Source organism: Salmonella sp. SAL04162 (assembly GCF_046551535.1).
Classification (GTDB): domain Bacteria; phylum Pseudomonadota; class Gammaproteobacteria; order Enterobacterales; family Enterobacteriaceae; genus Salmonella; species Salmonella enterica.
In genome coordinates this window covers 114360-169698 of sequence record NZ_JBGDVX010000005.1, presented here as the reverse complement: position 1 = coordinate 169698, position 55339 = coordinate 114360, and the positions used below count along the sequence as shown (strand labels likewise).

Sequence of the window (55339 nt, the reverse complement as noted above, 5' to 3'; positions counted from 1 at the left end):
TCGACCGCCTGCGGGTTAAGGTCGTTTATCAGACAACGCCGCACCTGCTGGCGCTTTTCGGCAGGAAGCTGGAGATAATCCAGCACTTCATCAACCAGAAGCTGCCCTTCGCGATCCGGGTCGCCGGCGTGAATAATTTCACCGGCTTGATGCAAAAAGCGCTTAATCACATTGAGCTGTTTGGTGACGGAAGGACGAGGCTGAAGCTGCCATTTTTCCGGCACGATAGGCAGGTCAGCCAAATTCCAGCGCGCATAACGGCTGTCATACGCATCCGGCTGCGCCTGTTCCAGCAAATGACCAATACACCAGGTGACGACCTGCCCATTTCCGCACTCAATAAAACCATCGCCTTTACGGTGCGGTTTTGGCAGCACATCCGCAATGGCGCGCCCCAGACTCGGTTTTTCGGCAATAAACAACCGCATCAGGTTAACGAATCTCAACCATAGCGCGACCGCCGCGGGCCTCGACCAGTTCACCAATCGCGGTCAGATCGATACCAAATTCCGCCGCAGTGGCTTTAACATCGTCTTCGGCGTCCGGCGTTACCGCCAACAACAGACCGCCTGACGTTTGCGGATCGCACAGCAGGCTACGAACTTCACGCGACATGTCGCCCATCAGATGACCATAGCTGGCGAAGTTGCGCTCTGTGCCGCCCGGTACGGCGCCCAGAGCAATATACTCTTCCACGCCCGGCAGTTTAGGGATGTCCTGATAGCAAAGTAGCGCCTGCACGCCTGCGCCCTGGCACATCTCGCTCAGGTGCCCCAGCAGGCCAAAACCGGTAACGTCAGTCATGGCTTTTACGCCATCGATATTGGCAAACGCCGCGCCAGCAACGTTCATCCGACACATGACTTCCGTCGCCAGCCCCTGATGTTCAGGTTTAAGCAGCGATTTTTTCTCGGCGGTGGTCAACACGCCAATCCCCAACGGTTTGGTCAGAAAGAGTTTGCATCCCGCCTGCGCGGTACTGTTTTTCTTCATCCGTTCGGTCGGCACTACGCCTGTGACCGCGAGACCAAAGATCGGCTCCGGGGCGTCAATCGAGTGTCCGCCCGCCAGCGCGATACCGGCCTGACGGCAGGCAAAGCGCCCCCCCTCGGTCACTTCACGCGCAATATCGGGCGACAGGGTATTAATCGGCCAGCCAAGGATCGCGATCGCCATAATCGGTTTGCCGCCCATCGCAAAAATATCGCTGATGGCGTTTGTTGCCGCAATGCGGCCAAAATCAAACGGGTTGTCGACTATCGGCATAAAGAAGTCGGTGGTGCTGATAATACTGGTGCCATTACCCAGATCGTAAACCGCCGCATCATCGCGGGTTTCATTACCCACCAGCAGGTTCGGGTCGACGAACTTCGCCTGCTCGCTATGCAGGATAGTCTCCAGCACTTTAGGGGAAATTTTACAACCGCAACCAGCGCCGTGGCTGTATTGCGTTAAACGAATGGCTTGCTCGCTCATGGACATCTCCTGTCATTGCATTCGCGCTATGGTAGCGCTCATTCCCTGATGTGGTAAGTATCACTGTCTGAATTACCGCGCCTTTGCTCAGAATCCAGACAGTTTTATCCCTCAGCGTCAGAAATAACGCACAAACGGCGTGGGGTCGGGGGTACTGATCGTCGTTGACGCTTTGAGCTGCGGCGTGCCGAGATAGAGAAAACCAACAATTTTATCCTGAGGGCGGCACTCAAAGGCTTCCCGCACGATAGCGCTCTCCGTTAATGCACCGCTACGCCAGATACCATTAAACCCTTGCGCAATCGCCGCCATTTGCATCGCCATCACCGCGCATCCGGCAGACATCTCCTGTTCCCACATCGGAACCTTATGGTTTTCTTCGCATTTCGCCACCACGGTAATGATCAGCGGCGCGCGAAACGGCGCATTACGCGCTTTTTCGATCGCTTTCTCATCGCCCCCGGCAGCGACAGCGCCTTGTTCAAGCACGGCGCTGAAGCGGTCGCGCCCCTCTCCTTCAATCACAAAAAAACGCCACGGCTGTAGAGATTTATGATCGGGAACACGCATTCCCGCCCGCAGAATGTTCTGTAATTGCTCTCCGACAGGCACCGGTTCTGCGAGACGAGAGGCGCTACGACGGTTGACCAGCAGTTCTAGTGCATCCATTTGATTAACTCCAGCAATGATATTTATTCACAAAATTAACACGGGAGCGGATTTTGTTACAGCGCAGGCAGTGATTCCTGCTGACAACTGCCTGATGGGTCATTACGATAGCCACATCTTAATGCTTTATCCTCACCAAGGTATAAGCGTTGTTACTCAGATAGGGAGAATACATGCGAACCCTGTGGCGATTTATTGCCGGATTTTTTAAATGGACGTGGCGAGTGTTGAACTTCGTCCGTGAAATGGTACTCAACCTGTTTTTTATTTTTCTGGTCCTGGTGGGCGTTGGGATCTGGATGCAGATCGGTAACGGCAGCAACAGTGAGCAAACCGCGCGCGGCGCTCTGCTGCTGGATATTTCCGGCGTCATTGTGGATAAACCGTCCACCAATCACCGTCTGGGCGCGCTGGGTCGCCAGTTATTTGGCGCCAGCTCCGACCGTCTGCAGGAAAACTCCCTGTTTGACATCGTCAACGCTATTCGTCAGGCGAAAGATGACCGTAACATCACAGGTATCGTTCTGGATCTGAAAAACTTCACCGGCGCCGATCAGCCGTCAATGCGCTATATCGGTAAAGCGCTGCGCGAATTCCGCGACAGCGGCAAACCGATTTTTGCCGTGGGTGAAAACTACAGCCAGGGTCAGTATTACCTCGCCAGTTTCGCCAATAAAATTTGGCTTTCCCCACAGGGTCAGGTAGATCTTCACGGCTTCGCTACGAATGGCCTGTACTACAAAACGCTGCTGGATAAGCTGAAAGTCTCTACCCACGTTTTCCGGGTCGGCACCTATAAATCCGCCGTCGAGCCGTTTATCCGCGACGATATGTCGCCCGCCGCCCGCGAGGCCGACAGCCGCTGGATAGGCGAACTGTGGCAGAACTACCTGCATACCGTTTCCGCCAATCGCCAGATTTCGCCGCAACAACTCTTCCCCGGCGCGCAGGCTATTATCGACGGGTTAACCAGCGTGGGCGGCGACACCGCCAAATATGCGCTCGACCATAAACTGGTGGACGCCCTCGCCTCCAGCGCAGATGTTGAAAAAGCGCTGACGAAGCAGTTTGGCTGGAGCAAAACTGAAAATAACTATCGCGCGATCAGCTATTACGATTATTCGCTGAAAACGCCTGCGGATACCGGCGGTACTATTGCGGTTATTTTCGCCAATGGCGCGATTATGGATGGCGAAGAAACGCCAGGGAATGTCGGCGGCGACACTACGGCATCGCAGATCCGCGACGCACGTCTTGATCCTAAAGTGAAAGCGATTGTGCTGCGCGTCAATAGCCCAGGCGGGAGCGTCAACGCCTCCGAAGTTATCCGCGCCGAACTGGCGGCGGCAAAAGCGGCCGGCAAACCGGTGGTGGTCTCAATGGGCGGCATGGCGGCCTCCGGCGGTTACTGGATCTCTACGCCGGCAAACTATATCGTGGCCAGCCCCAGCACGCTGACGGGTTCAATTGGCATCTTCGGCGTCATCAATACGGTAGAAAACAGCCTGTCGTCGATTGGCGTACACAGCGACGGCGTTTCCACCTCGCCGCTGGCGGATATTTCGATGACCAAAGCGCTGTCACCGGAAGTGCAGCAGATGATGCAACTCAGTATTGAGTACGGCTACAAACGCTTTATCACGCTGGTGGCAGACGCGCGTAAGCGTACGCCGGAGCAGATTGATAAAATCGCACAAGGCCATGTCTGGACCGGAGAAGACGCGAAAGCCAATGGTCTGGTGGACAGTCTCGGCGACTTTGACGACGCCGTCGCCAAAGCGGCGGAGCTGGCGAAACTGAAACAGTGGCATCTTGATTATTATCAGGACGAACCGACGGTCCTTGATATGGTCATGGACAGTATGACCGGATCAGTGCGCGCCATGCTGCCGGAGGCCATTCAGGCGATGCTCCCGGCGCCGCTCGTTTCTGCCGCCAACACGGTGAAGGCCGAGGGGGATAAACTGGCGGCATTTAACGATCCGCAAAACCGTTATGCGTTCTGTTTGACTTGCGCGAACGTTCGCTAATGCTTCATCAATAGCCATACCGGATGGCGGCGTCTGCTCATAGCCGCCATCCGATAATCATTAATACGTCCTTCGCGACACGACTGAACATTATCATGCAAAAGAAATCAATTTACGTTGCCTATACCGGCGGTACTATCGGTATGCAGCGCTCAGATAAAGGGTATATCCCGGTGTCCGGGCACCTTCAGCGCCAGCTGGCGCTGATGCCGGAATTCCACCGCCCGGAGATGCCGGATTTTACCATCCATGAATATGCCCCGTTGATGGATTCATCAGATATGACGCCGGAAGACTGGCAGCATATCGCTGCAGATATCAAAGCGCACTACGATGAGTATGACGGTTTTGTTATTCTGCACGGCACCGACACGATGGCGTTTACCGCATCGGCGCTCTCTTTCATGCTGGAAAATCTGGGTAAACCGATCATTGTGACAGGGTCACAAATTCCGCTGGCTGAGCTGCGCTCCGACGGGCAAATTAATTTGCTGAATGCGCTTTATGTCGCCGCCAACTATCCTGTTAATGAAGTAACGCTGTTTTTTAATAATCGTCTGTTCCGCGGCAATCGCACAACCAAAGCCCATGCGGATGGTTTTGACGCTTTTGCCTCTCCTAATCTGCCGCCCTTGCTGGAAGCTGGAATTCACATTCGCCGTTTAAATACGCCTCCCGCGCCCTACGGTTCTGGTGAATTAATCGTTCACCCTATTACGCCGCAGCCGATAGGCGTAGTGACGATTTATCCGGGGATTTCCGCCGAGGTAGTACGTAACTTTCTGCGTCAGCCGGTAAAAGCGCTGATTCTGCGCTCTTATGGCGTAGGCAACGCGCCGCAAAATAAAGCGTTTTTACAGGAGCTGAAAGAGGCCAGTTCGCGCGGCATCGTGGTGGTTAACCTGACGCAATGCATGTCAGGGCGAGTCAATATGGGCGGGTACGCTACCGGTAATGCACTGGCGCACGCTGGCGTGATTGGCGGTGCCGATATGACCGTCGAAGCCACCTTAACCAAACTGCATTATTTGTTAAGCCAGGGTCTGGACACTCAGGCGATTCGTAGCGCGATGGCGCAAAACTTGCGTGGTGAATTGACGCCGGATGATTAAAAAATCCCGACGACAAGGAGAAGATAATGACAAACCGGGCCTTATTACTGGTCGACTTGCAAAATGACTTTTGCGCCGGCGGCGCGCTGGCTGTAGCGGAAGGCGACAGCACCATCGACATCGCCAACGCTCTTATTGACTGGTGCCAGCCCCGGCAGATTCCGGTGCTGGCCAGCCAGGACTGGCATCCCGCGCAGCATGGCAGCTTCGCCAGCCAGCATCAGGCGGAACCCTATAGTCAGGGAAAGCTGGACGGGCTGCCGCAAACGCTCTGGCCGGATCACTGCGTTCAACATACCGACGGCGCGGCGTTACATCCCCTGCTTAACCAACATGCGATTGACGCCTGCATCTATAAGGGTGAAAACCCGCTGATTGATAGCTACAGCGCGTTTTTTGACAACGAACATCGGCAGAAAACTACCCTTGATACCTGGCTTCGCCAGCATGACGTTACCGAGCTTATCGTGATGGGGTTGGCGACCGATTACTGCGTAAAATTTACGGTGCTGGATGCGCTAGAGTTGGGCTATGCCGTTAACGTTATCACCGATGGCTGTCGCGGCGTGAATATTCACCCGCAGGATAGCGCACACGCGTTTATGGAGATGGCGGCGGCAGGCGCGACGCTGTATACGCTGGCAGACTGGGAAGAGACGCAGGGCCAGGCTGTCGCCAGGTAGCGGAGCAGGTATCGTATCCGGTCAATACATCACGCAACGGTGAGACCATTGCATAGATCTGTGGGCCGGATACGTCACGCCAGCGTCGCTACCAGGCAAAGCTCAACGCAGGCTGGAGAGCGCTTCTAACGAAACTCTTCTCGTTTCAATGCCAAAACAAAATAATATCAGCGCGCACGCCGCCAGCAGCATACCCAGCACAACAAAAACGGTGACAGATCCATAGCGGGTCAGCAAAACCGCCACACCGTAGGGGGTAAAGACAGCGACGATCCGCCCTACCGCATTCACAAAACCCGATCCACGTAGTCTAAGGTGCGTAGGCCATAATTCGGGAACGTAAACCGCCGAGGCAAAGCAGACGTACATATACAGAAAGGAAATCATTACCAGTCCATAAACCAGAATGGCCCATTCCTCAGTCTGTATTGAGTAAAAATACCCTACTACCGCAATAACGATAAGCAACAGCGAACCAAATAACCGTCTGGGGAAATGGTCAATAATGAGCGCGGCGATAAATATGCCCACTGGCGCGCCAATCATAATGATGGCGGTCATGAAAATAGACTTTGTAACATCAATTCCTGAATTAACAAAAATTGTCGGGATCCATACCGTAATGGTATAAAGCGAAATGTTCATTGCAATCAATACAGTGATCGCCACTAACGTGCGCCGCAGCATTTGTCCTTTGAATAAGAGCCAGAATGTACCGTTTTCAAAGCGCGATTCCATGGATTTATTGCTTTCCTGATGCGGCGGCAAAATAATACTTTTTTCTTTTTCTATTTGCGATTCAATCATGAGAAGCTGTTGTTCAGCCTCGCGTTGCCGCCCTTTACCTGCTAACCACCTGGGCGATTCGATAAAGTACTTTCCTGAAAGAGACCACGCCAGCAGCATCCCTATCCCGCCAAGAAGAAACATCATCCGCCAGCTTAAAAACGCAATGACCACTACGCCAATCCCCGCAGACAGCATCGGTGACCAGTTCCCTACAAAAGAGAGACGCGCGGACCATTTTCCTCGTACAACGGGAGGGATAAACTCGGTAAAAGAAGCATATCCAACCATAATCAATGCCCCCATGCCTGTCCCCATCAGACAACGAAAGAAAATCAGCCAGTACATATTGGGAACAAATGCGGCAGCCGTTGCGGAGATGCCCACAAGCAACAAATTGATGCGAAACGCTTTTCGACGCCCCAGGTAATCCCCAATAAAACCGCCGGTAAGCGAACCAATAAAATAGCCAAGCATCAGTGCCGATGTGAACGCGGCATTAAGATAATTATTCGACCAGCCATTGTTTATCAATTTGGCCAGAACCACATTTCCTGAATAACTCAAAAACCCCGTTAATAGCAGGCCAAAACTAATTATTCCAAAAATACGAAAATGAAACCGGGATAAAGGTAAGCGGTCTAGTCTGGCGCCGATATGATCATTGTCTTCCATCTGGATGGCCTCTAACGCAGCAAAATAATAAATTATTGTCTCGCGGCAAAGGGGTATTTGCCGCACTTGCTATCATCTGCCGTTTTTTTTGGCATAGTCCAGGCGAAAACAATCCAGGCAAGGGTAATCTATCGATTAATAGACAAGCTGGATATTATTTTTATCGCAAAATGCGATCCATTCATCACCTGGCGTTTTATTCGTTATCAGGTAATGGATATGACTAAAATCGACCAACCGCACGAACGCTTTACGATCAAATTTTGAGTGGTCCACCAATAACGCCACCTCTGTGGCCTGGCGAATCATCGTTTTTTTGATTTCAGCCTCCGCCTCGTTAGAATCAAGCGCCCCGCTCGCCATATCCAGCCCTTTACAACTCATTACCATAATATCAACATGATAACGGCTGATTATTTCTTTAGTGATACGCCCCTGCAGCGATAGCGTATTTTTATTTAACTCACCGCCCGTAGAAACAAGATTAATATCCGATTGCGCCAGTTCATGGAAAGCTTCCGCTGAATTAGTTAACAAAGTAAGATCATTTCGGTCTTTCAGAAGTTTTAGCAATTCCATTACCGTACTGCTGGAATCGGCGGCCATCGTTGTTTTGTTTTTAATAAACGGAAGCGTATTACGGGCTATAATTTGCTTCTCTTCATAGAACGATTTTGCACGCTTATAAAAATGGATATTGTCAGCCAGCACTGCCGAATTTAATACCGCACCGCCATAAGTTCGAGTCAAAAAGCCTTCATCTTCGAGTTTTTCCAGATCGCGTCGAATTGTCTCTTCGGTTACCTGAAAAATTGAACTCAAGTTAGAGACTGTTACTTTTTTATCATTAGCGACCATCTGTTTGATCGCCTGAATCCTGTCTTTCGCCGCCACGATTACACCTCTGTTTTCGACGTCATGATAAACGTTGAGTATCTCACAGACTATGTTTACTTTCAAAATAAGCCGTTTGAATAACAGATTTTATCTGCATTTCGCCAAAAAAGAGGTGTAATGTATTGCTTATGGATTGTCCAGTGCTTCCGCCATTTGTCTCATCAATAACGCATCGTCATCTGTTAAGGTGATGGACAGCGCAGCGATATTCTCTCGTACCTGCTCCGGCGACGTGGCGCCGCTAAGTATCGAAATCAGTTCGCTTTGTCGCAATATCCACGCCAGAGCCAACGTCGGGACAGAGCAATGGTATTTGTCACACAATGGCTGCCACTGCTCCAGCATATCAATGACCCGCAACATATTCTCACGCTGGAACCAGAGTTTATTCGCTCGCGCCCCGCCGGGAACATAGTCACGGGTAATGGTGCCGGTTAACAATCCCTGCTCCAGTGGCGAATAAATCTGTACCACGATGCCGTGCTCGCGGCATAACGGCAGCAGCTCCGTTTCCAGCGCCCGGTCAAGAATGCTGTATTTCGCCTGTATGATGTCCAGCTCGCCATGTTTAAGGTATTCGCGGATATGGCTGACATCTACATTCGCCGCCCCGATAGAACGGATTTTCCCCTCTGCTTTCAGCTCATTGAGCACGCCAACGGTTTCCGCAATCGGCGTAAAAAACGGCTGTACCGACTGCCAGTGGGTCATATAGATATCGATATAATCAATCCCTAGTCGCTGGAGACTGGCATCGACTTCTTTACGAATAGAGTCCGGAGAAAGATTTTTATAGAGCTGGCGATCGCCAACTTTATTGAACAGGCTCCCTTCCCGCTCCCAGACGATCCCGCATTTGGTCTCCACCACCATCTCGTTACGCGGTAATTTTTTCAACGCCTGGCCGACAATCACTTCGCTATTACCAAAGTTATAGCCCGGCGCCGTATCAATCAGGTTAATACCGCAACGGTGCGCCTCAACGATAGTATCGATGCAGACCTGCATATCGAGGTTGCCATTCCATGCCGGGCCGCCGCCGATAGCCCAGGTGCCGAGTCCCATACGGGAAAGCGCTATATCTGTATTACCTAAAGGTATCATTTTCATCTGCCGCTATTACCCTTCGTATTCATTCAGGAGTTGTTCCACTAGCATTCTGTTTTTCACGCCCGTTGTGGCGCCCACGCTGAGTACCGATATCGCGGCCGTCGCATTGGCGAACCGTGCGCATTCACGCAGCGTTTTTCCCTCCAGCAGCGCGGCGATAAATCCCGATGCAAAATTATCGCCGGCGCCAATAGTGTCGATGGCGGTAATGCCTGACACCGCAGGCACTTCCATTTTTATATCGGCACGTTTGATAAAGCAGCCTTTCTTGCCAGTTTTAATCACCACCGTTTTTACGCCACATTGCAAAAAACAATCGGCAATATCATCCAGCGTCTCTTTCCCGGTCAGTTTTTTGGCTTCATCAATATTAGGAAACAGATAATCGACAAAACTTAGCGCTTCGCGAATATCGTCCAGAGTTTCATTCAGCCGCGGTTTGATCATGTCAGCGCAGATAATCAGTTGATGCGCTTTCGCCTGCGTAAAAATAGCCGTTAATGCTTTGCCATCCAGCAGCGGGCTGTTAAAGATACTTGCCAGTGATAACAGCCTGGCCTGAGAAAAACGGTCAAAATCGACATCGTTAATATTTAGCTTCCACAGGCTGCCGTTACGGTTAGTGACAAAGGTGCGCTCACCATCATCAGTCACCAGCCCAACATTAATTGAGGTATCAATATCAGCATCCTGCTTCAGGCTCTGAATATCGATATTCTCCTTCCGACAGTGGTCGAGAATAAAATACCCTGCCGCATCGTCGCCAACGCGACTCATTAGCGCAGTGCGATGCCCGAGACGCGAAATAATCGTGGCTTCATTAATCGCATCTCCCCCTGTGGTCATGGCAATTCGTTCTAATGGATACGAATCGACATCAAAGATATTTTTACTAACCGGTTGCAAAGGAATGTCAACAATGGCCGCCCCTATGCAAAGAACTTCGATTTCGTCCATATCATCATTCCGCTTTACCATCTGAACCAAACAGTTTGATTTTTTCCAGCGCGCGGGCTTTTACCGCTTTGCGTACTTCGCGTTCCAGATGCAGGAACGGCTGATCCTGATTCTCTTTTACCGCTACCATCGCGGCCTGACACAGTTCGGTGTGGATATTGATTTTCGAGATGCCCAGCGAAATGGCTTTTTTGATATCCGCGTCGCTAATACCGGAAGCGCCGTGTAACACTAGCGGTACGGAAACTGCCTGGCGCACGCGCTCCACGACCTCAAAATTCAGTTTTGGTTCAGAGGTGTACACGCCATGCTGGTTGCCGATGGCGACCGCCAGCGAGTCACAACCGGTGCGCGCTACAAATTCCGCCGCCTGATCCGGGTCGGTATAGTGATACCCCGCCAACGCCTCTTCATACACCGTTTCGTTCCCTACGTGCCCTAACTCCGCCTCTACCGGAATACCCAGCGGATGAAAGAAATCAACGGCTTCTTTGGTCAGGCGAATATTTTCTTCAAAGTCAAAGGATGAAGCGTCACGCATCAGCGAGTTCATGCCGTGCGTCCAGGCATTATGGATAATGTCCATGCTACGTCCATGATCCCAGTGGGTAATTACCGGCACAGAGGCTTTTTTAGCCATGGAAACCATCATATGAGAGAAGTCTTCAAATGAAGTATTGCCCACAAATCCGGTACCAAAGGAGATAATAACCGGCGAATTTGCCTCTTCCGCCGCATCAATCACTCCCATCAACATTTCCGCATTCCACACGTTAAAGTGCGCAATTGCGTAATGTTTATTTTGTGCATCATTTTCCCAATATTTTATATCTGCCAACATCGCTGTTTCTCCCGTTATTTATTAATCGCAAACTTTAATAACGCCTTTAATAATGTCGCGTTTGTTATTCACCGACTCTTCAAATGCACGTTGCACGTCTTTGTAATCGTAAATATGCGTCACCATTGATTTCACATCGAAACGCCCGGAGGAGATGGCATCAATAGTCACCGGATAGCGGTTGGCATAGCGGAATACCGTCTGGATGGAGACTTCACGGTTAATTTTGAGGAAATTAATCGCTGAATCTCCCGCGACAGTGCCGACAATCATGATCTTCCCGCCGCGCATGACCAGATACGGCGCTTGCTGAGTTGTGACGGCGGAACCGGCGGTTTCAAACACAATATCGGCGCCCATATCGTCGGTGAACTGCTGGCAGCGCGAGACAGTATCTTCTTTCGCCCCATTGATAACGGTTGTCGCTCCCAGTCGTTCAGCCATTGCCAGCCGTTTTTCCAGTACATCTACTACCGCGATATTGGTCGCCCCCAGACACTTACACGCTTGCAGGGTCATTAAACCAATGCAGCCCGCGCCGAGAATGACGATTTTCTTACCCGGTTTAACATCCGCCAGCATTGCCGCGTGCATTCCAACAGCAGCGGGTTCCACCAGCGCACCTTCCATAGTGTCCATATTGTCCGGAAGCTTGTACGTAAAACTTTCCGGATGGCACAGATAGTGAGTTAAGGCCCCGCGATAATTCGGCTGCGTCGCCATAAAATCAACATCCGGACAAATATTGTATTTTCCTTCCAGACAATAGCGGCAGTGGCCGCACGGCACGCCCGGCTCGATATTAACCCGATCGCCTGGCTTAAATTTGCTTACCCGCTTGCCGACCGCAATGACCGTTCCGGCACACTCATGACCGAGACCAATTTCCTGATTTGGATCCTTCGGCGGAATGAATGGCCCGGATTCAAAACCGTGAACATCTGAACCGCAAATACCGACATATTCCACTTTGATCAATACTTCGTTTTCTTTTGGTACTGGAATATCAGCCGCCATAATTGTCATGGTGCCAGGCGTTTTTAATATCGCTTTTGAATTTTTCATTTTTATTCCTTTATTTACTCGTGACCTTATCAATGCCCAGACTTTCGACCGAAACACCCCTGGTCTCGATTCCGATAGTCGCTATTGCAACAGCGACGATAATCGAGACAGTGCCCAGCAGGACGAAAACGCCCGTCACGCCATAACCGTTGAGTAATACCGCCACTGCATAGGGGGCAGCGATACCGCTGATTCTGCCGACAGCGTTCGCCAGGCCGGAACCGCGAAGTTTCGCTTCTGTTGGCCAGATCTCCGGCACATAGACCGCCGAGGCATAACAGACATACATATAGACAAAGGTAATCAGGAAAAAGCCAATTAAGGTGATAAGCAACATGCTGGTTTGCAGTGAATAAATATATCCCAGCACGGCAATCAGAATTAATAAACCGACACCCATGGTTTTGCGCGGAATTTTATCCATTACCAGCATAGCGATAAATATGCCAAACGGTGCGCCGAACATACTCATGGTATTTAAAACGATCGAATCTTTGAGGTTGATGCCCTGCGTCATAAAGATGGTGGGCAGCCAGTTAATTAACGTGTATTGCACAACGTTCATGGCAATCAGCACGCAGGAACCCAAAATAACGCGTTTCAGTAATACGCCAGTGAGCAACGCTGAATACGGTACGGAACGCGGCGGCTTGCCGCTGCTTTCAATAATAACCGGCGGCAGCGGTTTTCCTGTCTGACGTTCGACGCCTGCTTCAATGGCCTGCATGACCTTTTCGGCTTCCTGATAACGCCCGCGCGATTCCAGCCAGCGGGGAGATTCAGGGAAGTATCGCCAGGCAAGCACAGTAGCAATCAGCGACAGCACAGCCGGGATCAGTAACTGCACGCGCCAGTTCCATTCCGCGCTAATTAGCGGCGTCAGCCCCATTGCAATCAGGGAACACAATGGATATGACCAGTTGCCAATAAACGAAACACGACTCGACCAGGTTCCCCGATTTCTGCCCGGCATATATTCGGTAAAACCAGCAAACAGGGTGACCAGTAGTGCCCCTAATCCCACGCCCATCACAAAACGACAGGCGATCAGAAAGCTCATATTCGGTGAGAATGCGCCAACCACCATCGCGGCGATATGGATTGCCTCATAAAGAATAAAGGCGTTCCTGCGCCCGGTTTTATCGCCGATAATGCCGCCCACCAGCGCGCCGAGAAACATCCCCGCTGTGGTAATGGCGGAGAAGGTGGCTGTCGTGGAATTATCGGTCCAGCCTAACTCCTTGAGCTGGGCAAGAATTAATCCGCCGACGGCATTACTCCAGCAAACAAGCAGACCAAAGGCGACGACGGCAAACATTGATGAATGCCAGCGGCAATCCGGCAGGCGATCCAGCCGGGCGCCGCAGTGCGGTTTTGTTATCTGTTCCATGCGATAACGTTCCTTTAGCAGAAGGGTTATTCATCAAAGTCGTAGGTCATGATCACTTTAATGGCTGTCTTATCGACCATTGCGTCAAACCCTTCGCGCCACTGAGAAAGACCGATACGATGGGTGATCATCGGTTTTACTTTGATAGCGCCGCTGGCAAGCAGGCGAATCGCATTGCGCCAGGATGTGGAGTCATAGGCCATATGCCCAATGATGCTTTTGTTCCAGGAAGTAATGTCGTTGATGGAGAAATCGAGCGGCTTAAATCCCATACCGACGCGAACCACTTCACCATTTGGCCGTAGCATGTCGATGGCCTGTTTAAGCGCAATGTTGGCACCGGAGCATTCGATCACCAGACCGAGGTTGTCTTTGCCGCAAATCTCCCGGCAGCGTGCGACGACATCTTCCGTGGAGCCGTTAACAAACGCCGTCGCGCCGAGTTCTTTGGCCACAGGGAAACGGACAGGAACATCCTCATCCAGACCAACCACCACGATATTTACCGCCCCCATAATGCGGGCCATTTGGACCGAAAACAGACCTAACGGACCGGTGCCGATGACTACCACGTCCTGGCCGGGTAAAAATTTGGATTGCTGGGCGATAGATTTATAGGCGTTGCAGATAGGGTCCAGAACTGCGGCTTCCTCGTAATCCACGCCTTCCGGGATCTCCCACAGGGCATGGCGATGGATTTTCAGGATTTCTCCCGGAACCAGGCAGTATTTGGAGAATCCACCGCCCCAGGTGTTGTTATCCAGACCCAGATTCACTTTTTCTGTACAACACAGAAAATCACCTTGTTCACAGGCAGGGCAAACGCCGCAAACGTGTCCGCTGTTGTCAGAAACCACGCGCTGGCCGACTTTCCAGTCTTTCACTTTTTCGCCCACCCGCGCGATACGTCCGGCGAATTCATGACCGCGAACGGAGTTAAATTCGTCGGACCCGCTGTCAACGTTATAGTGCTTCATATCCGCGCCGCAGATCGCCGCCGCTTTGATTTCGATAATCACGTCTTCCGGACCGCATACCGGCTCCGGGACATCAATCATTTTGTAGCCGCCAAAGGCCTTGCCAAATCTCGCCAGTGCTTTCATTGCATCTTCCTTTGTGTTTGGTGTGCATCAATGCTCATCATACTTATCCATAAAATCTTTAAGGTCAACGATAAATCTTTAAAACACAGATAATGATCTGTATTTGCCAACCAAGATCACAAACTCAACGAAATAAACGGCGATAAAACCAAAAAGATGGAAGCCGTATCGCGAAAGACGGCGTGAACGCCTGCGCAGGTTTCTAGGGATGAAGACGCTAATCTGCTGCGGTTATTTTTTCGCCACCCAATTCTGTGGCGTGTTTCTGTGTTAAATGTCAAAAAGGATCGTTAAAGAAGCCCGCGCGGTGTTTATTAAACCGGCGCAGAAGATTGTCGACAAATATGGTCTCGATGGGATCGCTCTTGACTGGGAATATTCGGTTAACGTCGCATTTAAAAGCGCTTCGTCAGCTAATGAGCCCCAAAAGCGGGTCACCCTCGCCGTCGGCACGAATGCGGAAAATCCGAAAAGCTGGCTGGACGTGAAAGCTATAGCCCCGTAGCTCGACTTTATCAATCTGATGACTTACGACATGGCCTTATGGCACGCAGTATTTCAACGCCAATCCGTATGACTCAAACGCCTGGCCTGCTGCTGACAGTAAAGTCTGCCGGGGGAAGGCACTGTTTGCCCTCTCTTATGAAAATCCGCGCCGGTGGGGATCAACGCGGACCAGATTAAAAAGCGCGGGCTGGCCGGCACAATGTTCCGGGAATAGGCCGCCGATGACAATAATCAGTTAGCGACACAGCTGGCGGACTCGCTGGACATTAAGCGTTATTCGTAAAAATATGGCGGGCCTGTGCCTGACAGCAATGAGCAGGCCCGGTAAGCACAACGCACTGGCAATTAAACCACCGGATGGCGACTACCTCTTATCCGGCTCCCCGTTACTGCATTTTCAATGTCGCAATCGGCTTTGACGTAATACCGAAATCCGCTTTGAGCTGCTGCTTGCTTTTCATCACCATCTGACCGTGAGTATCGATCGTCATATGTTGCGCTTCGGTATTGTGCCGCGCCTGCCATAGCATCACCAGCTGTAGGCTGTTTTCTTTCTGCTCCGGCGTCAACGCCACGCCATCCGGCCATTTACCCAGCTCAACGGCGGTGGATAAACGTTGATACACTTCCGGCGTCATGCTGTTAATGATCTCATCAAGATTCATGATGTGTCCGCTCCTGTGGAATAATTTGCTGAATCGTTTTTTCAGCCTTTCAGTTGATCGCCGTTTTTCTCGTCAGAAAAGGCCAGCGAGGCCGAGTTAACGCAATAGCGCTCACCGGTTGGCTGCGGACCATCCGGGAAAACGTGTCCGAGATGCGCATCGCAGTTACCGCAACGAATTTCGACACGCTGCATGCCATGAGAAAAATCGTCTATGTAACGAATCGCCTCTTCGCTGACAGGCTGGTAAAAGCTAGGCCAGCCGCAGCCTGAATCGTATTTGGTGTGGGAGTGAAAAAGCGGCGTATCACAGACCAGGCAGTGATAAACCCCATCGCGTTTATTATGTAGCAGGCGTCCGGTAAATGGCGGTTCTGTGCCACGATCCTGCGTCACATAGAATTGCATTTCGGACAATTTTTTCTTGAGTTCTTCTGCTGAAGGTTGGTTAGCCATTTGCTCACATCTCACTTTAAACGTGCTCACATTGCCTGACCGATTCTAACAAAACATTAACACCTCAGTACCAACTTTTGTTCTAAACTTGATCATTGCGAAATGGCGGCTCACGAATCGTGACTGATGTCACATTATTATCTCGGTTGCCCTTTAAAATTCGGGGCGGCGCCCCCATGTGGTTTCAAGCCGAAAGGAAGAGTGAGGCGAATCAGCCGCGCAAAGGTTGTGCAGAGGATTGATTTGTCGCAATGATTGACACGATTCCGCTTGACGCTGCGTAAGGTTTTTGTAATTTTACAGGCAACCTTTTATTCACTAACAAATAGCTGGTGGAATATATGACTATCAAAGTAGGTATCAACGGTTTTGGCCGTATCGGTCGCATTGTTTTCCGTGCTGCTCAGAAACGTTCTGACATCGAGATCGTTGCAATCAACGACCTGTTAGACGCAGAGTACATGGCATACATGCTGAAATATGACTCCACTCACGGCCGTTTCGACGGTACTGTTGAAGTGAAAGACGGTCATCTGATCGTTAACGGTAAAAAAATCCGTGTTACCGCTGAACGCGATCCGGCTAACCTGAAATGGGACGAAGTTGGTGTTGACGTAGTGGCTGAAGCTACCGGTATCTTCCTGACTGACGAAACCGCGCGTAAACACATCACCGCTGGCGCGAAAAAAGTGGTTCTGACGGGTCCGTCTAAAGACAACACCCCAATGTTTGTTAAAGGCGCTAACTTTGACAAATACGAAGGCCAGGACATCGTTTCCAACGCTTCCTGCACCACCAACTGCCTGGCGCCGCTGGCTAAAGTTATCAACGACAACTTCGGCATCATCGAAGGTCTGATGACTACTGTTCACGCGACTACCGCAACCCAGAAAACCGTTGACGGCCCGTCTCACAAAGACTGGCGCGGCGGCCGCGGCGCATCTCAGAACATCATCCCGTCCTCTACTGGCGCTGCTAAAGCGGTAGGTAAAGTACTGCCTGAACTGAATGGCAAACTGACTGGTATGGCGTTCCGCGTTCCGACTCCGAACGTATCCGTTGTTGACCTGACCGTTCGTCTGGAAAAAGCGGCTACCTACGAGCAGATCAAAGCTGCTGTTAAAGCTGCTGCCGAAGGCGAAATGAAAGGCGTTCTGGGTTACACCGAAGACGACGTTGTATCTACCGATTTCAACGGCGAAGTATGCACTTCCGTGTTCGATGCTAAAGCAGGCATCGCGCTGAACGACAACTTCGTGAAACTGGTCTCCTGGTACGATAACGAAACCGGTTACTCCAACAAAGTACTGGACCTGATTGCTCACATCTCCAAATAAGTTGAGATGACACAGTCATTGGTAAGAGCGACTCAGGTCGCTCTTTTTTTTGCTTAAAGATATACCCGTCATACTTCAAGTTGCAGGTGTGTTGGCTATGCTTTCTCACCCGAATCACTGACGGAAGTCGAACTTATCGGGATGAATCAGGGATGTCCCTGGCCGTAGGTTACCTACGATTGTTCAAATTCGTTCCCGATGAATTTGTCGTTCACTTGCCGCGTTACTCGGCCTGCGGCCCCGCCTCTACGGGCCAGCGCAAGCACTGGTCAAGGCACAAGCGCCTTGTCATGCAACTCGAATTATTTAGGGTTAAGAGGATTGCGTAATGATTAATAAAATTTTTGCCCTCCCGGTTATCGAACAGCTTACCCCTGTCCTTTCCCGTCGTCAGCTTGATGACCTGGATCTGATCGTCGTTGACCATCCGCAGGTTAAAGCCTCTTTTGCATTACAGGGCGCGCACCTTCTCTCCTGGAAACCCGTTGGCGAGGAAGAGGTATTGTGGCTCAGTAATAATACGCCTTTCAAAACCGGCGTGGCGCTACGCGGCGGCGTACCGATCTGCTGGCCCTGGTTTGGACCTGCGGCTCAACAGGGTCTGCCGTCACACGGCTTTGCGCGTAATCTACCGTGGGCGCTAAAAGCGCATAATGAAGATGATAATGGCGTAATGCTGACATTTGAGCTGCAAAGCAGTGAGGCCACCCGGAAATACTGGCCGCACGATTTCACGCTGCTGGCACGTTTTAAAGTGGGCAAAACCTGTGAAATTGAACTGGAAGCGCATGGCGAGTTTGCAACCACATCCGCGCTCCACAGCTATTTTAACGTTGGCGACATCGCCAACGTTAAGGTCAGCGGACTCGGCGATCGGTTTATTGATAAAGTTAACGACGCTAAAGAAGGTGTCCTGACCGACGGTATGCAAACCTTTCCGGACCGTACCGATCGCGTTTACCTCAATCCTGAAGCATGTAGCGTGATCCACGATGCGACATTAAACCGCACGATTGATGTGGTCCACCATCATCACCTTAACGTCGTAGGCTGGAACCCTGGCCCGGCGTTGTCCGTCAGCATGGGCGACATGCCGGATGACGGCTATAAAACGTTTGTCTGCGTTGAAACGGCTTATGCTACTGCGCCGCAACAAGCCACAGAAGAAAAACCCTCTCGTCTGGCACAGACTATCTGCGTCGCTAAACGCTAAAAGTAAATGGATAACGGCGTTGCTATAGGCTCTGGAAGGCGTCAGCCGCCATCAGGCATGACCTGCCGGATGGCGGCACTTACACATTTTATCCGGCGTCACACCATATCCAACGCGGTTTTCCCTTTTGGCGCAGGCCAGGCGTTGTCCAGTAAGGCAAGTTCGTTTGCTGACAAGGCGATCTCAAGCGCCGCTGCATTTTGCTTCACGTGTTCTGTACTTCCGGCTTTCGGGATCGCCATCACGCCCGGATGCGCAATCACCCACGTCAGTAAGATTTGCGCCGCCGTAGCGTTATGCGCTTGCGCAATTTCATTCACCACCGGATGATTCAGTAAACCGCTACGTAATCGGCCAGCCTGCGCCAGCGGGCTATAGGCCATCACTGGCATTCGCTGTTGTTGACACCACGGCAATAAATCATACTCAATACCGCGTGACGCCAGATGATAGAGCACCTGATTTGTCGCGCATTGCTGTCCCCCAGGGATGCGCCACAGCGCCTGCATATCGTCATAAGCAAGATTAGAGACTCCCCAACGGCGAATTTTCCCCTGCGCGATTAGCCGCTCCATACCTTCAACGGTCTCTTCGAATGAAAAGTTTCCGGCCCAGTGCAATAGATAGAGATCGAGATAATCTGTTTTCAGACGACGCAGGCTTTCCTCACAGGCGGCAACTATCTTCTGGCCGCCAGCGTTCCACGGGTACACTTTCGACACCAGAAATGCCTCATCGCGTCGCCCTGCCAGCGCCTCGCCCACGACCTTTTCCGCCCCGCCGTCGGCATACATTTCCGCCGTATCAATAAGGCGTAACCCCAAATCCAGCCCCGCGCGCAGCGCCGAAACCTCGCGCTGACGTTGATCCGCGCGCTCGCCCATATACCATGTTCCCTGTCCGATGGCAGGAAGCGTCACCTGCCCGCAAAACGTTACGTTTTTCACTGATTTCATTTCCTTTTCAATGTCACTCGACGGTAAAACAATACAGGACTCTTAGACCCTACGGTAATGTCCGGCATCATACCGCGCAAGGGGGCGATTTTCTTGTCACTGACGAACGTCATCCGCAATCATGTCGACGATGCGAGTAATATGCGCGGCGGGTCGCTGATTCAGTAATAATTGACGCATCACATTCATATAGGGCGTCACATGTTGAAAGAACTCCAGATATCCTTTACAGAGATAATTTTGCCGTTCGCCGCCGTCCATACAAATTCGATGTTTCGGACAACCGCCGTGACAGGCAAAGCGCCACGTACAGTTCTGGCAGCGTGAGGAAAGGTTTGCTTTAGCCGCGCCAAACTGCTGCTGAAAAGAAGAAGCCGCCATTTCTTCTAAAGAGTGTTGCTGCAGATTGCCCAGTTTATAGGCGGGAAAAACAAAATGGTCACAGCTAAACACGTCGCCATTCTGCTCCACCAGCAAACTTTGCCCGCAGGTCGACTGCATCGTACAAAGCGTGGCGGGCTCCCCCATCCAGACGCCAAGTAAGTTGTCAAAAAGCTGTACGAATATGCGTCCGACATCGTGACGTATCCATTGATCAAAAACATCGCACATAAAGGCGCCCCACCCTTCAGGCGTGACGGAAAAGGGCATCAGCGAAGGCGAATCCTCATTGTCAGATAACGTCAAAGAACGCTGCGTTTTTTGCGCGAGCGGCTCAACAATGGGAATAAATTGCAGGTGTTTACTTTCCAATTCCTGCGTCAAAAAATGATAAATAGCGTTGCCATGACGGCATGACACATCATTCACGACAGTGAGCGTGTTGAACTCGACATCATTTGCCTGCAGAAGGCGGATAGCATTAACGACACGGGAAAAAGACGCCCGCCCTGACGGCGTTTTCCGGTAATTATCATGAACGACTTGCGGCCCATCAATCGATATACCAATCAGGAACTGGTGCTGCGCAAAGAAAGCCGCCCATTCTTCATTGATTAATACGCCATTGGTTTGCAGACTGTTGTAAATAGTTTTGCCGTTGGCATAGCGTTGCTGCAAGCGCACCACTTTTTGGTAAAAAGAAAGACCGCATAGCGTCGGCTCTCCCCCCTGCCAACAAAACGAGACCTCTGAGGATGGCGTATCATCAATTACCCGGCGGATATACGTCTCCAGCACATCGTCAGACATGACGCGCTGGCCCCGGGGTTTATCAAGATAGAAACAGTACTTGCACGATAAGTTACACAGACTGCCGCTGGGCTTGGCTACGGTATTGAATACTATGCTCATTCGTCTTACTCGCTGTGAAGAATGGGTATAGCATAAGCGGGACGTGACAGGGCGATATCAGCCAGCATTGCAACAATTATTACGCTAATTGTTAGCGCAGTTGTAATCACCTTGATTTTTCATATAAAAGGCTAGTTTTTTAAATTGATGTAACAAAGTATAAATCACATAAGGCTGCGCCATACCCGGTCAACAGCGCATTTATGCAAGCCGCCATGTTCGCGTTTCAGACAGCACAAAGCCTGCATAACGCAGGCTTTGTCATGGTTTTTCTGGCAAATTCAATCAATCAGAATCTATAGGTCACGCCAGTAGAAAGGATACCGGTCCAGGATTTATCCACCATCGGGCTATCGGTAATTTCATCCGACAGACGGGTGTAGCGCGCAGTACCATATACGCTCCAGTTACCGGCGAAATTATAGTTAGCGCTCAGTTCAAGATACGGGTTCCAGCTATCGTTCGGGTTATAGCCGCGCAGGCCGCTACGCGAAGATTCTTTACGTGATACGCCGTAATAGTAATCGTTCTGGTTCTCGCTATTCCATTCAACCCCGATACCTGGCGTTAAGGTCAGCCCGCCATTGGTATACCGATAAAGCCAGGCCAGATCCCAGACAATACCGTTACTGTTATCCAACGTATCCCCTGCCAGTGAGGTACGCAGGAATCCATACTGGGTGTGATGCGCGTAAGAAACGCCCGCCATCATAGTACTTTTACGCCTGTCCAGACGACGCAACTGATGGTCATCGCTGTCGCCCGGTTTGAAGTACATCGGGGACCAGTATGCCATGATTGACAACTTATCGGCATTGTCATTCCACAAGTAGTACCCGCCGCCCAGACCACGGAACCAGAAGTTTTCGCTTTCATAAGCGATGACCGGTATCGGATAAACATCGCTATCGTAATCTTTATAAGGGTGTTCAACCACACCAACGCCTGCGCCCAACGTCAGGTTGCTTTCAGCGTGCGCGACGCTGGCGGATGTTGCAATAAACACGCCAAGAGCCAGAAGTTTAAGTTTGGTCACAATCCATAATTCCTTATTCAAATGTTCTGCGGCAAAAGTGTAACCGCCAATACCTGTAAGCCCAACTATTTTACACAATGTAACCGTTTAATATCACCATCACCGATTATTTTCAGATGATCGGTTGATGATCGTTATGTGACCGGGAACGCTTTTTCTGATATCCACCAGCCTTTTCTACCTGATGAGTTATTGATATGTCATCGAAATCCACTGACGCGTACAGGCAAGTTTTGCAAATGCCATCTACGCTTAATGTTAAGAAGGTGTATCACCGGACACGTTGATCTTCTGGCCAATAAAATGGCATGAGAGTTGCTTTTTTTTTCCTTAGCAGAGACGGCGTTCAGTCTACCTCTTCCGGGAGCCTCTACTATTCATATGAACGGCTCTTAACATGTGCGAAAAAACGAAAGGATGGCATATCATGAATATATTCGATCACTATCGCCAGCGTTACGAAGCTGCCAAGGACGAAGAGTTCACACTGCAGGATTTTCTTACCATTTGTCGGCAAGATCGCAGTGCTTATGCCAACGCGGCAGAGCGGCTATTAATGGCTATCGGCGAGCCTAATATGGTCGACACTGCCCAGGAACCCCGACTTTCCCGACTCTTCTCCAACCGGGTTATTGCTCGCTATCCTGCGTTTGAAGAGTTTTACGGCATGGAAGACGCGATTGAACAGATTGTCTCTTATCTGAAACATGCGGCGCAAGGGCTGGAAGAGAAGAAGCAAATTCTCTATTTGCTGGGACCTGTGGGGGGTGGCAAATCATCGCTCGCTGAACGGCTGAAATCGCTAATGCAACGCGTGCCAATTTATGTTTTAAGCGCCAACGGCGAGCGTAGCCCGGTCAACGATCATCCGTTATGCCTGTTTAATCCGCAGGAAGATGCGCAGATTCTGGAAAAAGAGTACGGTATTCCGCGCCGCTATCTCGGTACGATTATGTCCCCGTGGGCGGCCAAACGCCTGCATGAGTTTGGCGGCGATATTACTAAATTCCGGGTGGTGAAAGTCTGGCCCTCCATTCTGGAGCAGATTGCCATCGCCAAAACGGAACCCGGCGATGAAAACAACCAGGATATTTCGGCGCTGGTCGGTAAGGTGGATATTCGTAAACTCGAACATCACGCCCAGAACGATCCGGATGCGTATGGTTACTCTGGCGCGCTGTGCCGCGCTAACCAGGGGATCATGGAGTTCGTCGAGATGTTTAAAGCGCCTATTAAGGTGCTGCACCCCTTGCTGACCGCAACTCAGGAAGGTAACTACAATGGTACGGAAGGTATTTCCGCCCTGCCCTTTAATGGCATCATACTTGCCCACTCAAACGAATCTGAATGGGTGACTTTCCGTAACAATAAAAATAACGAAGCGTTCCTCGACCGTGTCTATATTGTGAAGGTGCCTTATTGCCTGCGAATCTCCGAAGAGATCAAAATCTACGAGAAACTACTTAATCATAGCGAGCTGGCTCATGCGCCCTGCGCGCCGGGCACGTTGGAAACGCTTTCGCGTTTCTCAATTCTTTCTCGCCTGAAAGAGCCGGAAAATTCCAGTATTTACTCGAAAATGCGCGTTTATGACGGTGAAAGCCTGAAAGATACCGACCCCAAAGCCAAATCGTACCAGGAGTATCGCGACTATGCGGGCGTGGACGAAGGGATGAACGGTCTCTCCACCCGATTCGCCTTTAAGATCCTCTCCCGCGTATTCAACTTCGACCATGCGGAAGTGGCGGCAAACCCGGTACATCTGTTCTACGTTCTGGAACAACAAATCGAGCGCGAGCAGTTCCCGCAGGAGCAGGCTGAGCGTTATCTGGAGTTCCTGAAAGGCTACCTGATCCCGAAATACGCCGAATTTATCGGCAAGGAGATCCAGACGGCCTATCTCGAATCTTATTCTGAGTACGGGCAGAACATTTTTGATCGTTACGTGACTTATGCGGATTTCTGGATTCAGGATCAGGAGTATCGCGACCCGGATACCGGTCAACTGTTCGATCGCGAGTCGCTGAACGCCGAACTAGAAAAAATTGAAAAACCAGCGGGTATCAGTAACCCGAAAGATTTCCGTAATGAGATAGTAAACTTTGTCCTGCGCGCCAGAGCCAACAATAGCGGCCGTAATCCAAACTGGACCAGTTACGAGAAGCTGCGCACGGTGATTGAGAAAAAAATGTTCTCTAATACTGAAGAGCTGTTGCCGGTCATTTCTTTTAACGCCAAAACGTCGACTGACGAGCAGAAAAAGCATGACGACTTTGTCGATCGGATGATGGAGAAAGGGTATACCCGTAAGCAGGTTCGTTTGTTGTGCGAGTGGTACCTGCGCGTGCGTAAATCGTCGTGATGTTAATGCCCGGTGGCGCTTGCGCTTACCGGGCCTACAAAGTAATGTTCTGTAGACTGGCTAAGCGTTAGCGCTATCTGGCACTGACAGAACAGGCGCTCAGTTGGCAGTACGGGGGGCATATGACCTGGTTCATAGACCGACGTCTTAACGGCAAAAATAAAAGCACGGTGAATCGCCAGCGCTTTTTGCGCCGTTATAAAGCACAAATTAAGCAGTCAATTTCCGAAGCGATTAATAAACGCTCTGTGACCGATGTCGACAGCGGAGAGTCCGTCTCTATTCCAACCGATGATATTAGCGAACCGATGTTTCATCAGGGGCGCGGCGGTCTGCGCCATCGCGTCCATCCGGGTAACGATCACTTTATCCAGAATGATCGCATTGAGCGTCCGCAAGGCGGTGGCGGCGGCGGTTCCGGCAGCGGTCAAGGTCAGGCCAGCCAGGACGGCGAAGGCCAGGATGAGTTTGTTTTTCAGATTTCAAAAGATGAGTATCTGGATCTGCTCTTTGAAGATTTAGCGCTGCCTAATCTGAAAAAAAACCAGCATCGCCAGCTTAACGAGTATAAAACTCACCGCGCCGGTTTCACCTCAAACGGCGTGCCGGCCAATATCAGCGTGGTACGTTCGCTACAAAACTCTCTGGCGCGACGTACAGCAATGACGGCAGGAAAACGCCGCGAACTGCACGCGCTGGAAACGGAACTGGAGACCATCAGCAAAAGCGAACCAGCGCAACTGCTTGAAGAGGAGCGGTTACGTCGGGAGATTGCCGAACTGCGGGCTAAAATCGAGCGGGTGCCGTTTATCGACACCTTTGATTTACGCTATAAAAATTATGAAAAACGGCCTGAGCCCTCCAGCCAGGCGGTAATGTTCTGTCTGATGGACGTCTCTGGTTCGATGGACCAGGCAACCAAAGATATGGCCAAGCGTTTTTACATTCTGCTCTATCTGTTTTTAAGCCGAACGTATAAGAACGTCGAAGTGGTTTATATCCGCCACCATACCCAGGCGAAGGAAGTGGACGAACATGAGTTCTTTTATTCGCAAGAGACCGGGGGGACGATTGTCTCCAGCGCGCTTAAACTCATGGATGAAGTGGTTAAAGAGCGCTACGATCCGGGACAGTGGAACATCTATGCGGCGCAAGCGTCAGACGGTGATAACTGGGCCGACGATTCACCGTTGTGTCATGAGATTCTGGCGAAAAAGCTGCTGCCGGTAGTGCGCTATTACAGCTATATCGAGATTACCCGCCGCGCCCACCAGACCTTATGGCGCGAGTATGAACATCTGCAGGCGACGTTCGATAACTTCGCCATGCAGCATATTCGCGATCAGGAGGATATTTATCCGGTATTCCGCGAATTGTTTCAGAAACAGAGCGCCAATCAAAACGTATAAATAAACCCGCCCGTTCATATGTCGGGCGGATTTTAATAAACCTGGTGTTCGGTTTTTATGACTGAAGCAATTACCCGCGAATAGTCTGAATGAAGGTATTCCGGCATATCGGGTAATTTAACCCATTAATAGAATTCCATCATGTTAATATCACCAACACCAAGGCCAAGGCTGATATCCAAGATGTTCTGGTTGCCCCACTCCAGGAGGAAGAATGTGACAGGCAGGGACTTTATCAAAAACATGATCAAGAACATGTGAAAAAGGATCATCCGCCATCGCCGACGACGTAAAACCTGCTGCCAGTAATGCAAAAAATAAAATCACAGCCATCTCTTTAAATCGTTTCATAGTGCCTCCGAACGGAAGTACATTATTATCCTTACCACTTCACACTCCTTTCATCATCATAATAAAGGTTATTTTCTTTTTGTCACAAATAGATCAGTATTGTTGGTTAAAAATTTAGTTTTTATCACAATAGTCACACACGAAAATATAAACACAGCGTATTAATTGGTTTATTAAATCGAGAATGATTTTTATTCCATAACATCAACACGTTTTATTTTTAAACAGTCTATTAGAGGAATTCTCATCGCTATGGTAAACTAACGCATCCGACTTTCAGGGCTGTAGTTCATCATGAATTTTCATCATAAAGCGCTCAGGCACTTTATCTCGGCAAGCGTCATCGTTTTGACATCGTCCTTCCTGATTTACGAACTTATTGCCAGCGACAGGGCAATGAATGCCTATATGCGTTATATCATGGAGAGAGCCGATTCGTCGTTTTTGTACGATAAGTACCAGAATCAGAGCATCGCCGCACATTTGATGCGAACTTTTGAAGCGCCGGGAGACCCCGTCACCGCAGAAAAACGCCGCGCGTTTTGCGACGCCTTTGAGGCTATTAACGGTACGCACGGCGTCAACCTGACCCGGCATAATTACCCGGCGCTACATGGCACCCTGCAAACTGCCGCTACACAATGTACCGATAATCTTGATGACGCCCTTTTACTGCCTGCGTTTGATCAGGCGGTAAGCATCAACCGTTCGCAGGACGACCACAGTCACGGGCTGGGCACACTGGAGCTTAAATTCCGTTATTACGTTGATTTAAATAAACATTATGTCTATTTCTATGATTTAATCAACTCACGGCGCTTCGCCATGCATCGTTGGACTTTTTTACAAAAAGGCACAATGGGTATTAACAGAAAAGATATAGATAAACTTTTTACCGGCCGTACGGTTATTTCAAGTATTTACATGGATGATATTACCCAGGAAAACGTCATGAGCTTTTTAACGCCAGTCTATCTGGCGGGAACGTTAAAAGGTATCGTGATGGTGGATGTTAACCAGGATAATTTAAAAAATATTTTTTATACCCAGGACCGTCCGCTGGTTTGGCGTTATCTTAACGTAACACTAAAGGATATGGACTCCGGAAAAGAAATTATTATTAATCAAAGCAAAAATAATCTGTTTCAATATGTGAATTATAGCCATGATATCCCTGGTGGACTGCGCGTTTCGTTGTCCCTTGATTTAACCTATTTCCTTGTCTCGTCCTGGAAAGCGCTGGCCTTTTACTTACTGGCAACGGCGATCCTGCTTAATATGGTACGGATGCACTTTCGGCTTTATCGCAACGTCACACGCGAAAATATTAGCGATGCCATGACCGGGCTTTACAACCGTAAAATATTAACACCGGAGCTGGAACAGCGACTGCAACGCCTGGTCAATACCGGGACGCCGGTGACATTTGTCGCTATTGATTGCGATAGGTTAAAACTGATCAACGATACCCAGGGGCACCAGGAAGGCGACCGAATTATTACCCTGTTGGCGAAAGCGATTAAAACATCGATTCGTAAAAGCGATTACGCCATCCGCCTCGGCGGCGATGAGTTCTGTATTATTCTTGTTGATTACGCGGCGGATTTGGCTATCCATCTGCCGGAGCGTATTATTCGTAACCTGCAAATTATCGCACCGGATAAGACAGTCCATTTTTCCGCCGGGATTTATAATATGCAGCCCAATGATACGATTAATGATGCCTACCAGGCTTCCGATGCGCAGCTCTATCTGAACAAACAACAAAAACAACATCGTTCATCATAGTGCTTCGCAGTAAATGTTCATATTGCACCAGGAGTAAGAAATGGCCGAAATGATTGAAGTCGCGAAGGGTGTCGCTACACACCAACGTTTAGTGGCTTTATTAACGCAGGAGAACGCGCGCTATCGTGTGGTTAGCCATGAAGCGGTAGGGAAATGCGAAGCGGTTTCTGAAATACGCGGTACTGCGCTGGGCCAGGGCGCAAAAGCGCTGGTCTGTAAAGTCAAAGGCAACGGCGTCAACCAGCACGTTCTTGCTATTCTGGCGGCCGATCAGCAAGCCGACCTCTCTCAGCTTGCTTCACATCTGGGCGGCTTACGCGCTTCCCTTGCCAGCCCGGCGGAAGTCGATATGCTGACCGGCTGCGTTTTTGGCGCAATCCCGCCTTTCAGTTTTCACCCCAATCTGAAACTGGTCGCCGATCCGCTCCTGTTTGAGCGTTTCGATGAAATTGCTTTTAATGCCGGCCTGCTGGAAAAATCAGTCATTATGAATACACAGGACTATCTGCGCATCGCCCGACCAGAACTGGCAGTCTTCCGCCGCTTTCAGTCATCGCCAACGGCTTAGTCCTCTCCCTCTTCAAGGAGCAATACCGACACAACGATAATGATAAAAATAGTGAAGAACGACGCCGTTATCATCAGCGCTTCAAGAAACGGTGGATCGTACATAATTGTATCCTCAGGAAGACAACAATGACGGTTCACCTGTTAGCAATACGCGGCGTTGATGGCAATTTAATGACAACGCCGTTTTTCATGTAAAGATTGTCTTTCAGGCAGTTGCCTGAAATCCGCATCAATCGTTAAAAAGGCCTGTGCGCTTTCCCGTTTGGGCGTAAAGTAGTCAGGCTTACTTTTTGGCAAGGAAACCATAATGTTTGATGTCACTCTGCTGATCCTGCTCGGACTGGCAGCTCTGGGATTTATCAGCCACAACACCACTGTCGCCGTCTCAATTCTGGTGCTGATTATTGTCCGCGTAACCCCGTTGAATACCTTTTTTCCCTGGATTGAAAAACAGGGACTTACCGTCGGGATTATTATTCTGACCATCGGCGTGATGGCCCCCATCGCCAGCGGAACCCTACCGCCCTCCACATTGATCCACTCTTTTGTGAACTGGAAATCGCTGGTCGCGATTGCCGTCGGCGTTTTCGTCTCCTGGCTGGGCGGTCGCGGCATTACGCTGATGGGAAACCAACCGCAGCTCGTCGCCGGGCTGCTGGTCGGTACGGTACTTGGCGTCGCGCTGTTTCGCGGCGTGCCGGTCGGCCCACTGATTGCGGCGGGGCTGGTCTCTTTAATTGTGGGGAAGCAGTAACTCGCCCGTCAGATACTGGCCTGGGGTCTGCCCCAGGCCTTTTTTAAACATGGTAATGAATGCCGTGGTGGAATCATAACCCAGCATTTGCGCCGTCTGCTGTACATTACGTCCCGCGATCAGCGCTTGTAGCGCCAGAATTAATTGCAACTGATGACGCCAGCGACGAAAGCTTAGCCCCGTCTCTTTGACGACCAGCCGGGCAAGGTTACGCTCGCTCATCGCGAATACGCTGGCCCACTGCCCTAACGTATTCCATCGCGCGGGCTCCTGCGCCATTGTCTCAACCATTTGGCGAATTTTCGGATGCCCCGATACCGGTAATTGCAATTGTTCCTGCGGCTGCTGCGGCAGTTCATCAAACAACACCTGAATAAGGCGCTGCGTTGGCATTTGCGCTCTTTCGGGATCGGTTCTGCGCGCCAGCGACAAAATCAACTCCCGGCATAACGGCGAAATTTTCAGCGTACAGCAACGCTCCGGCATGACGACCGCCGCAGGTTCAATAAATAAAAAGCACAGCTCCGCCCCTGCGGTCACATGATTACTGTGCGGCAGCGAGCCGGGGAGCCAGACGGCATACTGGGGCGGAACCATCCACATCGCATTTTCCACCTCGCAGGTAATCGCGCCGTGCAGAGCGAGAATCAACTGTCCCTTGCGATGCTGATGGCGAGGGCTAAACAGTTCATCATCCCTGGCGCGAATACAAAAGGCCACAGCGGCATCGTGGTGAAGGTCGGGATCGTAACCGTCCAGTCTCAGGCCAATCATTATATTGTCCGATTTTAGCGATAAATTGTCATTTTAGCTTGATTCATCCAAACAGTAAAAGCTGTTAAGGTATCGCCTCGCCTGACGAGATGAGAAAACGATGACGACAGCCCTTTCACCACGCGGCAAACAGGGCGCTTTACTGATTGCCGGTATTTTGATGATAGCCACTACGCTGCGCGTAACATTTACCGGCGCTGCGCCGTTGCTGGAGACAATCCGTTCGGATTACGGTCTTTCCACCGCCCAGACGGGCCTGCTAACAACCTTGCCGCTTCTGGCGTTTGCACTGGTTTCACCACTGGCGGCCGGTATTGCGCGCCGGTTCGGGATGGAACGCAGTCTGTTTGCCGCAATGCTGCTGATTTGCGCAGGTATTGCCCTCCGCTCCCTGCCCTCCGCTACATTATTGTTTGCCGGAACTGCCATTATTGGGTGCGGGATCGCGCTGGGTAATGTGCTGCTACCAGGATTGATTAAGCGCGATTTTTCACAACATGTCGCCAGGCTGACGGGCGCGTATTCATTGACGATGGGCGCCGCCGCCGCGTTGGGGTCCGCGCTGGTGGTTCCGCTGGCGTTGCACGGTTTTGGCTGGCGCGGCGCGCTGTTAATGCTAATGCTGTTTCCGCTGTTGGCGCTTCTTATCTGGTTGCCGCAGTGGCGCACTACCCGCTCAGCTAACCTGAGTAGCTCCCGGGCATTACATGAACGCGGTATCTGGCGTTCGCCTTTAGCCTGGCAAGTTACGTTGTTTCTTGGACTTAACTCACTGATTTATTATGTGATTATCGGCTGGTTACCGACAATACTCATCAGCCACGGTTATAGCGAAGCACAGGCAGGATCGCTACATGGCCTGCTGCAACTGGCGACCGCGGCGCCTGGGTTAGCCATTCCGCTTATTTTGCATCGCTTTAACGATCAACGCTGGATTGCCGCGCTGGTCTCACTATTGTGCGCGGTGGGCGCGGCGGGACTTTGGTTTGTGCCGGGCCAGGCGGTCATCTGGACGCTACTGTTCGGCTTCGGTTCAGGCGCGACGATGATCCTCGGCCTGACGTTTATTGGCCTGCGCGCCAGTTCGGCGCATCAGGCAGCGGCGCTTTCCGGCATGGCGCAGTCGGTCGGGTATTTACTGGCGGCATGTGGGCCGCCCGTCATGGGAAAACTTCATGATGCCAGCGGTAGCTGGTATCTGCCGCTATCAGGCGTGACGGTTCTGGCTATCATCATGGCGATTTTCGGCCTCTACGCCGGACGCGATCGAGAGATAGCGTCATAAATAAACCTGATACCCACATCTGAATGCCTGATGACGCTTCGTTTATCAGGCCTGATCCATTAAAATCATTACCGCTATCCGACAAAATTACCGTAAGCGACACCATCACAGGAGGGAAAAATGCGAATCCAGTGTAAGCGCGTCTATTTCCCGGCGGAAAAAGACGATGGTTATCGGGTATTGGTTGACAGGCTATGGCCGCGCGGCATTAAAAAAGCAGCGCTGGTCTATGATGAATGGAATAAGGCCATTACGCCCTCCACCGAATTGCGCAAAGCCTTTCATAGCGAACTGATTGATTTTAACCACTTCGCGCAGCAATACCGGGCAGAACTTGCGCAACAGCATCAAGCAGGCAAACGGCTGGCGGATATTGCCCGACACCAACCGCTAACGTTGCTATACGCCGCTAAAGATACTCGCCAGAACCATGCCATTGTGCTGGCGGAGTGGCTACGAGAGCTGTGATTGTCGTGCCGCTGCCTGGCCTGGTTGTCTGTCCGGGGACAACGGCATCAAATGTTCTGCCCGCACCCAGGCAAAACCGTGCTGACCATCGGCGGAGGCTACATCGCCCGTAACCAGCCACAGCGCCCGAGGCGCTTCTTTCGGCAGTAAGGTGACGTGTCCATTTACCGGGTTAATGAATTCATCCCCAGGTTGGCACAGGCAAAATAGCTCAACCGACTTACCAATATTCCGCCGTCCGGCGGGTGTTTTAGCGCCAATAACTATTGCCAACGCGCCCGGCTTTAACTGAAACATATTTTCTTGCGCCGCATGAAACTCATTATCAGATTGTTCTTAATCATATCCCGTCGGACCGCAGGTTGTCACTTTTTCGTATCAGGGTGCTCTCTGCGCCATAATGTCCACTCATCAATGATTTCGCCATTGGGCAATTTGCAATCGGAACGCACGCCTTGTGGGGTCTGCACCGGCATCAGCGTACCGCCCTGTTGCTCACAGTAGACGGCTGCCGGATTAGGCATCCCAATGCGCGGCGGCCTGGGGGCGTTGGGTTGCGACGATGAACAAGCGCTCAGCAGCAATACGCCTGGCAACGCAATCCACGTAAATTTCATAACGACTCCTTAAAGCGATATTTTGTCCAGGATAACCTGGCGGGTACGCTATTTCCATACTTTCTGTCAGCGCTTTAGCGGGTGTTTATCCCGGGTTAAGTCAGTAATAGCCACGCCCTGTCACAAAGTAACCGACCTTTTGTCGCTGAGAAAACCCTGCTATTCTGGCGCCCCCTGAACAGTGAAGGTAATAGCATGAGAGTGGGTATCCTCTTCCCTGTCGTCATTTTCATTACGGCAATATTATTTTTGGCATGGTTTTTTATTGGCGGTTACGCCGCGCCGGGAGCATAACCATGAGGAAAACAACGCTGGTGTTGATGGGCATCGCGCTAGTTGCGGTGGCGGGTACCAAACTGGGCTGGTGGTAAATTCATTTTGAATAATAAAGGCTACCTGTCGTAGCCTTTATTATCTCTGAAAGTTCTGCGTTTAGCTTTTGATTTTTCTGTAGATTAACAGCACGACAATCGCGCCGATCACCGCGACTGCAAAGCTGCCGAAGTTGAAACCATCCACTTTGCCAAAGCCAAAGAACGTACTGATCCATCCTCCGACTACCGCACCAACGATCCCCAGAATGATCGTCATAAAGAATCCGCCGCCATCTTTACCTGGCATGATCCACTTAGCCAAAATACCCGCAATAAGTCCAAAAATAATCCATGAAAGAATGCCCATTTTTTCCTCACTTATGTCTTAACGTTAGCGGTTTATTTGCCGTTAAAAAGAATAGCACATCGTCAGGAAAGTGAAGTTTGTGATATCCATCACCTTTTAGCGTCGTGGATAAAAGCGCATAAATATCAGGGTTGCAATCATTAATGATAACGATTATCTTTATCAACACCGAGTGGTTGAGTTTATAACCCACCTGTTCGGTACGACATTGCTCACATTGCTTCCAGTATTATTTGCCCGCCTCACCGAGTGCGGGCTTTTTTTGCTAACCGCTATCTATCCCATGTCGAATTCATGGTCTTTTTCAGCCGCGCTATTTTGCGTGATACGGGGTCATCTCCAGCGCCGTACATTCATCCTGCTTGTCCTGCTGCATAAACCCCATGGTCACCATAAACAAACCGATCATAAATGGCACTTCATAAAGCTCTTCAATCAAATCTGTGTAACGCGCGTTATGCAGGAATATCGGCGACAACCACCGATGATGCTCGACAGTGTCGGAAATCAGATATGAACATGCCGTCACGGCAAACAGCCACAGTGGCAGAGAAACGTCCCGCAGACGACGAACAATCTCCTTACGTAGCCCGGCAGAAAACAGGACTGGCAATACCAACGCAGCAATTAATAGCACTGAAATCGTTCTGAACAGCATACGTGGCTCGTCAGGGAAATAGTCACGCCCCCAACTGGTGCTTCTACCCAGCAGTACCAGCCACCAGACAACAGCCCATAGCCAAAACTGCTTTGCCCCTTCGGGACGGGAAAGTGGCCGTATATACCAGGCGGTAAATAGCGCCCCAAACAGTAACCATAACGCTTGTCCGTTTTCAATCCATCGGACCACCACGCCGTTAAGCAAAGGCAATTGCCAGTCCGCCGTAAACGGGATGACCACAGCGGCAAGCGCAAGAGTAAGTGCTGACGAAGTTAATCGGGTATCGAGTTTCATGATCATAAGACTCTTCTGGTTTTTAATACCCAATCATAAGTTTTATGAATACGCCCTCATTAGCAAACAATGCGATATTCTTAATGTTTTCTTAATGTTTCTTTTCAACCCATGTCTGATGTAAATAAACAGCGCTTTTCAATACGCAAAAACCGCATCACGCTGGCGACGCGTGATGCGGTTTCTCATTTAAAAAATCAATTTATATCAAATAGATACTACAAGATCCTTACCAACCGCAAACGTCGTGTTCGCTTTCGGTATCGTAGGAACGCACGGTATTGACCAAATCCTTCACAACTTCTGCCGCAACTTCAGGTACCAGCAACGTCATCGGTGCTTCCGTTTCATAGTCCACAGAGACGCCGTTGCTATTATTCGTGACCGTGACGGTATAAGTAGCTTTTCCCATTATTATTCTCTCCCGGCATGAATGACTTTTCGTGAGGTCGCCCCTTCCATCAGTACTTCCGGCGCGACAAAAAAGTCGATGTTAAAATAGGTATCATCCGTCATGACCTCAATATTGTGCCACTTTTCCGGAGGAAACACGCCAAACTCGCCGGCATTGATCACCATGATCTCTTCCGGCTCAGAGCAATGTTCATCAGCGTATCCGAGATATTTGACCGCCCCCTGCATCACCGAGAGGCGAGGATAAACGCCGGGTCGCGTTCCCTTATCAAGGTGGCGTTCGAAAATTCCGGCAGGCGCCGTCTCTTTGTTCCAGAATGGCGTGGAACGTGTATGGATATGATTTTGTGGAATTTGCCGCATTTGCTTCCCTCTTCCCGCAGGTTACTCAGCGATAGTCTCATCGCTGTCGTAAAAAGGTTACGCTCCAAAAACAGCATTTTAAATACCATTTATTGGTTACTATTTTGCTGTTTTCCACGCAATAAAACCGAAAGGAGTGCAATGACCCGCCGTTGTCGACGGGTCCAGGGGGTTAAGACTGGAGCGTTGCCAGCCGGGCGGCAAACCCGACGAAAAGAAGGCCAATCAACGAATTGCCCACTTTTGCCAGTTTCTTTTTGGTACCAATATAGTGGGTTACAAAAGCGCCAGAAAGAATTAAAAAGCTCAGATAGCAAAAACTGACGATTTCAAGGGTGGTAGCCAAAATAAAAAATGACACCCCAGTATGCGGCGCAGTAACGTCAATAAATTGCACAAAAAAGGAAACATAAAAAAGTATGGCTTTAGGATTCGTCAGGCTAAGAATTAAAGCACGCTTAAAAATAGCGCCAAAAGGAACTACCGTTTCCGTCGCCGCACGCCCCTTTGAGGTCAGCGTGGCGTAAAGGATTTTTGCGCCAAGGTAGAGCAGATAAAACGCGCCGAGATAGCGAACAATGTTAAACAGAACCGGCGTTGTTTTGATCAGCGTCGCCACGCCCGCATACGCCAGAAACATTAATATCGCATCGCCGATAAACACGCCGCATGCGGCAAGATATCCTCCTTTAACCCCGCGTCCCACGCTGTTTTTAAGCACAAAAAGCGTATTCGGCCCCGGTACCAGAACGATAAAAATCGCCCCAACCAGGTACGTCCAATAATTCAGAACACCATACTCCGCGAACACATTAACCTCTTCCTGAAAACATTTACGCTTAGCTGCGAAACAGTATGCTAACGAATGCACCGGAAGATGGGAAGCGAAACCACGTCTCTCCAGCCGCTATTCCGCCACGCTTATATCCACATCACCCAAAAACGTTCTTGTATCGCGCCCCCCGCAGGCAATCACCAGGTATTGGCCCACGTTTCCTCATGGGGAATTAACGCGCGCGTCGCACCAAAGACAGAGATGCCAACACATCACTGATATCGCTCTCATTCAGATTCGGCGCATTAAAGTGCGTTCTCAGCCACACCATATCCTCATGGCTGAAAGCGCCGACCATCAGGCGCTGGCTGATAATGATCAACATTTGATTATCAAGTTGTCGAATACGTTGCCGGGTGACCGACAAGGTTTGTATAGGAAAGGAGGGTTCTGGGCCGGTTCGCCACTGCGCTAAATAGCGGTACTGTATCGCTTTACTGGCATCCATTAGCGAACGAATAAAAGGGGTTATCGAATGCGGGTCCAGACCGTTATTTTTCGCTTCTTCTTCAGCCTCGGCAAAAACATTTTGTTCACGCGTGAAATCCTCTATCGGCAGATGGTGCTTCATTTTATAAGCAGCCACATCTTTCATTAATAACATGCGTTCATTGAGCGCGGTTAAGAGTGCGCCAAGCGATACCGACGTTACCGAATCGGCAAAAGTGGTGCTGCACATCAATAAAGAACAAAGAAAAATGGCGATATGACGAATCATTAATCAACCTCCTTTTACGGAGGCCTGACAGTAATTTACCTTTATTAAGATAACATTAAGTAATTATTACAAATGGGTATTAATGCTTATTCGTTTAAACTGGAGTGATAAAAAGAACAGGCCGTTGATTCTGCGGAATCTTCACCTTCATTTAAAGTGTATAAAATATACAACAAATCACACAAATGTGATGCGCGTCACGTTTTTATGTTTTTTTATTACAGTTTTATGATATAGGTCTAACTTTAATAGGTCACTAATTTCTCTCCCCCGCTCAGGGAGATCGGCTTCAATTTACATCGAATATGGTGAAATATGACTACCATTACACTAGTCAACGAACAAAATAGTACTGGCAATCCTTTTTCTGCACATATGTTATGTGAACAGCGAGCTATTCAGGAAATTACTTACGAACTATTGCAATCGCAGCAGCATGTCTCAAATAAGGATATCATCGCCAAACTTATTGAAAAACTGGAAACAGAAAAAGACGTAGTGCAGCTTGATATTTACCGTAATGCCTTAGAAGCCGTTTTGTTTCAGACACCTGACGACATCTAATATATACCCAAAATAATTCGAGTTGCTTAAAGGCGGCAAGGGAGTGAGTCCCCAGGAGCATAGATAACTATGTGACTGGGGTGAACGACAAATCTGCCGGGAGCAGATTTGAACGTCGCGTGCGACGGCCCGTCAGGGCGAGGCCCATGGATGGGCCGAGTAATCCGTAGCCAACACATAAGCAACTTGAAGTATGAAGGGTATAAACAAGGGAGGGGGTTACTCCTCCCCTGTTCGTTAATAATGCAGATGCCTCAACGTGCGGTACCTGATTTTTCGTAGCCGTTTGCATGGATTTGCGGTGCAACATGCTGCATGCTTTCTGGCATCTCATGCTGCCGGTATACGGCTGGCAGTAATGTTAAGCCTGAGCCATTTTTCACATGAAGACTAAATTTACCCGATTCTTTTAACGCCTGAATAAGATTTTCCTGGGCGGGAGTTAATGTCTCATCATGCCACAGAACAATATGCTCGAAAGACGTTGATAAAAGATCGGGCATCGGCGCCTGCCAGGGGATGACTTCAACTCGCATACCTTCACTACAATATTTAATCGTTTCCAGCCATAGCTCAATGGGGTCGTTCAGCGAAAACGCAGCAATAAGCATTGTGCCTGCTGGCGCCTTTCGTACGCTACTTAGCTGGAACGTGGCGTATTCAATAATCGCAGTATCCAGTAATGCCTTTTCAAATCGGCGTGCATCATCATCGCCTGCGGACAACCACAGCCGTAAAGGACGCAGTATTGACTCAATTACGATACACGGCGGAATTTCCCGACCATAACGCCAGAGTAATTTTCGCAATTTGGCGGGTTCGAATTTTCTACACTGCGCTAAAATCTCTTCCTGGTAGAATAACCATCCCGAGCGGCAATGCGTTTCTTCACCATAGAGGGCAGGTTTAATCTCTTTTAATGAGAAGCCTTTGCTTAACGCGTCGATAATATGCTGTATTCTGATAGCATCTTCTATGCAATAAAAACGATTGCCAACTTCATCTTTGGTAGGTTGAAGCAGGCCATAGCGTTCCCAGGACCTGATATTTGCTGTTGTGACACCACACTGCGCCGCCATTGCGCTAATACTAAAAGTAGCCATGCCTGTCTGGCCTCATGATGATGTAAGAAAGCATAGTGAACCTAAACGCCATCAGAAGCAAATCATTATTAAGCAATGACCTTACTATTTACACGTGAAATTACATTATCGACATTATTTATTGTCAGCCAGTGCGTAAAGGCTTTAGAGACGGACAGTATTTGATAATCCAGAACTGTTCTACAACCTAATTTAGTCAGAACATGGTAGCGTACTGAGTAAATAGTTTTTAAATGTACATTCAGCTCACAGCTTATTTGTCGGATATCCATTCCTTTAACAAGCATCGCCAAAACATTTCTTTCATTCGCCGTTAATCTGACTTTCTCTGACCTGGGGAAAAATTGACCAGCAGCGGCCAAAATCAGTAACTCACGCCACTCAGCAATAGAGGCATCGACCTTTATTCGATATATAGCATGATGTTCATCAATAAAGTTATATTCATTATGGGTAACAATTCCAATGAGTACCGTTTTAAATGTGGAAGTAATATACTGCTGTACGGTGTAGTAATCGTCGATATCAAAAATAATATAATTTACGTTACCAGCTATTATTGCGACGTCCTTAAATAAGGACTCCAGACCATAATTAAGAAACAGGTTTTCGCTCAATAGTCTTGTATCTGTCTTTAAAACAGATGATGCGGAACCAGTCATATCCACCTCAACAAAACGAGAGCCATGTGGGAATATCCATTCGATGGCCCGCATAAGATCATCTGCTTACTTCAGCGATGATAACCCATTAAGTAGTAGTTGAGGAACGCCGTTTGCGCAACCTGACAAACGTCCTGGGGCATCTTATGTGAACTGCGTGGGAATGTACGCTTTCGCAAAATCCACAAAGCGTACGACCGCAGGCAGCAAAATATGCCAGTCCTGTTGCTCCAGACCTAAATATTCACGCTGCGCCGCACGCAACGTAGCAGCATACTCTTCTGGCAACTGAGGTAACAGCCAGTCAGCCGCCGCATCCTTAGAGGTAAATCTCCCGGTAGAAAGGGTGTACCAGATACGCGCCAGGGTTAAAACGATATGATACTCATCTCCCTGCACATCTGCCGTGGATTGCCAAAGGTCGAGGGGATAACGCAAGGCCTTCAGCAACTGCGCCGCAGGGGCTGGCGTGAACAGCCGTTCCGCGCGTTCGCCCTTTAGCGGTATACTGGTTTCCAGAATTTGGGTTATCAGTAACACCATGTCCCAGTCCTGCTGCGCTGGTTCATAAATCCCCTGACAAATGTCCTCTCTTAGCCACTCGCCAAATTGCATTTCCCTGGAAGGTGGAAAACACCAGGGAACCAGCTGCGAATAAAGCACGACAGTGACCTCCAGAGCGCGTTTTTCTGCCGACGCCCCCGGCGGCGATGAAAGCGCCAGCAATTCCTGCATCAGCGTTGCGCGTTGGGTCTCCGTCAGCGGCTGGCATATTGTCACCAGCAGATCAATGTCGCTGTTTGGCTTCAGACTGCCCGCGACAGCGGAACCATATAAATGAATAGCACGCAACGTATCGCCTGTGACACGAGTAATCAGGCGACATGCCGCATCCGTTTGGCATTGAATCGAGGGCGGTATCGACGGCGTCATCATTGCTCCGGGGGCGCAGGTATTTTTTATATTGATTGCCAGAAATATGGCATAACGGCAGAAAAAAAGCTCGCTATTCATAGCGAGCTTTTAACATTGCAATCAGACTTAATGATGTAGCATTTCGTCAACGACCTCATTCGCCTTTAACTGATAAGGATAATAGGTAGGCCAGTTTTCCATCTCTTGCAGCAATGCCTGCTGCGAGGTATTTCCCATAAAGATATGGAAGTGCGCCGATTTTCGCGGGGCAATAATATGATCGCTAAACTGAACATATTTAGGCGCTTTGCTATTCGCATCTTTACATTCGAACAGGTAGCGCACCCCTTTTTTACCCGATGCGTAAGTCAGAATTTTATAGCCGGCATAATTGTATTTACAGGATGCAACGTTATTGTCGCGATGGAATTCTATAACGCCATTTTCAATGCCAATAGTCTCAACATTCGTCGCGTATCCTTTGCGATAATACGCTTTAATATCCTCAAACGTTTTCTCCGGGTCTTTCTTCGCCTTTTGTCTGAAGACAGGGTCCAGCTCGCCGCTGACCAGATAAGGATAGACGGATTGCCACATACCATCCCAGTCGGTGAGCGCGCGATCGCGTACATTAGCGTCATCAAACACGCCCGCTGCCGCTTTTTGCTCAACCTCCGTCATCGGCGCGCCATGAGCATGATGACCATGCGCGAAGGCAGGACTATTTACCAACAGCATTCCCAGAAGCATTGTCAGTTTTTTTAAATGAATCACCAAAACGTTACCCTCATCTTTCTTAGAAAGATGATTGTTATATTATAACATTACAATTATTTCAACAAAAACTCAGCGCCCACCGCGCAGGTGGCCTTTTTTGATATCAACTGGTCCGCCATCGAGGAATTGAACCCCGAACCTTAGAGGTAGAAGCTCTATGCTCTATCCGGTTGAGCTAATGGCGGAAGAAAAATTACGCGGCCATTTTAAGGCAGACGTCTGCGCATTGGCTGCATGCCCGCGCACAATTCTGGCAATGGTCGTGATCGTGCCTTGCACACTCTTCGGCGCAGGCTTTGCAGATATCCGCGCACAGGCGGCATAATTTTTGTGAGTACTCGCTTTCCAACGCCATAAATTGCGCCGCCAGGCGACAAATGGCCGCACATTGCATATCTAACTGGATGCAGTGCTTCATCATTTCGACGTTATCTTCACGCAGACAAGAAGAGGCGCAGATATCACACGCCGCCGCGCATTCATAACACTGCTCAATACACTCACGATGTTCTTGTTGCATAAATGACTCCTTATTTTATTAAGAGGAGTAGATAAGTCTGCACAGAAACGCCGGGATAGCCAAACGGCTACCCCTCTTTTTCATACTTTTTGAACAAAAGTGCTGAATAAAACAGCAATAGTAAAGCCGGAAATCGGCCTCCGTGATGTGACGTCTATACTGTAATGTTCATCTGCTTTTCATCGGAGGTAAAATGGAGTATTTAGCACGACTAAATATCGTTGCGATGCTGATGTCAACGACGTTCTGGATCAATCTGGCGGTCGTTTTTTTCGTCACCCTCATTACTTACTGGCTCATCAACTGGCTACTTAATGTGGTCTATAAAGCGCTACAACGCCCGGATAAAAAGGATGACGCTCATGGGCGGCTGCGGCCTATTGTTTTCGAGATGCTGAAAAAGACCAGTAAAATGCTAATCTTTTTTGCCGCATTTCTCTTTAGTCTGCGCTTTGTCGCCCTGCCCGACCGGTTATTCTCTACCCTCTCTCACGCCTGGTTTTTAGTGGTTGCGATTCAAATGGCGATTTGGCTTGATCAGGGCGTACAGTCATGGATGCGTCATTTACTGTATGCCCCAGGCTCCAATAAAAACCCGGTGACGTTAGTCATTCTTGGTATGATTTTGCGCGTGCTCGTCTGGTCTATGATGCTGCTCTCCATCCTGGCGAACGTCGGCGTGGATATTACTGCACTGGTAGCAAGCCTCGGCGTGGGCGGTATTGCTATTGCCCTGGCGGTACAAACCGTTCTGAGCGATGTCTTCGCTTCGCTGTCGATTGGTTTCGATAAGCCCTTCGAGATCGGCGATTTCGTCGTCTTTAATGATGTAGCCGGTACGATTGAACATATCGGTTTGAAAACCACCCGCATCCGTAGCCTCAGCGGCGAACAGATCGTTTGTGCAAACGCGCAGTTGTTGCAGCAAACCATACACAACTATAAGCGGATGCAAACGCGTCGTATCGTGTTTACTTTTGGCGTCGCCACTGCGACACCGCCGGAAAAGTTACGCCTCATCGGCGATATGGTGAAAAAGATTATTACCGATGTCGGCGAAACACAATTCGACCGCGCCCATCTACTGGCCTTTGGTCAGGATCGGCTGACCTATGAGGTGGTGCATATCGTCAATACCGCGGATTACAATAAATACATGGATATTCAGCAAGAGATAAATATCCGTATTATTGAAAAACTCATTGAGAATGATATCGAACTGGCGCTGCCTAGTCTGGTCGTCAGAGCCCCTGTACAGGTTGAAGAGACCAGGGACTACAGTAATACCGCTGATGCAAAAAACGCAGATAAACGCGTCATGCAGTAAAATCTCTGCCGACAATACCGGGAACCCATGGGTTCCCGGTGCGTTAACGGCGACACGGCAATGCGGGGAAACGACTTGCGGCTATTCCACCTGTAAATGGCGGGTACAGACTTGATCAAGCAGCGCAGACTGATGACTAATCACCAACATCCCTAATGAACGGCTGCGGCACACCTCAAGCACGTATACCCATATCGCTTTTTGAATAGACGGATCGAGTTGCGCCGTCATTTCGTCGGCAATCAGAAAACGCGTTCGCGGGTCAAGCGCGCGCAGTATCGCAATACGCGCCAACTCACCGCCTGAGAGCTGCATTGGCCGACGCGTCAGCCACTCGGGCTGCACATGCAAATGCCTCATCGTTTCCGGGTCAGGCTGCCAGGCATCACGCATAGCGTCTCCGGCGCTTCGCCAGGGATTAAACGTCAGTTCAGGATGCTGGGGGACCAGCTGTACCGGACAATACTGATGCAGGGGTAACGGGCTACCGTCCAGCAGAACGTCGCCCGCCGTCGGTTTTTGCCATCCGGCCAGGACGCGCCCCAACGTTGTTTTCCCCGTTCCGCTTGGCGCATGAATTCCTACCCGTTCACCGGCAGAAATCGTAAACGTCAGGTTATGCCATAAGACTTTCCCACCCTGACGAATAACGAGGTCGCGGCAGCTTAGCATTCTATTCCCTCTCCGGTCGGCATAAATAACGGGTTTAGTTCAGGCAATGCTTGCCATTGCCGTTTTAACGGCTCACTCATCTCTTCCGGCTGTAATCGTTCACGGCGAATATTGTCCGTGATATAACCCTGATGCAGCGCCACAATGCGATCGGCATACCGCGCCGCCAGCAGCAGGTCATGAGTCACCCACAGCACGCCGCATCCCCGCTCGCAGAGACCTCGCAAGTGCTCAAGCAACTGGTTTGCCAGTGCGGTATCAAGCCAGGCGGTGATCTCATCCGCGAGGATATAACGTGCCTGGCTGAGCGAGGCGTGGCACGCCAGAATTCGTTTAGCCATCCCGCCGGAGAGCTGGCGAGGAAAGCGTTCCAGGACTGTCGGTTCGAGATCGCTTTGCTGCAATAGCTGTACCATCTGCGTCTCATCCCAGACGCGTCCGGTCAGATGACATGCTCTGTTCAAATGTTTTCTGATATTCAGCATGGGATTAAGCGCCTGTACCCCCTGCGGCACGTAGCTAAACGTATTGCCCCTAAGCTGCCTGATGGTATGTCTGTCCAGCCGGTTGCCATCAAGCGTAATTTCCCCCCGAAAGCGTAAATTTTCCGGCAGCAGATCGAGCAGGCATTGCAGCAGCAGACTTTTGCCTTCCCCGCTGCCGCCAACCAATGCCACCATTTCTCCGGGCGCGATATCAAAAGAGACATTCTGTAATAACGGCGACCAGCGTCTCGCGCCATACCAGCGATAACGCGCGCTTTCCAGCGTAACCTGTTGTAAACTCAGCATACGTCACTCCTTAGCCACAGCCGCTGAATGGCGCGCGCAAACTGATCGAAGAGCATCACCAGCGTGAATAACATTAGGCCGGGAAACAGCACCAGCCACCAGTTTCCATGGCTAATAAACCGTAACGCATCCGCCAGCAACAGTCCCAGCGAAGGCTCATGCGGCGCCAGCCCAAACCCCAGAAAACTTAACGCCGCGCTGTGCAATACCGCATGAGGAAACATCAATAACGTTCCCGTCAACCATTGCGGCAATAGCGCCGGAAAATAGTGATATCGCCAGCAATAAAGGTGTCCATGCCCCAGACGATAGGTCAATGTCAGGTAGTCACTCTGCGCTACCCGCTCCGCGTCGGCGCGCAGAATCAGCGCCAGACGGGGCCAGTGCGTTAACGCCACGGCCGCAATGACGCCGCTTTTACCGCCGCCGAGCGTAAAACAGATAAGGATCAGCAAAAGTAAATGCGGCATGGCGAGCATGGCATCGGTTATCAGCCGCATCAGGAGGTCCAGCCGGGGATGAATACGCGCCGCTGCCGCCATCACTAGCGCAATAACGCCGCTGCACAACGCGGCGCCAACGCCAATTTGTAAACTGGTGAAGGCCCCCTGAAAGCAACGAAGCCATACATCGCGCCCCAGATTATCGGTGCCAAACCAGTGCTGGATATCAGGCGACAGATGCCGGGCAAGCAGATTAACCTCTGGCGGCTGGCTCAACGTGGCATAACCGTATCCGGCAATAAACAGCAGGCAGGTAACGGAGAGGATCAGACGAAGCAATGTCGGGGCAGGATTATAGAGCATCGGGACGCTCCAGCGATCGATTAAGCACCACCACAAGCCAGGCTGAAATCGTATTTCCGGCAAACACTAATAGCGTACAGAATAAAACGATCCCCATGAGTAGCGGGACATCGCCACGCAGGCCGGCATCGATAGTGGCCTGTCCCAGCCCCGGATACGCAAAGACTTTTTCTGCCAGTAACGCCCCCCCCCATCAGTTCGCCCAGAGAAGCAAACTGTAAACAGAGTGCTGGGGTAATCGCATGACGTAACACCTGGTGACGTAACAGCGACCATCCTTTATCCCCCTGAGCGCGCGCAAAACGAATAAATTCGCTCTTCATTACGCTGGCTATTTTTTCTCGCGTATGCAGCGCAATTTGCCCCATGCCCAACAGACTTAACGCACATACCGGCAACACAAGATGGCGTAAACGTTCCGATAAAAGAGCTGTTCCTGCATTATTTCCGGGGTCCCAGGCGCAACAAACAGGTAATACCGGCCAGCGGACGGCAAACAGCGCCAGCAGCAGCATTGCTATCCAGAAAGTGGGCAACGATGACAATAAGTAGCTGATACGGCAAATCATCTTATCCGGCCAACGGTGGAGAAAACGTCCGGCCAGAAAACCCAATGTCACGCCCAACACACCAGACAATAGCCAGGCGCCTGCCAGCAGCGCGAATGACGTCGCAAAACGTTCCCGGATCACGCTGGCGACAGGCATGTTAAACAGCATGGAATACCCCATGTCACCCTGGAGCAGACGCCAAAACCAGTGACCGAAACGCTCCCACAGCGGCTGGTCAAGCCCCCAGCGCGCCGCAATCAGCGCATATTGTTCTGGCGGAACATGGAGCAGATCGTTGCCAATATAAGCGCGGATAGGATCAACGGGCGAAAAGCTAAGCAAAATGAAGGTGCCGGCAGCCACCAGCACCAACAGAATAATCAGCCGCAAAAAATGACTGAAGAACAATTTCATCACCGACAGGTCCAGGTCCAGTCATCAAGATTGTTTAACACCGACCAGCTACCGTGGATTTCTGGCGCGCCTTTTCCCAGATCAATACAAGGGTTGGCCAAATAGGTATGCTGAATATTAAGCAGCCATGCCCATGCCGCATCGCCCTGGACGCCCGCGCCCTGCTTTCCATCCCACTCAACCTGCTGCCAGAAAGGAATCGCCTTTTGCCAGTCAGGCGCATCTATAGCCTGTTTCAGATGTGCTTCTACCGCAGGGTTGCTGTAATAGCCCGGGTTATAATATTCCACACCAGCGGCTTTTCCGCTGTAGTGATGGAAGAGTTCCATCGGGTCCAGACTTCCCCAGCCAAACAGCGTAGGGTTAGCGTGCATATGGCGCTCTACGGTTTCCCAGCTTCCCGATTGCAACGAGACGACAATGCCTAAAGGCTGCAACATGGCGCGCACCGCCTCGGCCAGATCCCGCCGGGTGCTGTCGCCACTGGCATACCATAAGGTCAGACGCGCTTCTTTACCTGCTTTTTCACGCACGCCCGCACTGTTTATCTTCCAGCCAGCCTCTTCCAGGATGGCGCGCGCTTTTGCAATATCGCCATCGCTGAATACCACTGAAGGATTTTGCCACGGCAATCCCTGCACCGCGCTATAGGCGGGTATCGCATGGCCTTCCATCACCTGTTCCGCTAGTTGCTTACGATTAATGGCATAGTTAATTGCGCGTCTGATAGCGACATCAGCGGTCACATCGTTGCCGACAGGATAACCGTTAGCATCCTTTTTACCGGCTGGCACCATCGGGAAGACTATGCCCCGGTTTTCAACGCTATCGCGTACCCAGAGTTTAAGATTATCCTGCTGCGGGGCCACCGCCATAGAAGGGGCAATGCGCACCAGTCCCAACTGTCCGCTGCGCGCGGCGGCATAAGCATTATCTTCATCCAGGAAGACAAAAACCAGCCGGTTAAAGTCATTCTTTTTACCTGCATACCAGGGGTTGGCTTCAACAATCAGTTGCTGACCAGGCTGGAAACTGACCAGTCGGTACGGACCGGCGCCTATCGGTTCGCGGGCAAACGTTTTTTCATCATAACGGCTGGCCGGAACAATCCCTAACGACCCGAGTACATTCACAAAGGTACTCTGCGGATGGCTCAGCGTCATCTCAATTCGGCGCGCATCCAGCGCTCGCGCATGACTAAAGTTGCCCATGTCAATTTTACCGCCGCTCTTCGCCGCTTTGTTATATGTAAAAACGACATCTTCGGCAGTTAATGGCGAGCCATCGGAGAATTTCAGATCGGGTTTTAAGGTCAGTATCCAGGTTTTACCATCGGGGCTGGTGTCCACTTTTTCCGTCAGTAAATTACCCCAACTCATATCGGCGTTTTGCTTGAGCAACGGCGCATGAAGCAATAAGTAACTGCCGTGGCTCCAGCCCAGCATAGGATCAAAGCCTTCCGTTGGCTCAGGGCCAATGGCCAGCTTTAAGGTATGGCCATCTGCCGTGTCCGACGCGGCGAAAAGCGGCGAGGTGAATGCCAGAGCCATCGCGCACGTTATGAGCGCCAGTTTGCCTTTAATCATCAGTTTACCCCAGATTATACGTTGTTTTTGTTCCTCCCGGCGCAGCATAAACGTCGGGAGGCCTCCTGAGGACGGCATTATGGCGAGCATTTGTAATGAAAAAATTGATGCAGAACAGAAAGTATGACGATCTTTTGAAAACATCATACGCACAAACGCCGGGAGCGCCAACGTGGGCTAAAGGCCGCTTTTGATGGGGATAAAACGCAAGAGAAATGATGCCAGGAATAGCGGGTTAATTAACGCCATCTTATTCTCTTATTTCCTTTCTATTCTGTATTACGTCTTCCCATCCGACGCTGTTCATTTTCTCAACGTTATTAGTCAGTGCTGAAACGTAAGAAGGTATCGTAATTAGCGCCTCCTGGCTTTAAACCTAAACCAATATTAAACGAACCGGGTGTTAATGAAACTTACCGGCAGAACGCCAGTCATATGGCAACCCGATGAAATGACATGCTATGGAGTCCAACCGAAAAATGTTAACGCCGCCAGGGCTCGTGATGATTTTTTTAGCCGTACTGTTCTCATTGCTGACAGGATGCGCAAGTTATAAAAACACGGCGTGGGGAATATATCCGGCTTCAACGGATATTTGTCCATCAGGTACGACATCAACAGGAGGGTGCAAAGAGTAATATCGCATATTTAATATACACCACTTTTTAAATGACTGTTCGGACATTTTCGGACGGTAAGTTTTCTATTTATTTATAATGGACTAATCCCATGACAAATAAAAAACACATTTTTTCAATTATCTTTATTGGTTCTCTTTTAACGGGGTGTGCTACAGGACCATCACCGACAGGGATTGGCTTATATACGGATGTTAAAGGGCCAATTACTGCCACGAGTCTCCCGGCAACCAAAACCGGTAAAGCGTGTGCGCAAACGGTATTGGGTATTGTAAATACCGGCGACGCATCTATTGATTCAGCGAAAAAAGCGGGCGATATTTCTTTAGTGTCGAGTGTTGATTATGAAACTACGGGCTCATATCCGTTTTATGGTAAAACCTGTGTTGTCGTAAGAGGACAATAACAACAGTAAGCCGGCGATGCCGCCGGCTTTTTATCCCATTTTACGTGCCGCTATCTCTGTCTGTTCCTTGCGACTCAGCCCCCGCTTTAAGGTTCTGTTAAGATTTTACGCATACTCTACAAGCAGTTGTTAATAAAGGATAATAATAATGGCACATTTCTCAAGACTGCAAATAACGCTTCACTGGTTAACACTGCTCCTGACAGGCATCGCATATGCTGCTATTGAGTTACGAGGGTGGGCGCCAAAAGGCTCCAGCGTTTATCTGTTTATGAAAGACATGCACTATGATATGGGCGTTCTGGTCTGGGCGCTGATGTTTTTACGGTTATATCTTAAACACAAATACCCGGATCCGGTCATTACGCCTCCCCCTCCTCACTGGCAGCACGTAGCCGCTAAATTAATGCATATCGCGCTTTATCTCACTTTTCTCGCCTTACCGCTGCTGGGCGTCGTGATGATGGCGTCAGGCGGGAAAAGCTGGAGCTTTTTTGGTTTTACTGTACCGGTATTTTTGACGCCAGATAGCACCCTAAAATCGGATATAAAGCGTATTCATGAAATGCTGGCCAATATCGGCTATTTCCTGATTGCCATGCATGCAGCAGCGGCGTTGTTTCACCATTACATACAAAAAGACGATACATTTTCAAGGATGTTACCCGGTAAATCATGACTATTTCGGCCATCCCGGCGTGAGAGAGCACGCCGGGCAAGGCATTATTATTCCAGCGCTATCGGTTTCGACTGATAGCGCCTTATACCGTTTGTAATCGACAATATACGATATTTTTCCGGTTCCACGTGTAGGTGATATGTACGACGCCGCCCTCGCTAATAATAGCGGGATAAGAATACTCACCGTGGTCACTTTCCAGGTCCAGTAGCGGTAGCCATGATTCGCCATTATCCTGGGAAGCAATCAGTGAAAGCGGATAGCGCTTTCCCCAGTTGCCGTTGACCGGATTTAACGCAAGAATCAGCGTACCGTCCGGCATACTAACCAGATCGATACCACTATTATTATTCGGTAAAGATGTCGCGCGGGCAACAGACCAGGTAGCGCCATAGTCGATTGAATCACTGCGAAAAATTGCCCCGCGTGTGCTTCGTAACAACATATGGATATGCCCCGGAGAAGACTCCCACAGCGTAGGCTGAATAACGCCATCCCAGCGCAGGAGGTTTTCCAGACAACATTCCCACAACATCCCCTTTTTTACACCATCCCACAACGCTACATTTGTCCCGGAAATAGCGTTATCAGGCTCCAGCGGAACAAAAGAGATATTCCAGTGTTTTCCTTCGTCAGAGGATCGATCCACAAATGCCCTCCACCGTTCAGGACTTTCAATCGACCCTGGCGCAATCCAGGCGCCATTTGATGCCAGCAGGAGTTTATTTTTTACGGGACCGCGCGGCAAAATATCATCGTTAACCAACGGAGCTGGCGTACTCCAGGTAAATCCTCGATCGCTGGAGATGATAAACCAGGTTTTCCACACGTGTACGTCGCTGCCTACTTTATAAAATAACCACAATTTATCCGACGGGTAAAATAACACCGGATTCCAGTGCGCTTCCCCCTCGCGTGCCGCCACTCGCTGCGGTGTTGTCCAGATATTATGTTCATAGCGAGATAGCCAGATGGCTGTATCTTCGCTTCCTTCGCGCAGCCCCGCAAACCATGCGGCCACGAGCGTACCGCACGGTAGGCGAACAAGCGTAGAGGCATGGCACTGGAAGGACTCGGTTCCGCTTTCCGGTAAAATGACCTGCCGATTGACGAGCGCTAATTTCATACCTGCCTCTATTAAATAAGGTAAAAAGCATCAGCTTTTTTATGTATGAAAGTAGTGTTAGCAGAAATAGCATCAACGCGGTGAAAACGATGAACTGCTATACGAATTTATGTTCAGATATCGCGCCCATAACAGGCAGAATGTCGAGAGTGGACAAAAATTGGACTGACCTCGCGGATAATTCCAACTTACCGCCGTCCAATGGCGACGAGGTCAGTGGCACGGGATAATATAGAGGTCAGGGCTATAATATTTAGCGATCTGTGCCTACAAGCATGACGGGATACTTTTCGCTACAGGCAATGAAGGCCCGTCTAAACGGGCCTTCATTAACGCGATTATGATTTGTGTTCAATCGCCTTTGGTTTGCTTTCTATGGCAATTTTTTTCGGTTTCTCGCTTTCAGGGATCTCCTGGTAAATCTCGACCAACAAGAGGCCCTGTTCCAGTTTCGCATTATTCACCTTAGCATGTTCAGGCAAAGAAAAACTCAACTGGAAATCCGCCTTACGAATACCACGATAAATCCAGTGCGTCTGATCCTCTACCGTCTCTTCAGTGTGTTTACCCGTAATATTCAGGTTGCCGCCAACCGTTTCAATTTCAAGCTCTTCCTCTTTCCAGCCAGGAACGCTCACGGTAAGCAGATAGTTATTCGCATCGCGCTTTTGCAGATCGTAAGCTGGCGTCGCAGCGACTGGCGTATCTCCTGTTAATTGACTGAAAAGTCTATCAATACGGTTGAAACGGTCAGAGAAAAGAGAATCAGCAAACACGGGAAGTGCTGACAAGGTTCTGAGTGCCATCATTAACCTCCTGAATCACTATTCAAAAGTTCAACATCAAGGCAAGCATTGCTTGTCCACTGACTACATAGGGACGGAAAAAACATTTTCAAGCCTATAAAAGCCTTTTTTTAGTCACAAATTTAAGTGGTTAACGAAAAATCTCATCCCGTTCATTGCCATTTCCGCAGTCCCTTCATCTTTACAATTTTTCTTCACCAGCTCAATTGATAATGATTATCAATTGCATTAATATATGCAGGTTGGTTATGGCAGTGACCAACGTCCTTCTCCATTATCAAACCCAGCGCCGCCTTCGGGCGGCCTTTTGGGAGGAAGTATGGTCGCCAAAAATAAAACTCACGGTCGTCGTATTCGTCAGTCTCTGCAACAGTTACATCAGCGTTGTCTTTTTCAGCAACTGGCGGTAAGCCCACCAGGAACAAAATATGTTTCAGTCACCGCTGAAACAAAAAACTGGCTTATTCATCTTGTGACTTCAGAGGGTCGTTAGCACGCGATAGTGGGTGTCCATGTTGTCGCTAAAATTTTAATGAAAAGACATTTGAAATGACATTTATACATCTACAATTTGCGCCCGGCTACTCCGGGCGCCATACCTGAAGATATGACACCCGTTGCCAACTGACAGGAATTTTAGTCATCGTCTCCGGCGTAGAAAAATTCGATATCTTTATTAAACCATTTATCAATGTTGTGCCACATCAGACAACCGGTCAGAAAACTTGCGATCAATATCCCTCCTATAAGCCACTTTTTCACATATACTCCTGAATAACCCCTGTTGATGTCATTATCTGATCGATAATAAAAAGACCATCATTTGAAGAAATAGTTTCACTGACAGATATCGTATGAAACGAGACAGTGAACAGTACCGTTTTCTTCGGTTTTTATGCCATAGTATTGAGCAGTGGTGACAATCATTTTCTATCGCGTCATAATGATTTGCAGCCTATAGTTTATGATTTTAAGATTTGTCTACTCATCACATATGTCAGTGATGGATAAATTATAATACGCTTTTCTGGCGCACTTTTCGTCAGTAAACAGGAATACTACAGCATTCATCGTATTGATGCCGCTTTATCTCCCGTTCTTCAGGGAATTAACGACAATTTTATGCACAAAGGATACTAATGATGAAACGTAAATTGATCCCATTTACCCTCTTTCTCGCTGCGCTTAGCGCCAGTACCACCTCTATAGCAGCTTCGCAGGAGATTTCTAAATCTATATACACCTGTAATGATAACCAGGTTATGGAGGTGATTTACGTCAACACTGAGGCTGGAAACGCCTATGCGATTATCAGTCAGGTAAACGAGATGATCCCGATGCGGTTAATGAAAATGGCCTCCGGAGCAAATTACGAAGCCATAGACAAAAATTATACTTATAAACTTTATACCAAAGGCAAAACGGCTGAACTGGTGGAAGGTGATGATAAACCTGTTCTCAGTAACTGTTCCTTAGCTAACTAACCTTCAGAAATGCCTGAAGGCTCATCAGGCATTTCCACTTCAACCTTCCTGTAACGTAACGTTAAAAAATATGTGAATCACTACAATAAAATAATGGCTAATTAGTAACCACTTTTAAACATGGCTAATCCTATTTTTAAAGAAAAGTTCGAACTGTCTTAATTGTCGTTGTTTAGTGCTTAAATGTTTTGCTTTATTAAGTGGCCCAGGTAGAATTCACAGCGGCTGGTAACCATTCATATTCGCACTATTGAACGATTACCAGCCAACCGCGCCAGGGTCTTGCATACGCTCTGGCGCGGTTAAATCCCCAGGCCATAAACGAAATCACAGGTTTCTGCTATTGCTCATATCTTTCACGTTAACCTGCATTATGCTTGCCCACCTGATGTAGAAAAACACCGCTCTGAACCATAGGGTGTGAATTTCATTTTATAAAAAATTGCGGTGCCGGGTGCCTCCCGGTGAACCATACCACAGTCAATATGGCTCGCGAGGAACATTAACTATTTGACTGGACGCCCCGCCGCAAAGGGGGATTCACCGCATAAGAAAAATCTACAACTCACAAGTAATAAAAGACAATAACATTTTTGTGCATTTTTTATAAATGACTATCTTGTCACGTAATAAATGAAATTATTCTGTAACAGTATTGCAGGACAATACTTATTCAAAACTGAAGTGGTCAGTGGGAGTCGAACCCACATCATCAGCCTGACACTGAGGTAATAACATTATACGATAACCACATTGGACCGCCACCGAGGCCTCGAACCTCGCACCATCAACTTAGGAGGTTGATGCTCTATCCAGCTGAGCTAGTGGCGGCTGGGGACTTCTGCCAGGCGCAAAAAAGGTGCTCTCCTGGATAAGATACATACCTTGCTACTTTTCAGTAGTCGTTCAACGGCAGGTACAATATGCGAAGGCGGTCACAAAATCTTGATGACATTGTGATTAATTCCAGGAAAATTTTTCAGAGTGAATCTTGTGAGATCTGGCGTTATTTACACCAGATTGTCCTTCCTGCTTATCACCTACCTGAGCAACCTTGATTGCTTACCACAATCCTTTATCTGTGCTTATGCTGGTGAGATGTTATGTACAGCGTCACTATGACGAAGAGAGTATGACGAAGAGAGAAAAGTCAGGCAGGTACGTGTCACTGGTAAAGAAGCCCTGTTTTATTGACTGGCGGTGCGGAAGGCGAACCTTCCGCATAGCTTATGCTTTTCAGAAACGGTATCCAACCCCGACGTTGAAGCCGTTTATTTTTGTAGAGGAGATGTTGCTTCCTTCATACCCAACATCGACGACGATATTCTCCAGCGGATTCATCTGTACACCTGCGCCCCAGGCAAATCCCGTTTTCCTTGAGGAAATTTTGTTAGAAAAAGAATCGCCATCCTGAGTGGAATGTTCTTTAAACGTCGCCTTTACCGTGCCGACACCTGCCAGCGCGTATAACGAAAAATTGTCAGACAATCGATAGGCTGGCCCAACCATAAAAGAGCCGTACTTCACCTCAAACTTGTCATGGTAATGAATACCTTCAGACTCAACAGACCCGGAAGCCTGGCTGTCTCCATATAAGTAACTTAGCGAGGAAATAAAACTTACCGGAGAGTCATCCTCATAACGATATTTCACATTTACCCCTCGGATATTTTTGAAATCCTGAACTTTACTTTGTGCATACCCCACGGAAAAGGCGTTAGTATCGGCCTGTGCAACATTTACAACCAAAACGCCTGTAGTAATAACTAAAGTGGATAAAATAATATTTTTCATAACAACTCCTTAATACTACTTATTATTTACGGTGTGTTTAAACACCTGCGGTACCGATCCGGCATTCAGTTATCGCCACTATGCCGAATCGACAAAACCACGAATAATTCACCACTATCGCTCCTGATACGTTTACTTCCTGAAAGAGATTTTTACTACCGAAGTTCTCTATCGCTCCTTAAGGTAACCGGTTCTACAATGTCATCTCACTTTTATAGATTTGAATGCTAATTTTTCTCACGCATATATTTTTAACAGAAACCATAAAGTGTTTAGCCACTATAGAACAACAAATTTGCCATGCAACCTTTTGATATTTAAATAAAAATCTCAAAACCACATTAAGAGACCTGACGCCGATCGGCTAAAAACATATCAGTAAGCAAACTCGCCATATAACCAGAACATATCTCATTGTGCTTCACAGTCCTCACTTGATGCTCCAGCCGAAATAATGTTATATGCCATCGCTGGTGCCGTAACCATATTCACTATGATGCTCAACACGCTTTATTCCCGCTCCGATTTAACCTTTTTAATATATCTATCAGTTACAACATTTCTTGTTATAAGAATAGAATCAATACCACAATTACAATATAAATATCACCTGTGTTGAGAGAGAATTTACATTCCAGAAAAATAATAACGGACGCAAATATTGAAAACCCGATAAAAAAGTCTATTTCTCTATAAAACCCATTATTATTAAGAATAGTTAACTCTTCGTTGAATAAAAAATGCCAATGACGTTCCATAATTCTGGAGATGAACTTCACAAGTCATTGCGTATAACAGGAGGCGTTATGAAACATCATGCTTTTATACTTTGGTCATTACTTATTTTTTCATTCCATGTTTTGGCCAGTTCAGGCCATTATCCTGGTTTACAACAGGCATCATGGGAAATTTTTATCTACGATTTTGGTAGTAAAACCCCGCAGCCGCCTGCAAGTACCGATAAAAAGCAAGCCAGGCAGATTAGTTCACCATCCTGCCCGACGGCAAAACCCATGATGTCCGCACCAGTCAATGACGCCAGGAAAGGGAATACTTTCTCCAGAACATAATGTTCTTTATCTACAATGGTGCCGAACGACTACTTTTAGCCGTCCGGA

Annotated in this window: 60 protein-coding genes, 2 tRNA genes and 3 pseudogenes (1 of these 65 running past the window's edge); 21 read left to right on the top strand and 44 right to left on the bottom strand. The window is 49.3% G+C overall.

Going from position 1 to position 55339, the window contains the following annotated elements; translation table 11 throughout:
* From topB to ACLJRH_RS11990, 3 genes are all read right to left on the bottom strand, one after another.
* A protein-coding gene (gene topB / locus ACLJRH_RS12000) for a DNA topoisomerase III (RefSeq protein ID WP_001235863.1) crosses the window boundary here: on the bottom strand, nucleotides 1-428 show its start. The gene continues 1522 nt to the left of window position 1, outside the view; the window shows 428 of its 1950 coding nt (coding positions 1-428); it begins with the start codon at nucleotides 426-428; its stop codon lies off the left edge, out of view.
* Between the two features lie 4 nt (nucleotides 429-432).
* Nucleotides 433-1476, bottom strand: coding sequence for a selenide, water dikinase SelD (gene selD / locus ACLJRH_RS11995; RefSeq protein ID WP_023136850.1), 1044 nt, complete (start codon nucleotides 1474-1476; stop codon nucleotides 433-435).
* Nucleotides 1477-1593: 117 nt separating this feature from the next.
* Nucleotides 1594-2145, bottom strand: a complete 552-nt coding sequence (locus tag ACLJRH_RS11990; protein WP_023136851.1) for an NAD(P)H nitroreductase — start codon at nucleotides 2143-2145, stop codon at nucleotides 1594-1596.
* Nucleotides 2146-2318: 173 nt separating this feature from the next.
* Here ACLJRH_RS11990 and sppA point away from each other — a divergent pair, with 173 nt between their 5' ends.
* From sppA to pncA, 3 genes are all read left to right on the top strand, one after another.
* The gene (sppA, locus tag ACLJRH_RS11985) at nucleotides 2319-4175 is read left to right on the top strand and encodes a signal peptide peptidase SppA (RefSeq protein ID WP_001259865.1); all 1857 of its coding nucleotides are present in this window, start codon (nucleotides 2319-2321) and stop codon (nucleotides 4173-4175) included.
* Between the two features lie 95 nt (nucleotides 4176-4270).
* Entirely contained in the window at nucleotides 4271-5287 is a 1017-nt protein-coding gene (gene ansA, locus ACLJRH_RS11980) for an asparaginase (protein WP_023136854.1), read from the top strand.
* A 26-nt stretch (nucleotides 5288-5313) separates the two neighbouring features.
* Complete coding sequence (pncA, locus tag ACLJRH_RS11975) at nucleotides 5314-5970, top strand: bifunctional nicotinamidase/pyrazinamidase (protein ID WP_023136855.1); 657 nt, start codon at nucleotides 5314-5316, stop codon at nucleotides 5968-5970.
* A 102-nt stretch (nucleotides 5971-6072) separates the two neighbouring features.
* Here pncA and ACLJRH_RS11970 read toward each other — a convergent pair whose 3' ends face one another.
* The 8 genes from ACLJRH_RS11970 to ACLJRH_RS11935 form a co-directional block, all read right to left on the bottom strand.
* The gene (locus ACLJRH_RS11970; RefSeq protein ID WP_023223196.1) at nucleotides 6073-7431 is read right to left on the bottom strand and encodes an MFS transporter; all 1359 of its coding nucleotides are present in this window, start codon (nucleotides 7429-7431) and stop codon (nucleotides 6073-6075) included.
* Between the two features lie 135 nt (nucleotides 7432-7566).
* The gene (locus ACLJRH_RS11965; protein ID WP_000719104.1) at nucleotides 7567-8325 is read right to left on the bottom strand and encodes a DeoR/GlpR family DNA-binding transcription regulator; all 759 of its coding nucleotides are present in this window, start codon (nucleotides 8323-8325) and stop codon (nucleotides 7567-7569) included.
* A 129-nt stretch (nucleotides 8326-8454) separates the two neighbouring features.
* Nucleotides 8455-9438, bottom strand: coding sequence for an aldo/keto reductase (locus ACLJRH_RS11960; RefSeq protein WP_023136857.1), 984 nt, complete (start codon nucleotides 9436-9438; stop codon nucleotides 8455-8457).
* Nucleotides 9439-9447: 9 nt separating this feature from the next.
* Entirely contained in the window at nucleotides 9448-10395 is a 948-nt protein-coding gene (locus ACLJRH_RS11955; protein WP_023136858.1) for a sugar kinase, read from the bottom strand.
* 4 nt (nucleotides 10396-10399) lie between these two features.
* The gene (locus ACLJRH_RS11950; RefSeq protein WP_000878870.1) at nucleotides 10400-11236 is read right to left on the bottom strand and encodes a ketose-bisphosphate aldolase; all 837 of its coding nucleotides are present in this window, start codon (nucleotides 11234-11236) and stop codon (nucleotides 10400-10402) included.
* 21 nt (nucleotides 11237-11257) lie between these two features.
* A complete protein-coding gene (locus tag ACLJRH_RS11945) occupies nucleotides 11258-12301 on the bottom strand; it encodes an NAD(P)-dependent alcohol dehydrogenase (protein WP_023136859.1) in 1044 nt (347 codons plus the stop codon).
* Between the two features lie 10 nt (nucleotides 12302-12311).
* Entirely contained in the window at nucleotides 12312-13691 is a 1380-nt protein-coding gene (locus ACLJRH_RS11940; RefSeq protein ID WP_023136860.1) for an MFS transporter, read from the bottom strand.
* A gap of 26 nt (nucleotides 13692-13717) precedes the next feature.
* Nucleotides 13718-14794: a zinc-binding dehydrogenase gene (locus ACLJRH_RS11935; RefSeq protein ID WP_000645184.1), complete on the bottom strand. Its 1077-nt coding sequence runs from the start codon at nucleotides 14792-14794 to the stop codon at nucleotides 13718-13720.
* A 295-nt stretch (nucleotides 14795-15089) separates the two neighbouring features.
* Here ACLJRH_RS11935 and ACLJRH_RS11930 point away from each other — a divergent pair.
* Nucleotides 15090-15584 (top strand): annotated as a pseudogene (locus tag ACLJRH_RS11930) (glycosyl hydrolase family 18 protein); the annotation flags it as partial.
* Between the two features lie 103 nt (nucleotides 15585-15687).
* Here ACLJRH_RS11930 and ACLJRH_RS11925 read toward each other — a convergent pair.
* Both ACLJRH_RS11925 and msrB read right to left on the bottom strand, forming a co-directional pair.
* Nucleotides 15688-15966: a YeaC family protein gene (locus ACLJRH_RS11925; RefSeq protein WP_001046864.1), complete on the bottom strand. Its 279-nt coding sequence runs from the start codon at nucleotides 15964-15966 to the stop codon at nucleotides 15688-15690.
* Nucleotides 15967-16007: 41 nt separating this feature from the next.
* Entirely contained in the window at nucleotides 16008-16421 is a 414-nt protein-coding gene (gene msrB / locus ACLJRH_RS11920; protein ID WP_001519539.1) for a peptide-methionine (R)-S-oxide reductase MsrB, read from the bottom strand.
* A gap of 341 nt (nucleotides 16422-16762) precedes the next feature.
* Here msrB and gapA point away from each other — a divergent pair, with 341 nt between their 5' ends.
* Nucleotides 16763-17758: a glyceraldehyde-3-phosphate dehydrogenase gene (gene gapA, locus ACLJRH_RS11915; protein WP_000153505.1), complete on the top strand. Its 996-nt coding sequence runs from the start codon at nucleotides 16763-16765 to the stop codon at nucleotides 17756-17758.
* A 328-nt stretch (nucleotides 17759-18086) separates the two neighbouring features.
* Nucleotides 18087-18971, top strand: a complete 885-nt coding sequence (locus tag ACLJRH_RS11910; RefSeq protein ID WP_000608663.1) for a D-hexose-6-phosphate mutarotase — start codon at nucleotides 18087-18089, stop codon at nucleotides 18969-18971.
* A gap of 98 nt (nucleotides 18972-19069) precedes the next feature.
* On the opposite strand, the gene ACLJRH_RS11905 is transcribed toward ACLJRH_RS11910, so the two are convergent.
* The 3 genes from ACLJRH_RS11905 to ACLJRH_RS11895 all read right to left on the bottom strand — a co-directional run bounded on the left by ACLJRH_RS11905 (nucleotide 19070) and on the right by ACLJRH_RS11895 (nucleotide 22256).
* Nucleotides 19070-19927 (bottom strand): aldo/keto reductase, encoded by an 858-nt coding sequence (locus ACLJRH_RS11905; protein WP_000843744.1) that lies wholly within the window; start codon nucleotides 19925-19927, stop codon nucleotides 19070-19072.
* A gap of 96 nt (nucleotides 19928-20023) precedes the next feature.
* A complete protein-coding gene (locus tag ACLJRH_RS11900) occupies nucleotides 20024-21220 on the bottom strand; it encodes an anaerobic sulfatase maturase (protein ID WP_000029250.1) in 1197 nt (398 codons plus the stop codon).
* A 289-nt stretch (nucleotides 21221-21509) separates the two neighbouring features.
* Complete coding sequence (locus ACLJRH_RS11895; protein ID WP_000163762.1) at nucleotides 21510-22256, bottom strand: MipA/OmpV family protein; 747 nt, start codon at nucleotides 22254-22256, stop codon at nucleotides 21510-21512.
* Nucleotides 22257-22683: 427 nt separating this feature from the next.
* Between ACLJRH_RS11895 and yeaG the strand changes: the two genes are divergently transcribed.
* Nucleotides 22684-24618 carry a protein kinase YeaG gene (gene yeaG, locus ACLJRH_RS11890; RefSeq protein WP_001518010.1) on the top strand — a complete coding sequence of 645 codons (1935 nt, stop codon included), beginning with the start codon at nucleotides 22684-22686 and terminating at the stop codon, nucleotides 24616-24618.
* A gap of 122 nt (nucleotides 24619-24740) precedes the next feature.
* A complete protein-coding gene (locus ACLJRH_RS11885; protein ID WP_023136862.1) occupies nucleotides 24741-26027 on the top strand; it encodes a YeaH/YhbH family protein in 1287 nt (428 codons plus the stop codon).
* A gap of 150 nt (nucleotides 26028-26177) precedes the next feature.
* On the opposite strand, the gene ACLJRH_RS11880 is transcribed toward ACLJRH_RS11885, so the two are convergent.
* Nucleotides 26178-26378: a hypothetical protein gene (locus ACLJRH_RS11880; RefSeq protein WP_024138907.1), complete on the bottom strand. Its 201-nt coding sequence runs from the start codon at nucleotides 26376-26378 to the stop codon at nucleotides 26178-26180.
* A gap of 294 nt (nucleotides 26379-26672) precedes the next feature.
* On the opposite strand from ACLJRH_RS11880, the gene dgcJ reads away from it, so the two are divergent.
* Both dgcJ and ACLJRH_RS11870 read left to right on the top strand, forming a co-directional pair.
* A complete protein-coding gene (gene dgcJ, locus ACLJRH_RS11875; RefSeq protein ID WP_080187400.1) occupies nucleotides 26673-28166 on the top strand; it encodes a diguanylate cyclase DgcJ in 1494 nt (497 codons plus the stop codon).
* A 49-nt stretch (nucleotides 28167-28215) separates the two neighbouring features.
* The gene (locus ACLJRH_RS11870; RefSeq protein WP_023892117.1) at nucleotides 28216-28734 is read left to right on the top strand and encodes a YbaK/prolyl-tRNA synthetase associated domain-containing protein; all 519 of its coding nucleotides are present in this window, start codon (nucleotides 28216-28218) and stop codon (nucleotides 28732-28734) included.
* Here ACLJRH_RS11870 and yoaI read toward each other — a convergent pair.
* Nucleotides 28731-28838, bottom strand: a complete 108-nt coding sequence (gene yoaI, locus ACLJRH_RS11865; protein ID WP_023136865.1) for a small membrane protein YoaI — start codon at nucleotides 28836-28838, stop codon at nucleotides 28731-28733. The two genes, ACLJRH_RS11870 and yoaI, sit on opposite strands and share 4 nt — an antisense overlap.
* 205 nt (nucleotides 28839-29043) lie before the next feature.
* Between yoaI and ACLJRH_RS11860 the strand changes: the two genes are divergently transcribed.
* Nucleotides 29044-29490, top strand: coding sequence for a DUF441 domain-containing protein (locus ACLJRH_RS11860; RefSeq protein ID WP_000460698.1), 447 nt, complete (start codon nucleotides 29044-29046; stop codon nucleotides 29488-29490).
* On the opposite strand, the gene ACLJRH_RS11855 is transcribed toward ACLJRH_RS11860, so the two are convergent.
* Nucleotides 29470-30264, bottom strand: a complete 795-nt coding sequence (locus tag ACLJRH_RS11855) for an AraC family transcriptional regulator (protein WP_000579793.1) — start codon at nucleotides 30262-30264, stop codon at nucleotides 29470-29472. The two genes, ACLJRH_RS11860 and ACLJRH_RS11855, sit on opposite strands and share 21 nt — an antisense overlap.
* 100 nt (nucleotides 30265-30364) lie before the next feature.
* Here ACLJRH_RS11855 and ACLJRH_RS11850 point away from each other — a divergent pair, with 100 nt between their 5' ends.
* Both ACLJRH_RS11850 and ACLJRH_RS11845 read left to right on the top strand, forming a co-directional pair.
* The gene (locus tag ACLJRH_RS11850) at nucleotides 30365-31549 is read left to right on the top strand and encodes a CynX/NimT family MFS transporter (RefSeq protein WP_023136866.1); all 1185 of its coding nucleotides are present in this window, start codon (nucleotides 30365-30367) and stop codon (nucleotides 31547-31549) included.
* Nucleotides 31550-31669: 120 nt separating this feature from the next.
* Nucleotides 31670-32017 carry a DUF488 domain-containing protein gene (locus tag ACLJRH_RS11845; RefSeq protein ID WP_023136867.1) on the top strand — a complete coding sequence of 116 codons (348 nt, stop codon included), beginning with the start codon at nucleotides 31670-31672 and terminating at the stop codon, nucleotides 32015-32017.
* On the opposite strand, the gene ACLJRH_RS11840 is transcribed toward ACLJRH_RS11845, so the two are convergent.
* On the bottom strand, nucleotides 32003-32314 hold the full coding sequence (locus tag ACLJRH_RS11840) for a hypothetical protein (protein WP_000487129.1): 312 nt from the start codon (nucleotides 32312-32314) through the stop codon (nucleotides 32003-32005). The two genes, ACLJRH_RS11845 and ACLJRH_RS11840, sit on opposite strands and share 15 nt — an antisense overlap.
* Nucleotides 32315-32382: 68 nt before the next feature.
* Nucleotides 32383-32634, bottom strand: coding sequence for a DUF333 domain-containing protein (locus ACLJRH_RS11835; protein WP_000673492.1), 252 nt, complete (start codon nucleotides 32632-32634; stop codon nucleotides 32383-32385).
* 195 nt (nucleotides 32635-32829) lie between these two features.
* Here ACLJRH_RS11835 and ACLJRH_RS11830 point away from each other — a divergent pair, with 195 nt between their 5' ends.
* A complete protein-coding gene (locus ACLJRH_RS11830; protein WP_001589065.1) occupies nucleotides 32830-32928 on the top strand; it encodes a YoaK family small membrane protein in 99 nt (32 codons plus the stop codon).
* Nucleotides 32929-33066: 138 nt separating this feature from the next.
* Here the strand turns inward: ACLJRH_RS11830 and ACLJRH_RS11825 are convergent, their stop codons facing one another.
* From ACLJRH_RS11825 to ACLJRH_RS11800, 6 genes are all read right to left on the bottom strand, one after another.
* Nucleotides 33067-33315 carry a GlsB/YeaQ/YmgE family stress response membrane protein gene (locus ACLJRH_RS11825; protein WP_000512149.1) on the bottom strand — a complete coding sequence of 83 codons (249 nt, stop codon included), beginning with the start codon at nucleotides 33313-33315 and terminating at the stop codon, nucleotides 33067-33069.
* Nucleotides 33316-33628: 313 nt separating this feature from the next.
* Nucleotides 33629-34270: a hypothetical protein gene (locus tag ACLJRH_RS11820; protein ID WP_023136868.1), complete on the bottom strand. Its 642-nt coding sequence runs from the start codon at nucleotides 34268-34270 to the stop codon at nucleotides 33629-33631.
* Nucleotides 34271-34499: 229 nt separating this feature from the next.
* Nucleotides 34500-34682 carry a DUF1869 domain-containing protein gene (locus ACLJRH_RS11815; protein ID WP_023136869.1) on the bottom strand — a complete coding sequence of 61 codons (183 nt, stop codon included), beginning with the start codon at nucleotides 34680-34682 and terminating at the stop codon, nucleotides 34500-34502.
* A 2-nt stretch (nucleotides 34683-34684) separates the two neighbouring features.
* Nucleotides 34685-35047, bottom strand: coding sequence for a DUF1971 domain-containing protein YeaR (gene yeaR, locus ACLJRH_RS11810; RefSeq protein ID WP_001248993.1), 363 nt, complete (start codon nucleotides 35045-35047; stop codon nucleotides 34685-34687).
* A 172-nt stretch (nucleotides 35048-35219) separates the two neighbouring features.
* Complete coding sequence (gene leuE / locus ACLJRH_RS11805) at nucleotides 35220-35858, bottom strand: leucine efflux protein LeuE (RefSeq protein WP_000457190.1); 639 nt, start codon at nucleotides 35856-35858, stop codon at nucleotides 35220-35222.
* Nucleotides 35859-36054: 196 nt separating this feature from the next.
* A complete protein-coding gene (locus tag ACLJRH_RS11800) occupies nucleotides 36055-36600 on the bottom strand; it encodes a chorismate mutase (RefSeq protein WP_000617984.1) in 546 nt (181 codons plus the stop codon).
* An 82-nt stretch (nucleotides 36601-36682) separates the two neighbouring features.
* Here ACLJRH_RS11800 and ACLJRH_RS11795 point away from each other — a divergent pair.
* Together ACLJRH_RS11795 and ACLJRH_RS11790 are read left to right on the top strand one after the other, a co-directional pair.
* Nucleotides 36683-36837, top strand: a pseudogene (locus tag ACLJRH_RS11795) (hypothetical protein).
* Between the two features lie 78 nt (nucleotides 36838-36915).
* A complete protein-coding gene (locus ACLJRH_RS11790; protein ID WP_000208086.1) occupies nucleotides 36916-37164 on the top strand; it encodes a biofilm/acid-resistance regulator YmgB/AriR in 249 nt (82 codons plus the stop codon).
* A 254-nt stretch (nucleotides 37165-37418) separates the two neighbouring features.
* Here the strand turns inward: ACLJRH_RS11790 and ACLJRH_RS11785 are convergent, their stop codons facing one another.
* The 6 genes from ACLJRH_RS11785 to ACLJRH_RS11760 all read right to left on the bottom strand — a co-directional run bounded on the left by ACLJRH_RS11785 (nucleotide 37419) and on the right by ACLJRH_RS11760 (nucleotide 41141).
* Nucleotides 37419-38267, bottom strand: coding sequence for a MerR family transcriptional regulator (locus tag ACLJRH_RS11785; protein WP_000190269.1), 849 nt, complete (start codon nucleotides 38265-38267; stop codon nucleotides 37419-37421).
* 68 nt (nucleotides 38268-38335) lie between these two features.
* Nucleotides 38336-38929: a helix-turn-helix domain-containing protein gene (locus ACLJRH_RS11780; protein ID WP_001562706.1), complete on the bottom strand. Its 594-nt coding sequence runs from the start codon at nucleotides 38927-38929 to the stop codon at nucleotides 38336-38338.
* A gap of 144 nt (nucleotides 38930-39073) precedes the next feature.
* Complete coding sequence (aadA, locus tag ACLJRH_RS11775; RefSeq protein ID WP_023136870.1) at nucleotides 39074-39862, bottom strand: cryptic aminoglycoside nucleotidyltransferase ANT(3'')/ANT(9); 789 nt, start codon at nucleotides 39860-39862, stop codon at nucleotides 39074-39076.
* Between the two features lie 108 nt (nucleotides 39863-39970).
* Entirely contained in the window at nucleotides 39971-40618 is a 648-nt protein-coding gene (gene zinT / locus ACLJRH_RS11770; RefSeq protein ID WP_001537483.1) for a metal-binding protein ZinT, read from the bottom strand.
* 111 nt (nucleotides 40619-40729) lie between these two features.
* Nucleotides 40730-40806: transfer RNA gene (locus ACLJRH_RS11765), tRNA-Arg, on the bottom strand.
* 8 nt (nucleotides 40807-40814) lie between these two features.
* A complete protein-coding gene (locus tag ACLJRH_RS11760; RefSeq protein ID WP_023136871.1) occupies nucleotides 40815-41141 on the bottom strand; it encodes a four-helix bundle copper-binding protein in 327 nt (108 codons plus the stop codon).
* Between the two features lie 193 nt (nucleotides 41142-41334).
* On the opposite strand from ACLJRH_RS11760, the gene ACLJRH_RS11755 reads away from it, so the two are divergent.
* Nucleotides 41335-42468, top strand: a complete 1134-nt coding sequence (locus ACLJRH_RS11755; protein ID WP_000456065.1) for a mechanosensitive ion channel family protein — start codon at nucleotides 41335-41337, stop codon at nucleotides 42466-42468.
* Nucleotides 42469-42549: 81 nt separating this feature from the next.
* Here the strand turns inward: ACLJRH_RS11755 and ACLJRH_RS11750 are convergent, their stop codons facing one another.
* The 5 genes and pseudogenes from ACLJRH_RS11750 to ACLJRH_RS11730 form a co-directional block, all read right to left on the bottom strand.
* A complete protein-coding gene (locus tag ACLJRH_RS11750; protein WP_000947448.1) occupies nucleotides 42550-43140 on the bottom strand; it encodes an ATP-binding cassette domain-containing protein in 591 nt (196 codons plus the stop codon).
* On the bottom strand, nucleotides 43134-43931 hold the full coding sequence (locus ACLJRH_RS11745) for an ATP-binding cassette domain-containing protein (RefSeq protein WP_000950208.1): 798 nt from the start codon (nucleotides 43929-43931) through the stop codon (nucleotides 43134-43136). The genes ACLJRH_RS11750 and ACLJRH_RS11745 overlap by 7 nt, the downstream gene beginning before the upstream one ends.
* The gene (locus tag ACLJRH_RS11740) at nucleotides 43925-44737 is read right to left on the bottom strand and encodes an ABC transporter permease (RefSeq protein ID WP_000966647.1); all 813 of its coding nucleotides are present in this window, start codon (nucleotides 44735-44737) and stop codon (nucleotides 43925-43927) included. Before ACLJRH_RS11740 ends, ACLJRH_RS11745 begins: the two co-directional genes overlap by 7 nt.
* Nucleotides 44727-45702, bottom strand: a pseudogene (locus ACLJRH_RS11735) (ABC transporter permease). Before ACLJRH_RS11735 ends, ACLJRH_RS11740 begins: the two are co-directional and overlap by 11 nt.
* Nucleotides 45702-47336: an ABC transporter substrate-binding protein gene (locus tag ACLJRH_RS11730; RefSeq protein ID WP_000946070.1), complete on the bottom strand. Its 1635-nt coding sequence runs from the start codon at nucleotides 47334-47336 to the stop codon at nucleotides 45702-45704. Before ACLJRH_RS11730 ends, ACLJRH_RS11735 begins: the two are co-directional and overlap by 1 nt.
* 681 nt (nucleotides 47337-48017) lie before the next feature.
* Between ACLJRH_RS11730 and ACLJRH_RS11725 the strand changes: the two genes are divergently transcribed.
* Both ACLJRH_RS11725 and ACLJRH_RS11720 read left to right on the top strand, forming a co-directional pair.
* Nucleotides 48018-48332: a TRL-like family protein gene (locus tag ACLJRH_RS11725; protein WP_000182479.1), complete on the top strand. Its 315-nt coding sequence runs from the start codon at nucleotides 48018-48020 to the stop codon at nucleotides 48330-48332.
* A gap of 148 nt (nucleotides 48333-48480) precedes the next feature.
* Nucleotides 48481-49011, top strand: a complete 531-nt coding sequence (locus ACLJRH_RS11720) for a cytochrome b (RefSeq protein ID WP_000929976.1) — start codon at nucleotides 48481-48483, stop codon at nucleotides 49009-49011.
* An 82-nt stretch (nucleotides 49012-49093) separates the two neighbouring features.
* Here ACLJRH_RS11720 and ACLJRH_RS11715 read toward each other — a convergent pair whose 3' ends face one another.
* The 4 genes from ACLJRH_RS11715 to ACLJRH_RS11700 all read right to left on the bottom strand — a co-directional run bounded on the left by ACLJRH_RS11715 (nucleotide 49094) and on the right by ACLJRH_RS11700 (nucleotide 51705).
* Complete coding sequence (locus tag ACLJRH_RS11715) at nucleotides 49094-50137, bottom strand: sialidase family protein (RefSeq protein WP_023136874.1); 1044 nt, start codon at nucleotides 50135-50137, stop codon at nucleotides 49094-49096.
* 338 nt (nucleotides 50138-50475) lie between these two features.
* Nucleotides 50476-50943, bottom strand: coding sequence for an Hsp20 family protein (locus ACLJRH_RS11710; protein ID WP_001218118.1), 468 nt, complete (start codon nucleotides 50941-50943; stop codon nucleotides 50476-50478).
* A gap of 194 nt (nucleotides 50944-51137) precedes the next feature.
* Nucleotides 51138-51368: a hypothetical protein gene (locus ACLJRH_RS11705; protein ID WP_077909914.1), complete on the bottom strand. Its 231-nt coding sequence runs from the start codon at nucleotides 51366-51368 to the stop codon at nucleotides 51138-51140.
* Nucleotides 51369-51579: 211 nt separating this feature from the next.
* Entirely contained in the window at nucleotides 51580-51705 is a 126-nt protein-coding gene (locus tag ACLJRH_RS11700) for a hypothetical protein (protein WP_000758944.1), read from the bottom strand.
* A gap of 377 nt (nucleotides 51706-52082) precedes the next feature.
* Between ACLJRH_RS11700 and ACLJRH_RS11695 the strand changes: the two genes are divergently transcribed.
* The gene (locus ACLJRH_RS11695; RefSeq protein ID WP_000977725.1) at nucleotides 52083-52427 is read left to right on the top strand and encodes a c-type lysozyme inhibitor; all 345 of its coding nucleotides are present in this window, start codon (nucleotides 52083-52085) and stop codon (nucleotides 52425-52427) included.
* Nucleotides 52428-53181: 754 nt separating this feature from the next.
* On the opposite strand, the gene ACLJRH_RS11690 is transcribed toward ACLJRH_RS11695, so the two are convergent.
* Nucleotides 53182-53258: transfer RNA gene (locus tag ACLJRH_RS11690), tRNA-Arg, on the bottom strand.
* A 405-nt stretch (nucleotides 53259-53663) separates the two neighbouring features.
* Nucleotides 53664-54221: a virulence membrane protein PagC gene (gene pagC, locus ACLJRH_RS11685; RefSeq protein ID WP_000789469.1), complete on the bottom strand. Its 558-nt coding sequence runs from the start codon at nucleotides 54219-54221 to the stop codon at nucleotides 53664-53666.
* 806 nt (nucleotides 54222-55027) lie between these two features.
* Between pagC and pagD the strand changes: the two genes are divergently transcribed.
* Nucleotides 55028-55291, top strand: coding sequence for a virulence protein PagD (gene pagD, locus ACLJRH_RS11680; RefSeq protein WP_001605721.1), 264 nt, complete (start codon nucleotides 55028-55030; stop codon nucleotides 55289-55291).
* Nucleotides 55292-55339 lie beyond the last annotated feature (48 nt).

Excerpts from the sequence above, each read along its gene's own strand:
- ACLJRH_RS11835 (WP_000673492.1), bottom strand. The coding sequence starts at position 32,634 with ATGAAATTTACGTGGATTGCGTTGCCAGGCGTATTGCTGCTGAGCGCT.
- yeaR (WP_001248993.1), bottom strand. The coding sequence starts at position 35,047 with ATGCGGCAAATTCCACAAAATCATATCCATACACGTTCCACGCCATTC.
- ACLJRH_RS11825 (WP_000512149.1), bottom strand. The coding sequence starts at position 33,315 with ATGGGCATTCTTTCATGGATTATTTTTGGACTTATTGCGGGTATTTTG.
- dgcJ (WP_080187400.1), top strand. The coding sequence starts at position 26,673 with ATGAATTTTCATCATAAAGCGCTCAGGCACTTTATCTCGGCAAGCGTC.
- aadA (WP_023136870.1), bottom strand. The coding sequence starts at position 39,862 with ATGACGCCGTCGATACCGCCCTCGATTCAATGCCAAACGGATGCGGCA.
- ACLJRH_RS11950 (WP_000878870.1), bottom strand. The coding sequence starts at position 11,236 with ATGTTGGCAGATATAAAATATTGGGAAAATGATGCACAAAATAAACAT.
- ACLJRH_RS11720 (WP_000929976.1), top strand. The coding sequence starts at position 48,481 with ATGGCACATTTCTCAAGACTGCAAATAACGCTTCACTGGTTAACACTG.
- ACLJRH_RS11990 (WP_023136851.1), bottom strand. The coding sequence starts at position 2,145 with ATGGATGCACTAGAACTGCTGGTCAACCGTCGTAGCGCCTCTCGTCTC.
- ACLJRH_RS11695 (WP_000977725.1), top strand. The coding sequence starts at position 52,083 with ATGATGAAACGTAAATTGATCCCATTTACCCTCTTTCTCGCTGCGCTT.
- sppA (WP_001259865.1), top strand. The coding sequence starts at position 2,319 with ATGCGAACCCTGTGGCGATTTATTGCCGGATTTTTTAAATGGACGTGG.
- ACLJRH_RS11710 (WP_001218118.1), bottom strand. The coding sequence starts at position 50,943 with ATGGCACTCAGAACCTTGTCAGCACTTCCCGTGTTTGCTGATTCTCTT.
- ACLJRH_RS11845 (WP_023136867.1), top strand. The coding sequence starts at position 31,670 with ATGCGAATCCAGTGTAAGCGCGTCTATTTCCCGGCGGAAAAAGACGAT.
- ACLJRH_RS11855 (WP_000579793.1), bottom strand. The coding sequence starts at position 30,264 with ATGATTGGCCTGAGACTGGACGGTTACGATCCCGACCTTCACCACGAT.
- ACLJRH_RS11905 (WP_000843744.1), bottom strand. The coding sequence starts at position 19,927 with ATGAAATCAGTGAAAAACGTAACGTTTTGCGGGCAGGTGACGCTTCCT.
- ACLJRH_RS11910 (WP_000608663.1), top strand. The coding sequence starts at position 18,087 with ATGATTAATAAAATTTTTGCCCTCCCGGTTATCGAACAGCTTACCCCT.
- gapA (WP_000153505.1), top strand. The coding sequence starts at position 16,763 with ATGACTATCAAAGTAGGTATCAACGGTTTTGGCCGTATCGGTCGCATT.
- ACLJRH_RS11960 (WP_023136857.1), bottom strand. The coding sequence starts at position 9,438 with ATGAAAATGATACCTTTAGGTAATACAGATATAGCGCTTTCCCGTATG.
- ACLJRH_RS11880 (WP_024138907.1), bottom strand. The coding sequence starts at position 26,378 with ATGAAACGATTTAAAGAGATGGCTGTGATTTTATTTTTTGCATTACTG.
- ACLJRH_RS11900 (WP_000029250.1), bottom strand. The coding sequence starts at position 21,220 with ATGAGCATAGTATTCAATACCGTAGCCAAGCCCAGCGGCAGTCTGTGT.
- ACLJRH_RS11740 (WP_000966647.1), bottom strand. The coding sequence starts at position 44,737 with ATGCTCTATAATCCTGCCCCGACATTGCTTCGTCTGATCCTCTCCGTT.
- ACLJRH_RS11870 (WP_023892117.1), top strand. The coding sequence starts at position 28,216 with ATGATTGAAGTCGCGAAGGGTGTCGCTACACACCAACGTTTAGTGGCT.
- ACLJRH_RS11970 (WP_023223196.1), bottom strand. The coding sequence starts at position 7,431 with ATGGAAGACAATGATCATATCGGCGCCAGACTAGACCGCTTACCTTTA.
- ACLJRH_RS11925 (WP_001046864.1), bottom strand. The coding sequence starts at position 15,966 with ATGAATCTTGATGAGATCATTAACAGCATGACGCCGGAAGTGTATCAA.
- ACLJRH_RS11840 (WP_000487129.1), bottom strand. The coding sequence starts at position 32,314 with ATGTTTCAGTTAAAGCCGGGCGCGTTGGCAATAGTTATTGGCGCTAAA.
- ACLJRH_RS11940 (WP_023136860.1), bottom strand. The coding sequence starts at position 13,691 with ATGGAACAGATAACAAAACCGCACTGCGGCGCCCGGCTGGATCGCCTG.
- ACLJRH_RS11850 (WP_023136866.1), top strand. The coding sequence starts at position 30,365 with ATGACGACAGCCCTTTCACCACGCGGCAAACAGGGCGCTTTACTGATT.
- ansA (WP_023136854.1), top strand. The coding sequence starts at position 4,271 with ATGCAAAAGAAATCAATTTACGTTGCCTATACCGGCGGTACTATCGGT.
- ACLJRH_RS11935 (WP_000645184.1), bottom strand. The coding sequence starts at position 14,794 with ATGAAAGCACTGGCGAGATTTGGCAAGGCCTTTGGCGGCTACAAAATG.
- ACLJRH_RS11945 (WP_023136859.1), bottom strand. The coding sequence starts at position 12,301 with ATGAAAAATTCAAAAGCGATATTAAAAACGCCTGGCACCATGACAATT.
- ACLJRH_RS11815 (WP_023136869.1), bottom strand. The coding sequence starts at position 34,682 with ATGGGAAAAGCTACTTATACCGTCACGGTCACGAATAATAGCAACGGC.
- ACLJRH_RS11780 (WP_001562706.1), bottom strand. The coding sequence starts at position 38,929 with ATGACTGGTTCCGCATCATCTGTTTTAAAGACAGATACAAGACTATTG.
- yoaI (WP_023136865.1), bottom strand. The coding sequence starts at position 28,838 with ATGTACGATCCACCGTTTCTTGAAGCGCTGATGATAACGGCGTCGTTC.
- ACLJRH_RS11785 (WP_000190269.1), bottom strand. The coding sequence starts at position 38,267 with ATGGCTACTTTTAGTATTAGCGCAATGGCGGCGCAGTGTGGTGTCACA.
- ACLJRH_RS11750 (WP_000947448.1), bottom strand. The coding sequence starts at position 43,140 with ATGCTAAGCTGCCGCGACCTCGTTATTCGTCAGGGTGGGAAAGTCTTA.
- selD (WP_023136850.1), bottom strand. The coding sequence starts at position 1,476 with ATGAGCGAGCAAGCCATTCGTTTAACGCAATACAGCCACGGCGCTGGT.
- pncA (WP_023136855.1), top strand. The coding sequence starts at position 5,314 with ATGACAAACCGGGCCTTATTACTGGTCGACTTGCAAAATGACTTTTGC.
- ACLJRH_RS11755 (WP_000456065.1), top strand. The coding sequence starts at position 41,335 with ATGGAGTATTTAGCACGACTAAATATCGTTGCGATGCTGATGTCAACG.
- ACLJRH_RS11715 (WP_023136874.1), bottom strand. The coding sequence starts at position 50,137 with ATGAAATTAGCGCTCGTCAATCGGCAGGTCATTTTACCGGAAAGCGGA.
- ACLJRH_RS11725 (WP_000182479.1), top strand. The coding sequence starts at position 48,018 with ATGACAAATAAAAAACACATTTTTTCAATTATCTTTATTGGTTCTCTT.
- ACLJRH_RS11730 (WP_000946070.1), bottom strand. The coding sequence starts at position 47,336 with ATGCTGCGCCGGGAGGAACAAAAACAACGTATAATCTGGGGTAAACTG.
- pagD (WP_001605721.1), top strand. The coding sequence starts at position 55,028 with ATGAAACATCATGCTTTTATACTTTGGTCATTACTTATTTTTTCATTC.
- yeaG (WP_001518010.1), top strand. The coding sequence starts at position 22,684 with ATGAATATATTCGATCACTATCGCCAGCGTTACGAAGCTGCCAAGGAC.
- ACLJRH_RS11790 (WP_000208086.1), top strand. The coding sequence starts at position 36,916 with ATGACTACCATTACACTAGTCAACGAACAAAATAGTACTGGCAATCCT.
- ACLJRH_RS11830 (WP_001589065.1), top strand. The coding sequence starts at position 32,830 with ATGAGAGTGGGTATCCTCTTCCCTGTCGTCATTTTCATTACGGCAATA.
- ACLJRH_RS11745 (WP_000950208.1), bottom strand. The coding sequence starts at position 43,931 with ATGCTGAGTTTACAACAGGTTACGCTGGAAAGCGCGCGTTATCGCTGG.
- ACLJRH_RS11800 (WP_000617984.1), bottom strand. The coding sequence starts at position 36,600 with ATGATTCGTCATATCGCCATTTTTCTTTGTTCTTTATTGATGTGCAGC.
- pagC (WP_000789469.1), bottom strand. The coding sequence starts at position 54,221 with ATGAAAAATATTATTTTATCCACTTTAGTTATTACTACAGGCGTTTTG.
- ACLJRH_RS11955 (WP_023136858.1), bottom strand. The coding sequence starts at position 10,395 with ATGGACGAAATCGAAGTTCTTTGCATAGGGGCGGCCATTGTTGACATT.
- ACLJRH_RS11885 (WP_023136862.1), top strand. The coding sequence starts at position 24,741 with ATGACCTGGTTCATAGACCGACGTCTTAACGGCAAAAATAAAAGCACG.
- ACLJRH_RS11760 (WP_023136871.1), bottom strand. The coding sequence starts at position 41,141 with ATGCAACAAGAACATCGTGAGTGTATTGAGCAGTGTTATGAATGCGCG.
- msrB (WP_001519539.1), bottom strand. The coding sequence starts at position 16,421 with ATGGCTAACCAACCTTCAGCAGAAGAACTCAAGAAAAAATTGTCCGAA.
- ACLJRH_RS11820 (WP_023136868.1), bottom strand. The coding sequence starts at position 34,270 with ATGAAACTCGATACCCGATTAACTTCGTCAGCACTTACTCTTGCGCTT.
- ACLJRH_RS11860 (WP_000460698.1), top strand. The coding sequence starts at position 29,044 with ATGTTTGATGTCACTCTGCTGATCCTGCTCGGACTGGCAGCTCTGGGA.